Here is a 56,780-nt window from a genome sequence, read left to right as displayed (position 1 = left end):
CCCGAGCTGCGGAAGGTCATCCAGGAGATCGTCGACTCCGGTTTCCTCGGGGTGCAGCTGCGCGTGCACGACGAGCGGGGCGAGTGGGTCGGCAGCGCCGGGCTCGGCGAGCTGGGCGGGACCGCCGCGCCGCCGGTGGACGGACGGGTCCGGATCGGCAGCAACACCAAGACCTTCATCGCGGCGCTGGTGCTGCGACTGGTGGCCGAGGGCAGGACCGGGCTGGACAGCCCGGTGGCCGACCACCTGCCGGAGTTCGGCCTGGACCGGCGGATCACCGCGCGGATGCTGCTGCAGCACACCAGCGGGTTGTTCAACTTCACCGGCGAGTACTACGAGGACGGGACGGTGGTGCCGGGGATCGCCTGGCAGGGCCGGGAGTGGGTGGACAACCGGTTCACCACCCACCGGCCCGAGGACCTGGTGCGGCTGGCGCTGGCCAAGCGGGCGCGCTTCGAGCCGGGCGCGGACTGGAGCTACTCCAACACCAACTACGTGCTGGCCAGGCTGCTGGTCGAGAGGATCACCGGCCGCCCCTTCGAGGAGGAGATGCGTCGGCTGGTCCTCGATCCGCTGGGGCTGTCGGAGACCTCGGCACCCGAAACCGGGACCGACGTCCCCGAGCCGCACGCCCACGCGTACTACCGGTACGAGGAGGCGGGCGCGCGGCAGACGGTCGACGTCACCCGTCAGAACCCCTCCTGGATCTCCGGCGGCGGTGACATGATCTCGACCACCCGTGACCTCCGCGCGTTCCTCTCCGCCCTCGTGGGCGGCAGGCTCCTGCCCGCCCCGCTGCTGGCCGAGATGCTCACCCCGCACCCCAAGGCGGGTTACGGCCTGGGCGTGTTCGTGCAGGACACCGACCGCGGCGGCACCGTCATCACCCACAACGGCGGCATCGCGGGCCACGCGGCGCTGATGTACACCACGCCCGACGGCAGCAGGACGCTGACCGCCGCGCTGAACTACGTCGACGACGCCGCGCAGTCGCTGGCCGGGCCGTTCCAGCAGGCGACGCGGCGGTTGGTCGAAGAGGTGTTCCACGGCGGACGGGCCGGTTGAGCCGCCCCCTCCTCGATGCGATCACCGGTCCGCGGGCAATCTTCGGCAGGAACACGAAAGTGACGGCCACCGCGATCGGCGCGGTGGCCGTCACCTGCCCCCCAAACAGCGGGACCAGGTGCGCGTCCCCCCGACGCGCACCGGACCCCGCTTCCCCCGTTGAGTGCGGGGACAGTCCACCTCACCGCGGCCCGTTGGGACACCGATCCGGGAAACTCCTGGACGTTCCTGGACGAACCGGGCACGGGCGGTGCCACGCTGGATCATCCTCGACCAGGGCGGTTGGGCGTGACCACCGCCGTGGGACCGCGCCGCCGCACCAGCAGCAGGCTGAGCACGATCGGCACCACCAGCAGCACCGCACCGACCATGCCCGCCCGCAGTCCCACGGCGTCGGCGACCACGCCCAGCAGCGGCGGGTAGAGCACCGAGCCGGACACCGCCGCCGCCGACAGCGCGCCGCTGACCCGGTTGAGCCGTCCGGGGAACAACCCGCCGCCGATCGCCATGATCATCGGGTAGACCGGGCCATAGCACACGCCGACCAGGCCGAACAGCACCAGCCGGGGCCCCGTCCCGGTCACCGCGAGCGCGGCCAGCAGGAACACCCCGGACGCCACGACGCACAGGCAGGCGAAGGCGGTGTAGCCGATCCGCTCCACGACCCGCTCGGCGGTCCACCGGCCCAGCGCCAGGCCCGCCCAGTAGACCGCGAGCACCAGCGTCGCCGCGGCCACGGTGGTGCTGTCCAGCAGCCGCACCACCCAGTTCGACACCGCCAGTTCGGCGGCGACGTAGAGGTTGATGGCCAGGGCGAGCCCGGTGAAGGGCACCAGGCTGCCCGCCAGCCGCAGGCCCCCGCCGCGCGCCGCGGTGTCCTGGCCCCGGCCCGACGGCATCCCGCCGCCCAGCAGTGCCGCCGCGGCGGCCGCGGCCGCCAGGGCGGTGCCCACCAGCACCGGTCGCCAGCCGATGTCCAGCAGCGACAGCCCGCCCACGGCCAGCGGCCCGGTGAACGCGCCCAGCGCCACGTACAGGTGCAGCCGGTTCATCGCCCGGCCGCGCTGGTCGCGGTGCAGGTCGAGGAACAGGCCGTTGAGGCCGCCCTCCAGCACGCCGACGGCCCAGTAGCCCGGTGCGGCCGCGACGACCAGCAGCGCCCACGTCGGGCACAGCGCCATGGCCAGCAGGGCCGCCGGGTAGGCGAGCGCGGCCGTGCCGAGGGCGGCCTGCCGCCCGCACCGGTCGACCAGGTGGCCGCTGGTGACCGCGCCGAGGGTGTAGAGCAGGGCGCCGGTGAACAGCAGCACCCCGAAGTCGGTGTCGCCGCGCTGGAAGTGCCCCAGCAGCGACCGCACCAGCGAGGGCAGCAGCACCAGGTTCCACCCGAGCAGGAACGCCACCGCGTACACCGCGGCCCTGAGCCTGGCGCCCCGCACTACATTCCCCAGTCCACGCGCGACAGCTCGGCGTGCAGCGCCGCGTGCGCGGCGAGCACCGTGGTGCTGGTGTGGTCGACCTCGGCCCCGTCGAGCGTGGTGGCCCGGCCGCCCGCCTCCTCGACGGCCAGCGCCCCGGCGGCGTAGTCCCACGGGCCGCCGTCGACCTCGATGAACGCCGACAGCGCGCCCGTGGCGACCGCGCTCAGCGCGGCGGCCCCGCAGCCGGTCATGCGGATCTCCGCGCCCGAATCCCACACGTGGTCGAGGATGTTGCGGGCCTGGCCCTGCCACGGCGGCGCGGACGCCGACAGCGCGACGGCCGGTGCGGTGGTGGGCGGCGGGCCCAGGGCCAGCCGTCTGCCGTCCAGCCACGCGCCGCCGCCGCGTTCGGCGAGCAGCACCGTGCCCTCCAGCGGGTCGTGGAACCCGCCGACGACCACTCGCCGCTCGCGCACCAACGCGATGGTCACGCCCCAGGGCCGCAGCCCGCGCACGTAGTTGCCGGTGCCGTCGAGCGGGTCGACCAGCCAGATCCGGTCCGGATCGCCCATCAGCACCCCCCGTTCCTCGGCGACGACGAAGTCGTGGGGGAAGCGGCGGCGCAGGGCCTCGACGATCAGCGCCTCGGACCGGATGTCGGCGCTGCACACCAGGTGGCCGCCTGGTTTGTGGCCCACCACGTGGTCGTCGCGCATCCGCAGCAGCAGCGCGCCCGCCTCGCGCAGCACCTCCTCGACGAACGCGGTGACCTCCGCCGCGTCGCCGCCCGCCGGACCGTTCACAGGGCACCCCGGTCCCGCAGGCCGAAGAACTCGGCCAGGATCGCGTTGTCCTCGTAGCCCAGCCTGCGGGCCGCGGCCTCCTGGCGGGTGAACCACCGCAGGCCCTGCCCCTCGGTGAGCACCACCTCGGACAGGTCCAGGTCGATGGCGGTCCAGAAGGTGTGCTCGACGCCGTAGGAACGGCGGCGCGAGCACAGGGGGCGCACCGCGGCCGGGTCGAGCACGACTCCCATCTCCTCCTCGATCTCGCGCCGGATGCACTCGTGCGGCCGCTCCCCCGGTTCCAGGTAGCCACCGGGCAGGCACCAGTGGCCGGGGAAGCTGATCGTCGGCTTGTCGTCGCGCTGGTGGAGCAGCACCTGCCCGACCGGGTTGACCATCACGATGTTCGTGCCCTCGTCCACGTCGACCCCTCTCAAGCGGTCCGGGTGTAGGCCAGCACGACCTTGCGCACGGCCGCCACCACGTCCTCGACGTCCTGCCGGGTCATCTTCGGGTAGAGCGGCAGGGACGCGATCCGCCGCGACAGGTCCGCGGCGACCGGCAGCGCGTCGGGGTCCATGCCCCACCGGTCGCGGTAGTAGGGCTGCAGGTGCATCGAGGTGAAGTGCACGCCGGTGCCGATGCCCTCCTCGCGCAGCGCCAGCAGGAACTCGTCGCGGCTGATCGTCAGCGCGTCCAGGTCCAGCACCACGACGTAGAGGTGGTGGGCGTGGACGCCGAAGCCCCGGTGCGCCAGCGGCCGGAGCGCGGCCAGGTCGGCGAACCGCTCGTCGTAGCGCGCCGCGTACTCGGCGCGGGTGTCGCGGAAGGCGTCCAGCTTGCCCAGCTGGTGCAGGCCCAGGGAGGCCTGCAGGTCGGTCATGTTGTACTTGAAGCCGGGTTCGACCAGCTCCCAGTGCAGCGCGCCGTCGGGCGAGTAGCGCTTCCAGGCGTCGCGGGAGATGCCGTGCAGGCTCAACACCCTGGCCCGCTCGGCGAGCGCGTCGTCGTCGGTGGCCAGCAGCCCGCCCTCGGCGGTGGTCATGTTCTTGGTCGGGTAGAAGCTGAACGCCGCGGCGGTGCTGAGCCCGCCGACCTTGCGCGCGCCGTGGGTGGCGCCCATGGCGTGCGCGGCGTCCTCGACGATCGGCAGGCCGTGCCGCCGGGCGATGGCGGCCAGCGCGTCCATGTCGCAGGTCTGCCCGGCCATGTGCACCGGCACGATGGCCCTGGTGCGCGGGGTGATCGCGGCTTCGACCCCGGCGGGGTCGATGTTGAGCGTGTCGGGCTCGACGTCGACGAAGACCGGTGTGGCGCCCAGGTGCAGGATCACGTTGGCGGTGGCGGGCCAGGTGACCGGCGAGGTGACGACCTCGTCGCCGGGGCCGATGTCCAGCGCGGCGAGGGCCACGTGCAGCGCGCCGGTGCAGGAGCTCATCGCCACCGCGTGGCGCACGCCCAGGTACTGCGCGCACAGCGCCTCGAACCGCTTGGTCTTGGGGCCGGTGGTCAGCCAGCCCGACCGCAGCGTGTCCAGGACCTCCCGCTCCTCCTCGCGCCCGACCAGCGGCAGGGCGAAGGGCAGGAAGGCGCGCCGCACCTTCTCCCCGCCGTCGCGGGCGGGGGTGCTCACCACGGCCTTGAGCGCCTCGACCGTGCAGTACCGGGGGTCGTCGACGTCCACGTCCGCCAGCGCGTGGCGCAGCTCCTCGACGCCCTGCTCGACGCCCGTGTCCGCGGTGAAGCCGGTCAGCTCCCGGAACGCCGCTTGGCCGACCCGGTAGCTGCGCTGGTCCGGGCCCCCGTCGGTGATCCGCACCGGGACCGCGCCCAGGCGCGCGCCGATCCGGCGGGCCAGGTCCGCGATGGTGGCGTTCTCGCCGACCACGTTGAACACCCCGCTGATCGGGACGCGTTCGCGGGGCAGCTCCAGGCACCGCAGGTAGGCCCGCGCGGCGTCGGCGACGTGCAGCAGCGGACGCCACTGGCCGCCGCCGTGGACGTGGATCGGCCTGCCCGCGACGGCGTGCGCGACCATGCGGTTGACCACCAGGTCCAGGCGCATCCGAGGCGAGGCGCCGAACAGCGTCGCCATGCGCAGCGACAGCACCCGGAAATCGGGTGAGGCCAGCGCGTCCAGCGCTTTCTCGGTGGCCTGCTTGGTGCAGGCGTAGACGGTCAGCGGGCGCAGTGGCGACGACTCGTCGAGCACGCCGTCCCCGCCCGCGCCGTAGACGCTGCACGAGGAGGCGAAGACGAACGTGCGCACGCCCTCGGCGGCGGCCAGCTCGGCCAGCCGCACGGTGGCGTCCTGGTTGACCTCCACCGTCCAGTCCGGGTCCAGATCGCCCGCCGGGTCGTTGCTGATGGCGGCCAGCGCGACCACCGCGTCCACGCCCACCAGGTCGGCGGCGGCCAGGTCGCGGACGTCGCAGCGGCGGACGGTCAGCGCCGGGTGCCCGTCGACCGCGGCCAGCACGTGGCCCCCGAAGTAGAACTTGTCCACGGCCACGACGTGGTGGCCCGCCTCCAGCAGCACCGGCAGCAGCACCGAGCCGAGGTAGCCGCCCGCGCCGGTCACCATGATCCTGCTCTGCATCATTCCCCCCAGAGATGCGCGAATTCCGGGCCAACTTATCCGCCCGGTGGACCGCCGAAAAGCGGGTTTGTCCTTTCGAGGGGGGCGTCGGGCGGTCATTTCGACGATGTGATGACACGCCTTCGACTCCAGTTGTCACTCAGTCGAGTGGCATTGTGTCACTGAATCGAGCAAACACGCGCGTGCCGTTCGCGTGAACCAGGAACTGAAGTATTTTCACGGAAGTCGGCGCGCAGGAGATCGGCGCGCGGCGCGTTCCGGACCCGAACGGCGGCGGGCCACCCCGCCCGTGTGGCGGAGTGGCCCGTGCCTGCGCTCAAGCAGCGGGACCTGTGCGCGTCCCCCCGGCGTGCCGGGCCCCGCCGCACTCCCCGTCGAGCGCGGGGACAGTCCACCGCACGACAGCCCGTTGGGGCACCGATCCGGGAAACTCCTGGACGTTCCTGGACGAACCGGGTAGGCCGGGGTCGAACAGGCGCAGGACGCGCTGCCGACACCGCTGCCGACGCCGCTGTCGGCGGCCGAGAAGGAGGAACTGGTGCGGATGTCGACCCTGGTGCCGGAGCACCGCGCGTGAGCGGCACGATGCGCGCGGCCGTGCTCAGCGGACCCGGCCCGGTGGAGAACCTGACCGTGGTGGACAAACCGGTCCCCGAGCCCGAACCGGGCTGGGTGCGGATCAGGGTGCGGGCCTTCGGGCTCAACCGCTCCGAACTGCACACCCGGCTGGGCCTGGCCGAGGGCGTGACGTTCCCGCGCGTGCCGGGCATCGAGGCGGTGGGCGAGGTCGACAGCGACTGCGACCTGCCGCGAGGGCAGCAGGTCGCCGCGATGATGGGCGGCATGGGACGGGTCTTCGACGGCGGGTACGCCCAGTACACCGTGGTGCCCCGGCACACCCTGGTCCCGTTCTCCTCGCGGCTGCCGTGGGAGGTGCTGGGCGCGGTGCCCGAGACGCTGCAGACCGCCTACGGGTCCCTGACCACCGGGCTGGACCTGCGCGCGGGCCAGACGCTGCTGATCCGCGGCGGCACCTCCGCCCTGGGGTTCGCCACCGCGGCGCTGGCCAAGGACATCGGCGCGACCGTGCTGGCGACCACCCGCAGCGCCGACCGGACCTCCGTGCTGCGCGACCACGGCGTGGACCACCCCCTGGTCGACGACGGGCACGTGGCCGAGCAGGTCCGCGAGATCGTGCCCGAGGGGGTGCACGCGGCGCTGGAGCTGGTGGGCACGCCCACGCTGCCCGACACGCTGGCCGCCACCCGCGTGCACGGCACCGTGTGCTTCGCCGGGATGCTGTCCAACGAGTGGATCGTGCCCGACTTCTACCCCATCGGCTACCTGCCCAAGGGCGTGCGGCTGACCGCCTACGGCGGCGAGAGCGACGACCTGCCCGCCGAGGTGCTGCAGCGCTACCTGGACCAGGTGGCCTCCGGGGAGACCAGGCTGTGGCCGACCGCGGTCTACCCGCTGGAGGACATCCGCCGCGCGCACGACGACCTGGAGCACAACCGGCAGGTCGGCAAGCTCGTCGGGATTCCCTGAGCCGGGGTGTCGATCCGGTCGTTCCCCGTTCGCACGCCTCACGCGAACGGGGAACGACGCGTGACGGCTCAGCGCAGTGCTCGCAGCAGCTCCACCAGCTCCTGGGGGTCGAACCCCATCCCGTTGACGCCGACGGTCACCTCGACCTTGCTCACCCTCGGGTCGGTGGTGCTCTGCGCGCGGGTGAACAGGTGGATGCCGCGCTCCTCGACCAGTTCGCGCGCCGCGGCCTCCGCTTCCTGCCTGGACATGGGCAGCAGGAGGTGGAACATCGGCGTGCACGGCACCTCGGGCACGGTGCGGGCGAACCCGTCGGCGTTGATCGCGGCGGCCAGCGCCACCGCGTGGTCGCGGAACTCGGCCATCCTGGGCAGCACCTCGTCCAAGCCCATCAGCGCGGCCACCGCCAGCGGCCACGCGTCGGGGATGTCCCCGCCCAGCCGCCTGCGCCACACCGACGCCTCGTCGATGACGTCCTGCTCCCCCGCCAGCACCGCGCCGCGCACGCCTTCCAGTCCTTTGTAGAGGGAGACGTAGACGGTGTCGAACAGCGCCGCGATCTCGCTGAACGGCCGGTCGTAGTACGGCTGCGACTCCCACAGCCGCGCGCCGTCCACGTGCCGGGCGATGCCGCGTTCGGCGGCCCACCCGGTCTGCGCGACCAGGTCGTCCCAGGGCGGCAGCAGGCCGCCGATCTCGCGCTGGGGCAGTTCCAGCAGCAGCGCCGACAGCGGTTCGCGCACCTCGTGCAGGTCGTCGAGGGTGATCAGCCCGTTGTGGTCGCCGACCGGCTGGAACCGCAGGCCGTGCACCGCGCTGTAGCCGTTGTTCTCCCACAGCGCCAGATGGCACTGCGGGTGGGCGGCGAAGGTCGGCCTGCCGCGCCGGTCGGCGTGCACCCGCAGGGCGGTCTGCTGGGCCATCGTGCCGGTGGGGAAGAACAGGGCGGCGGGCTTGCCCAGCAGACCGGCGATCCGCTCCTCCAGCTCGGCCACCGGCGCGTCGGGCCGCGTCCCCGGCGGCACCCGCTCAAGCAGGCGGCTCAGGATCTTGTGCGGGTCGCGGCGCAGCGGCGCGTGCGCGACGAGAGAACGTCGGATCTCTGCCATGCGCCGCAGTCTCCGTTCACCCCCGTGGGCCGGGCAACCACAAAAGGTGGAGCTTGACGTCGGCGTCGGCGAAGCGGGCGAAGGCGGTCAGGGCGGCCTCGGGGGTGGCGGACTTGGTGTGGAAGTCGCCTTCGGTGGAGACGACTTCGGCGTGGCCGGGGAAGGCCATGCCGTAAGCGGCGATCCAGCCATCCTCGCGGTCGCCGTACTCGTGGGCGATGGCGAACAGGCGCGGGGCGTCGTCGACGGCCAGGCCGGTGAGGTAGGCGGTGAAGTCCTGGTCGCTGGTGCACCACTGGTGGAGCAGGTGGTTCATGGCGGCGGTCCCTTCCGGTTGTGTTTTGCGCACGATCGTCTGTGCCGGTTCGGCGAAGTCCCGTGCGAGTTCGAGCCCTGTCGCCGAAACGGTAGAAGCAACGGAGCGTCACAAGTCGTACAAAATGTGTGACTGTCGGACGGCTACTCTGACCGCATGGTCGACGCATCCGGCGAGATCGGTCAGCGCGTCCGCTACTGGCGGCTGCGTCGCAACCTGGGCCGCAAGCAATTCGCCGACATGATCGGACGCTCCACGTCCTGGCTGGACAAGGTCGAGACCGGGGAGCGCAACCTGGCGCGCCTGCCGGTGATCGAACTGGTGGCGGAAGCGCTCATGATCGACCCGAGCGCGCTCACCGACGCGCCTGCGGCGGCGCGGACCGCGCAGTGCGTGGATGCGGTGGAAGTGAGTGCCATCCGCGCCGCGCTGGGCAAGTACCCCGAACTCGACCGGCGACCCGTCGAGGCGATCAGCTTGATCCAGGTCGCGCGGCAGGCCGACTACCTGGACCACGCCTGGGCGTCATCGCACTTCACCACCGTGGCGCAGCACCTGCCCAAGTTGATGGAAGCGGCCCGAAGCGCCGTGGCGACAGTGCCTGCGGTCGAGCTGGTCGATGCTCATCGGGTGCTCGTCACGGCCTACCGGCTCGCCTCATCGATGCTGCTGAAGTTCGAGAGCCACCACATCGCTTGGCTGGCCGCGGACCGGGCCATGCAGGCCGCGATGGCAGTGGACGACACCTGGTCACTGGCCCGCGCCACCCGCAGCGTTGCCCGCTCCATGACCGCCTGCCGTCAGCGCTCGGAGGCAGTGGAGGCACTGCTGAACATGGCGGACCGGATGCGCCCCGAACTGTCGAAGCAGGCGGGCAGCCTGCTGTCGCTGTACGGGATGCTTCACCTCGCCGCATCGATCACCGCTGCCAAACAAGAGGACGCGGCCTTGGCCCTGGACATGCACCACGAGGCTGAGCGGGCCGCTCGGAGCATGGGCGAACACTACGCGACGCACCACACCCACTTCGGCAGGACCAACGTCGCGATCCACCGCGTTGCCGCGCTCGTGCGTCTCGGTGAAGCAAAGCCCGCCTTGCGATTCGCGGAGAAGATCCCCCAGGACGCGATCACCGCGTTGCCACCGGAACGCCGGGCGAACTTCCTGCTCGATCTCACCGAGGCCAATGCCCGGTGCGGCAACTACCGCGAAGCGTCGCGATCTCTTGGCCAAGCAGAACGCGCCGCGCCACAGGAGGTGCGCTGCCGCCCGCTGGCACACGGCTTGTTGCGGCTGTTGCTAGCGAACACGAGCGGAGAACCCGGTCGGATGGTGCGGCAGGTGGCTCAGCGAGCTGGAGTTCCCGCGTGAGCGAACGTGTGCTGTACCTCGTGGTCTGCGGTGCTGGGCCCGCCAGTCGCGTCGAGGTGATGGTCAGGCTCGCCGTGGACGAGGGGTGGTCCGTGCGCTGCCTGGCCACCCCGGCCGCCGTCGAGCACTTCCTCGACCTCAGCGCGTTGGAACAGCTCACCGGTCATCCGGTCCGCACGGGCCACCAGGTACCGAAACAGCCCGCCCTTCCGCCCGCCGAGGCGGTAGTGGTCGCTCCTGCCACCTACAACACGATCAACAAGTGGGCTGCGGGGATCGCTGACACCTACGTGTTGACCCAGCTCGCGGAGTTGACCGGATTGGGTGTTCCCATCGCGGTGCTGCCATTCGTGAACACTGCTCTCGCGGCCAACCGCGTCTTCGGGCGCAGTGTGGAGGAATTGCGACTCTCTGGGGTACGTGTGCTGCTTGGCGAAGGTGGTTTCACCCCGCATCCGCCCAGGGGTGGCGGCAAGGTCGTGGACAGCTACCCCTGGCAGGCGGCCTTGCGAGCGATCCCGTAAGCGCGGACGCGGAGTTCGGGCTACTCGGGCGCTCGGTTCAAAGCAGTGGGGTGCCACCTCGCGGACTGTGATACTGATCGACATGGGGAAGACTTACGAGCGGATCGAAGGCCGGTTGCGGGAGTTCATCGAGGCGCAGCCGGTGTTCTTCGTCGCCTCCGCGCCGCTGGCCGAGGACGGGCACGTCAACCTCTCGCCCAAGGGCCGGGCGGGGACGTTGCGGGTGCTGGACGAGCGGACGCTGGCCTACCTCGACTTCGGGGGCAGCCACGCGGAGACCGTCGCGCACCTGCGGGAGAACGGCCGGATCACGTTGATGTGGTGCGCGTTCGACGGTCCGCCCAACATCGTGCGGGTGCACGGGACGGGAGAGCCGGTGTTCCGCGACGACCCGCGCTTCCCCGAACTGGTGGCCGGGTTCGGCGATGCCGACGGGCCGGCGTTGCGGGCGGTCGTGGTGGTCACGGCGAAGCTGATCAGCGACACGTGCGGGTTCGCGGTGCCGTTCATGGACTACCGGGGTGAGCGGACGCTGCACAAGGAGCACTTCGGCCGCAAGTCCGACGAGGAGTTCGCCGCCTACTGCGAGTCCAAGCCGCACAACGTCAGCAGCATCGACGGGTTGCCCGCGATCCCGCTGCCGCTGCCTGCCCGGCCCTAACGGGATCACCGATCCCGGCCCGACACGCCCAACACGCCCGCCTCCGGCGTCGTCCACTTATGGGCGTGTTGGGCGTGTCGCTCCGGCGAGTCGAGCGTCCAAGCACCCTGAATTCAACATTCGCGCACCTGACGCGTACTTCCTCGCACCTCGGGTGGTAGTTACCGGCCCTCCCCGCCCCGCCGGGTGGTACTTGCCGACGCAGCAGGGGGTGCCCGCGAGCGCCGTCTTTGGCGACCTGCCGCGCGGCGAGCGCATTACGGGTAGTAGTTACTGGTCCCCGCACAGCCACCGGGTGGTACTTGCCGACGCACTGCGGGGGTGCTTCACCGGGTGGGCAGGGTTTGGCGGCGGGTCAGGGCGAAGACCAAGGCGACTGCCAGGGCGGCGGTGACCAGCAGGAACGCGGGCCCGCCGCCGTGCCGGTCGCCCAGCGGGCCCGCCAGGGCCGACCCCAGTGCGCCGCCGAGCTGGCCCACGGTGGTCAGCCAGCCGTAGACCTCGGCGCTGCGCTGCTCCCCCACCGCCGCGGCGACCACCTGGTCGCCGGTGGCCAGCCACGGCGACAGGGCCAGGCCGAACCCGCCGATCGCGACGGCCATGGGGGTCACCCCCGAGGGCAGGGCCAGCGGCAGCGAGGTCAGGGTGAGCACGGCCAGCAGCGCCAGGTAGGTGGTGCGCAGCGGCAGCCGGGGTGGGCGGACGACCAGGGCCAGGCCGCCGACGAGGCTGCCGACCGACCAGATCGCGACCAGCACGCCCGCTTGGCCGGGTTGGCCGCTGTGCTGGGCGAAGGCGGGCACCAGCACCCACATCGCGCCCATGCAGATCCAGTAGCCGAGGTAGGTGCCCGCGAGGGTGCGGACCACCGGCAGGGCGTGCGGTCGGGTGTTCGGCTCGCCGCGAGGCGTGGGCGCGTGGGGACCGGTCGCGACCGAGGGGACCGCGACGGCCAGTGCCAGCGCTCCGCACGCGGCGGTGGCCAGGACCGCGACGACGGGGTCGGCCAGTGCCGTCCACGCGGTCACCCAGAGCGGTCCGGCGATGTAGACGGTCTCCATCGCGACCGCGTTCACCGCGTACCCGCGGGTCCGCTCCCCCGGCGCGAGGCGGGCCAGCAGCGCCCGGACGCTGCTGGCGGCCGGTGGGGTGCACAGTCCGGAGAGCGCGGCGACGCCGACGAACGCGGCGGGCGCGCGAGCGGTGATCAGCGCGGCCTGGGCGACGAGGAACAGCGCGCACGACACGGTCAGCACGCGCCGGTCGCCGAAGCGGGCCAGCGCTCGGGACCACCAGGGCGAGGTCACCGCCATGCCGACCGCCGCCGCACCGCCCGCCAGACCCGCCACGGCGAAGCTGCCGGTGACGTGCGAGCCCAGCAGCGTCACCAGAAGCGGGCGCATGGCCACCGGCAACTGGCCGAGGTTCATCGCGATGACCACGACCAGCAGGCGTAGATTCATGAGTTATGAATGACCTGGACGCCAAAGCGGCAAACGTGCTGGGCGCGGTGGGGTTGCTGGTGGCGGGGGCGGTGCGGGAAGCGGTCACCGGCGTCGTCGGCGCGGGCGGGGTGCTGGGCGAGGCGCTGATCGCGATCAAGGACCAGCCCGGTCGCACCGCCGACTGGTTGGCTTCGGTGCTGCGCATCTCGCAGCCGGGGTCGGCGCACCTGGTGCGCAGGCTGACCGAGGCGGGCTGGGTCGCGCGCGGCACCGCGCGCGACGGGCGCAGCCGCCCGCTGCGGCTGACCGAGGCCGGCGAGCGGGTGGCGGCCGATGCGCTGGCGGCCCGGCAGGCGGTGCTGGCGCAGCTGAGCGAGCGGTTGACCCGGCGGCAGCGGCAGGAACTGGTGGAGATCGCCGACGCCCTGCTGGGCCCCGAGGCGCGCACCGAGCAGCTGCTGGCCGAGCTGTGCAGGCTGTGCGACCGGGACAGCTGCCCGCGCTGCCCGGTGCACGCCGGGTGGCTGCGGGTGTGCGGGCGCGACGGTGGAGGATGGGACGGTGGCGACTCCTGACTTCGTCCTGGCCCTGCGCGAGAAGATCGGCACCGACATGCTGTGGCTGACCGGCGTGACCGCCGTGGTGCTGCGAGGGCAGGAGGTGCTGCTGGTGCGCCGGGCCGATTCGGGAGCCTGGACCCCGGTGACGGGCATCGTCGACCCCGGTGAGGAGCCCGCCGACGCGGCGGTGCGCGAGGTGCTGGAGGAGGCCGACGTGCACGCCGCGCCCGAGCGGCTGGCGATGGTGCACGTCCTGCCGCCCGCCCGGTACGCCAACGGCGACCAGGTGCAGTACCTGGACCTGGTGTTCCGACTGCGGTGGGAGTCCGGCGAGCCCTACCCCGCCGACGGGGAGAACACCGAGGCCCGCTGGTTTGCGCTGGACGGGCTGCCGGAGTTGGAGGCGACCATGCGCGCCCGCATCGACGCGGCGGTGGCCGACACCCCGCACGCCCGGTTCACCTCGCGCGGCGTGCGATGACGCTGCCGCTGTCCCGGTCGCAGCCAGAGCGATCGCTCGACGTGGAGGCAGACCCCGAACGCCCTTGCTGATGGAGGGGAGGCGACACCGGGGGGCCACGTCACGGTGACAAGGCCCCGACCGGCGCTGGGCGCGGTAGGCGTTGTCGAGCCGTTCGCGGGTCTACGGCGCAACCGGATGTTGATAGCGCAGGGCTTGGGTTGCGACCCTGGCCCCGAGGTGGCGTGCCGTGGTCATGTCGGCGGTGTGGACGGCCTCTGGGCCTTGGTCGTTCCAGGTTTGGGCGCCCGCGCCGAGGTAGAACCCGAGCCGGTTGTCGTCGTGTTCGCTGCTGGTGGTGGTGTTCCAGCCGGGCATCAGGCCCAGGCTGACCCAGTGCATGCCGTGTTGCGCGGCGAGCAGGGACAGGTACTGCAGCGTGTGCAGCTTGTCGCCGCTCATCGATCCGGAGTTGGTGAACCCGGACGCGAGCTTGTCCAACCATTGCTGGGTCATCCAGCGCTTCGAGGTCGCTTCGGCGAATACGTGGAACGCCCCGGATGCCGATCCCATGTAGGTCGGTGTTCCGAAGATGATCGCGTCACTGGTATCGAGGATCGCCCACTTCGCGTCGGTCATGTCCGCTACGTCGACCATGTCGGCGCGGGCCTCCGGTACCGACTCGATACCGTCGCGCACGGCCTTGGCGATCTGCAGGGTGTGCCCGTAGCCGGAGTAGTAAGCGATGGCGACTTGAACGGATGGCATATCGGATTTCCTTTCGTCGTGCGGGGCCGGCTCAGGACTCGCGTGAGCCGGCGGTCTCGGTCATGTCCGGGTAGCGTTCGCCGGCCACCTGCTCGGCGATCGGGTCCAGACGTGCGAGTTCGTCGTCGGTGAGGGTGATCTCGAGCGCGGCCAGGTTCTCCGCCAGTCGGGCCGGTTTGCGGGTGCCGGGGATCGGCACCACGGTCAGGTTCCGCACGACGGCTTGTCGATGCAGCCAGGCCAGGGCGACCTGCGCCATCGACGCACCGCGAGCTTCGGCGATTTCGGCGACAGGTGTGAGCAGCTCGGCGTTGCGCTGGGCGTTCTCGCCGGTGAAACGGGGGAACACCGAGCGGATGTCGTTGCCTTGCAACTGGGCAGGCATCGCGCCGGTCAGGAAGCCCCGCCCGAGCGGCGAGTAAGGCACAACGCCGACGCCGAGTTCAGCGGCGGCCGGCACCAGGGTGCGCTCGATGTCACGAGTGAACAGCGACCACTCCGACTGCACGGCAGCGATCGGGTGGATGGCGTTGGCTTCGCGTAGCTCATCGCCCGTGACTTCGCTCAACCCCAGGTAGCGCATGCCCTGCGTCACCAAATCGGCCATCGTTCCGATCGAATCGGCCAATGGCACCTTCGGGTCGTAGCGGTGCATGTAGTAGAGGTCGATCACGTCGAGGCCGAGCCGGGACAGGCTGCCGTCGATGGCCTGTCGGATATAACGTGGATCGTTGTTCACGGACATCGAACCGTCGTCGTCGCGGACACTGCCGAACTTCGTGGCGATGACGACCTGCTCGCGGTGAGCCCGCACGAACGGGGCGAGGAAGCGTTCATTCTCGCCGCGGCCGTACATGTCGGCCGTATCGAACATCGTCACGCCCCGCTCCAGAGCCGCATCCAATGTCGCGCGAGCGGCCGACTCGTCGGTGTCGCCGTAGAACTCGCTCATCCCCATGCAGCCGAGGCCCTGCGCCCCCACCACCAGACCCCGACCACCGAGCCGGACCTGCTCCAGCCGTTTGCCGTCAGCCACTTCCGTCCCCCATCTGTTGACGTTGATAACGCTAGAACCGTGACGATGTCACTGTCAACGTCAACAGGCTTCTGTTATCGTCGGCACATGAAACCCGACGATCGACGCGGCGGGTCCGACGAGCAACGCGAGCGCATCCTGAGCTCGGCGGTGAAACTGCTCGCCGATGCCGGGCCATCCGCGTTGTCCACTCGAGCCGTCGCGGCAGCGGCCGGAGTTCAGACGCCGACGCTGTACCGGCTCTTCGCGGACAAGGACGGGCTGCTCGACGCCGTGGCCAGCTTCGGCTTTGAGAGCTACCTCGCCGAGAAGCGCGCGTTCGAGCCCAGCGACGACCCGGTCGACGACCTGCGCCGGGGCTGGGAGGTACACGTCGAGTTCGGGTTGGCCAATCCCGCCATCTACACGCTGATGTACGGGAACTTGCGGCCGGGCCGCCGCCCCGCGGCGGCAACGGAGAACCGGGCCATCCTGCGCGGCATGCTCGAACGCGCCAAAGTGCAGGGCCTGCTCCGGGTACCTGTCGAGACGGCCGTGGTGGCCATCGAGGCGTCCACGACAGGCGCGGTCCTCCTCCTGCTGGCCCAGCCGGAACAGGCGCGGCACGCCCAGCTGATCCGACCATTGCGCGACATCGTGCTCGACGCCCTGATGGAGCAGGCGGAACCGCGCGCCGACGACCGCTCCCACATCGCCGACCGCGCACAGTCACTGCTCGCGATCATCACCCCCGCCGGCAATGCCGACCCCGTGGTCGACGCGGGCTTCAGCGTCTTCGAAGCCGGCCTGCTGCGCGAGTGGCTCGCACGGCTCAACGAGGCCCACGAATCCGCCGGTAGCAGCAACCCGGCATCTCGATGACGGCGGCGGACTTCTCGCAGTGGGGGGCGATCCGCTCCAGCAGCGCGTCCAGGCTGGTCGTGGAGCCCCGGTCCTCACCGTCGGAGAGCGCGAACCTGCTGGGCGAGGCGCTGCTGGAGGTACGGGCCGCGCTCAGGGGGTGAGCACGATCTTGCCGCGGGTGCGGCCGGACTCGATCAGCTCGTGGGCCTTCCCGGCCTGCGCCAGCGGCAGCACCGCGTCCAGCTCGGTGCGCAGCGCCCCGCCCTCGACCAGGTCGGCCAGCGCGGTCAGGCCCAACCGGTCGGGTTCGCACAGCACCGCCGCGGCGCGCACCTCGCGGCCCGCGGCCGCCTCGGCCAGCGCGGGCAGGGTGTTGCCCAGGATGGTGACCACGGTGCCACCGGGCCGCACGACGGGCACCGAGCGGACGCCGATGTCCCCGCCGACGGTGTCGAACACGACATCGACGTCGCGGACCTGCTCGGCGAAGTCCGCGGTGGTGTAGTCGATCGGCTCGTCCACCCCCAGCTCGCGCAGGAAGTCGTGCTTGGCGGCGCTGGCCGTGCCGATCACGTGCGCTCCCCTGGCCTTGGCCAGCTGCACGGCCACGTGGCCGACACCGCCCGCGGCGGCGTGCACGAGCACGCGCTGGCCCGCCTGCAGGTGGGCGGTCTCCACCAGGCTCTGCCACGCGGTCAGGCCGACCAGCGGCAGCGCGGCGGCGTGCGGGTGGTCCAGCGCCGCGGGCTTGGGCGCGAAGTGGCGGGTGGGGGCGACGACGTACTCGGCGTAGGCGCCCGCCTCGCGGGGGAACAGGGGCATCCCGAACACCTCGTCGCCGGGCCGGAACAGGGTGACGCCGAAGCCGACGGCCTCCACCACGCCGGAGACGTCCCAGCCGAGCACGAACGGCAGCTCGCCCAGCAGGTACCCGGTCGCGCGGGTCTTGGCGTCGACCGGGTTGACCCCGGCGGCGTGCACGCGGACGAGGATCTCGGTGGGGCCGGGTTCGGGCCGGGGCCGTTCCACCTCGTGCAGCACCTCGGGACCGCCGAACCGGTCCTGGCTGATCGTGCGCATGGCAGTCATGGACCGATCCTGGGGCAGGTCGCCCAGGTGCGCCAATCGCGCCCGCACTCCGACGGGTCGCGATGAATTACGTCCGATTCCGCTCACCGGAAAAGTACGCTGGGCGCAGCGGCGGGTGACGCCGATCACCTCGGGAAGGGGGCGGTCGTGCTGGTCGAGGGCCAGCGCAACAGGCGCGTCCTGCGCCGGGTGACCGGGCTGGCCCGCAGCACCCCCGGCCGGTTGAGCCTGGTCGCGCTGCTGCTGATCTCGGCGAGCCTGCTGGCGGGCGCACTGACCGCGCTGTCGGTGCAGCGCAGGTCCGACGCGCTGGCGGCGCTGGCGGACCGCAGCGAGCCGCTGGCCTTCGCCGCGCAGGAGGTCCACCGGGCGATGGCCGACGCCGACGCGACCGCGGCCAGCGCGTTCCTGTCCGGCGGGGTGGAGTCCCCGCGCCTGCGCGGGCGCTACGAGGCGGACGTGGCCAAGGCCGCGGCGGCGCTGTCGGCGGCGACCAGCGAGAGCACCCGCTCCCCCGAGCTGTCGCCGGTGCTGTCGACGCTGTCGGGGCAGCTGCCGGTCTACACGGGGCTGGTGGAGACCGCCCGCGCGCACAACCGGCAGGGCAACCCGGTAGGAGCGGCCTACCTGCGGGAGGCCTCGCACCTGATGCGCTCGCGGCTGCTGCCCGCCGCGCAGGAGCTCTACCGGGCGGAGACCGGCAACGTGGCGCGCGACCTGCGCGGAGCCGGAGCGCTGCCGTGGTCGGAGCTGGCGCTGGGGGCGGTGCTGCTGACGGCGCTGGCGCTGGCGCAGCGGTACCTGACCCGCAAGACCAACCGGCTGCTCAACGTGGGTCTGCTGGTCGCCACGGCGATGGCGGTGGTGTCGCTGCTGTGGGTGCTCGCCGCCAGCCTGCTGGTGGTCGCGCGGGTGGACTCCAGCGCGCGGGACGCGGCGCTGGTGGACGTGCTGGCCAGGGCGCGGATCGCGACGCTGTCCGCCCGCGGCGACGAGACGCTGACGCTGGTGGCGCGCGGCAGCGGGGCGCAGTACGAGCAGCGCTACGGCGAGGCGGACGCCCAGTTGCGGGAGTTGCTGGCGCAGGCGCGCGGCATGACCGACGCGCCCGCCGTGGCCGCGGCGGTGCGGCACCAGCAGCGCTGGCAGGAGGTGCACGCGCGGGTGCGCGCGGCCGACGACGGCGGTGATGTCGCCCAGGCGGTGGCCCTGGCGCTGGGGCAGGACCCGGCGGGTGCGGCGACGGCGTTCGACGCGCTGGACGCCGGGCTGGTCGAGGCGCTGGCCGGGGCGCGGCAGGGGCTGACCGACTCCATCGCGCGGGCGCGCGGAGCGCTGACCGGGGCGGTGCCGGTGGTGGTGCTGCTGGCGCTGGGCGCGGCGGCGGCCTCGACGGCGGGGCTGTGGCAGCGGTTGAAGGAGTACCGGTGAGACCGCCACCCCGCCCCTTGCCGCCCCGCTCATGGCCGCGCGCGACCCCGCTGGTCAGGGCGCTGATGACGGTCGCGCTGGCATCGTTGCCGCTGCTGTGCGGCTGCGCCCCGGTGCCCAGCTCGGCGCCGGAGATCGGCGGCGGCGTGGTGGAGCCACCGCGGCCCGCCGACGTGGTGGAGCTGCCCGCGGCGCCCGGCAGCGCCACCGCGCCACCCGACTCCTGCGGGGATCCCCTGGCCAGCCTGCGGCCGACCGGGCAGCAGCCCGCGCCGGGGCGGATGCCCGCCGGGTCGACCATGGAGCGCATCCAGCAGCGCGGCAAGCTGATCGCCGGGGTGGACCAGAACACCTACCTGATGGGGTTCCGCAACCCGCTGTCCGGGCAGCTGGAGGGCTTCGACGTGGACATGGTCCGCGAGGTCGCCGCGGCGGTGCTGGGCGATCGCGACGCCGTCCAGTTCAAGGTGCTGACCTCCGACGAGCGCATTCCGGCGCTGGAGCGCGGCGAGGTCGACATCGTGGTGCGCACCATGACGGTCAACTGCGAGCGCAGGCAGCGGGTGGACTTCTCCGCGGTGTACTACCTGGCGGGCCAGAAGGTGCTGGTGCCCACCTCCTCCGACGCGGACGGCATCGAGGACCTGGGCGGGCGGCGGGTGTGCGCGACCAAGGGCTCCAGCTCGCTGACCAACGTGGCCGCCGCCCCGTCGCGGCCGATCGCGGTCGGGGTGCCCAACTGGACCGACTGCCTGGTGATGCTGCAACAGGGCCAGGTGGACGCGATCTCCACCGACGACACGATCCTGGCCGGGTTCGCCGCGCAGGACCCCTACACCAAGGTGGTGGGGCCGCGGTTCACCACCGAGCCCTACGGCATGGCCGTGCCCAGGCACCACGAGGACTTCGTGCGGTTCGTCAACGGCGTGCTGGAGCGGTTGCGCGCCGACGGCACCTGGGCGGCGATCCACCGCCGGTGGCTGGGCGACCCGCCCGCCCCGCCCGCCCCGCCCGAGCCGGTCTACCGGGATTGACGTGCAGTCCCGTGGCAGGGGTGCGCCTGCCGGGCAGGATGGAGAGGCGATGAGGACGTGCCCGCGACCCGCGTGCGGCGGCCGGGTGGGCAGCGACGGGTTCTGCCACCGGTGCGGCCTGGAGGCGCCGGTGCTGGAGGACACCGCTCCGGCCACCGCTGCTGATGCCGCTGCGGGCACCGGCCCCCGCACCGCGCCGGACAGCTCCCCGTCGACCGGGCCGGGCACCGCGCCGTGGACGGGGACGAGCGCCGCGGCGACCCGGTCGCGGCGGGCCGTCACCCGCGCGTCGACGCGCTCCTCGGGACGGGGCCGGCTGGGCGCGGGCCTGGTGGAGGTGCCGCGCGTGCCCTACCGCGACCCCAAGACCGCGGTGCTGACCGACCCGGAGGTGCCCGAGGCCAAGCGGTTCTGCAGCAACTGCGGCAAGCAGGTCGGGCGCGGCCGCGACGGGCGGCCGGGGCGGGTCGAGGGGTTCTGCGCGCACTGCGGCCACCGCTACTCGTTCACCCCGAAGCTGGAGCCGGGCGAGGTGCTGCACGAGCAGTACGAGGTGCTGGGGTGCCTGGCGCACGGCGGGCTGGGCTGGATCTACCTGGCCGCCGACCACGCGGTCAGCGACCGGTGGGTGGTGCTCAAGGGCCTGCTGGACTCCGGGGACGCCGACGCGATGGCCGCGGCGATGGCCGAGCGCCGGTTCCTGGCGGAGGTGGAGCACCCCAACATCGTCAAGATCCACAACTTCGTGCGGCACGCCGACCGGCGCAGCGGCGAGCTGGTCGACTACATCGTGATGGAGTACGTCGGCGGCACCTCGGTCAAGGACATGATCAAGCAGCTGCGCGCGCGGGGCACCGGCACCGAGTCGCTGCCGGTGGCGCAGGCCATCGCCTACGCGCTGGAGGCGCTGCCCGCCCTGGGCTACCTGCACAGCGTGGGACTGCTGTACTGCGACTTCAAACCCGACAACGTGATCCAGACCGAGGAGCAGCTCAAGCTGATCGACCTGGGCGCGGTGCGGCGCGTTGACGACCGGCACTCCCCCATCTACGGCACCATCGGCTACCAGGCGCCGGAGATCGGCAAGCGCGGCCCGTCGGTGGCCTCCGACCTGTACACGGTGGGCCGGGCGCTGGCGGTGATGAGCTTCCACTTCGACTTCCGCCACGCCCACCGCGAGTCGCTGCCGGGGCCGCAGGAGCAGCCGCTGCTGGCGCGGCACGACTCGTTCCGCCGGTTCCTGGCCCGTGCCACGCACCGCGACCCCGACCAGCGCTTCGCCTCGGCCGAGGAGATGGCCGAGCAGCTGACCGGGGTGCTGCGGGAGGTGCTGGCGCAGCAGGACGGCCTGCCGCGACCGGGGCTGTCGCGGCAGTTCACCCCGGAACGGCGGGTGCCCGCCGCGTTCGACGTGGCCCGCGACGCCGGGGCCGCGTGGCGGGCGCTGCCGGTGCCGCAGGTGGACGCCGCCGACCCGGCGGCGGGGTTCCTGGCCACGGCGGGCGGCGACCCGCAGGAGCTGGTGCGGGCGCTGCGGTCGGCGCCGGTGACCACGGTGGAGGTGCGGCTGCAGCTGGCGCGGTCGCTGGTGGAGGCGGGCCGGGTGGCCGAGGCGGAGGCGGAGCTGGACGCGCTGGCCGCCGCGCGGGACGTCGAGGACGACCTCGCCGAGGACGACTGGCGTCCCGGCTGGTACCTGGGGGTGGCGGCGCTGGCGGACGGGCGGGTGCGACAGGCCAGGGAGGCGTTCGAGATCATCTGCGACGTGCTGCCCGGTGAAGCCGCCCCCAAGTTGGCGATCGCGGTGTGCGCGGAGGCCGAGGGCGACCCGGCCACCGCGGCGCGGTTCTACGAGGTGGTGTGGTGCACCGACCACTCCTACGTCAGCGCCGCCTTCGGCTGGTCGCGGGTGCTGCTGGCGCGCGGGGCCCGGCGGGAGGCGGTGGCGGTGCTGCACTCGGTGCCCGACACCTCCAGCCACCACGTGACCGCGCAGGTGGGCGCGGTGCGGGCGCAGGCGGGCGGGGAACTGCCCGACGTGCTGGCGGCCGGTACCCGGTTGGCGGGGCTGGAGCTGGACGTGGCGCGGCGGGTGGAGCTGACCGCGGAGGTGCTGGGGCGGGCGCTGGAGTCGCTGCGCGCGGGCGAGGCGGTGCCGGGAACCCTGCTGGGCTGCCCGGTCACCGACACCGGCCTGCGGCTGGGGCTGGAACGCTGCTACCGGCAGCTGGCCCGGTTGGCCGACACCCCCGAGCAGCGCATCGCTCTCGTCGACCGCGCGAACGCGGTCCGGCCAAGGACGTTGGTGTGATCATGGAGTGCTGTCCGGAGTGCGGGGCGCCGGTCTCGGCGCAGGACCGGTTCTGCGAGGCGTGCGGGCGCAACCTGCGGGTGCAGCGCACCCCGGTGGGCGGGCCGGGCGCCGGACCCGCGACGCGGTGCGCGTGCGGCGGGGAGGAGTTCGACGCCGGGCGGTGCTGCGCGCGGTGCGGCCGGGCGCGCGGGCAGGGGCGCGACCGGGTGGAGTTCTCGCTGCCGGGCGTGGCCGGGGTCAGCGACCTGGGCAGGCGCAGGCGCCGCAACGAGGACTCGCTGGCGTTCGGGCGGGTGCGCGGGCGCGGGGTCGCGGCGGTGGTGTGCGACGGGGTGGCTTCCTCCGAGCGCGCCGAGCAGGCCTCCCAGCTGGCCGCGGACACCGCCTTGGACGTGCTGCTGGCGGCGGTGCAGTGCGGAGGTGACGCGGAGGCGGCCACGGTGGACGCGGCGATGTCGGCCGACCGCGCGGTGAGCGCGCTGGCGCGGCCGGAGGCGCCGGAGCTGGCGCCGTCGTGCACCTTCGTCTCGGCGGTGGTGATCGACGGGGCGGTGACCGTGGGCTGGGTGGGCGACAGCCGCGCCTACCTGGTGGCCGAAACCGGTGCCGCGCGCCTGACCAGCGACGACACCTGGGCCGCGCAGCTGGTGGCACAGGGGGTGCTGACCGAGCGGGAAGCGCTGACCGACCGGCGGGCGCACGTGCTGTCCAAGTGGCTGGGCGGGGACTCGGGCTTCGGCACACCACAGGTGGTGACGCTGCAGGCGGGGACACCGGCGCTGCTGGTGCTGTGCAGCGACGGGCTGTGGAACTACCTGCCCGAACCAGAGGACCTCAAGGCGGCGCTACCGGTGGGGGCACCGCCGCTGGAGGTGGCGCGGGCGCTGGTGGAGGTGGCCCTGGAGTCCGGGGGCCACGACAACGTGACGGTGGTCGTCGTTCAGCTGCGGGGTGGGCATGGCGCTTGATCTCGCCCGAATCCCCTGCGGGGCAACCGGGTGCACGTGGCCGCGTGGCTGACCCGCTAGCGCGCCTGCCACGCGGCGACGGCCGCCCGCACCTCCTCGGGTGAGGCCGTCAGGGCGTCGGGGTCGGGGGTGGCCTCGGTGACGTAAGGGAGGTGGACGAGGAGGTCGTAGGCGTCCAGAGGGTCGACTTCGGCGTAGTAGGTGCCGTAGCGCTGCCGTGACGCGGCCCGCACGGCCTCGGCGTCGCGCGAGGACAGGGTGCGCAGATCGGTGGTGAAAGGCCCGTCATGGCTTGCGGCCATGAGCGCGTCGAGGCTGCCCGGCTCGGGCGGTGGCAGACGCTCGAACAGCTCGCCCGCGAAGAAGCCGGGGCCCAGGGTGCGGCCGGTGGCGGTGGTGGTGCCGATGACCAGGTAGTCCCGCCCCAGCCGGTCGGCCAGGCGCATCCCCATGGTGGTCACCGGTGCCGCCGCGCCGGGCATGGTGACGGGTTGGCGCTGGATGTGGCCGTTGTGGGCGGCCAGCACCACGCGCCGCTCCCGGCCCAGCACCCACTCGACGGTCTCGGCGATGGTGGTGTCCCGGTGCAGCGCGGCGCTGCGCAGGTCGCCGCGTGCCATCCCGCGCAGCACCACGTCGAGGGTGACCGTGTTGGCCATCGCCCGCAGCGCGCGCTCGTAGTCTTCCGCGCCGGTGCGCCGGACGTGGTCCAGGCTGCCCGCCCGCAGGCGTGCCGCGAGTTCGGCCAGGCCCGCCGTCAGCGCGTCGCGGCGTTCGACCGGCAACTGCCCGTAGGCGGCCAGCGCCTGTGGGATGGCGAAGGCGGAGGTGGCCGGGAACGTCGCGGCGGTCGCGCGCAGGGCGGGGCTGACCGGCGACTCGGGCTCGGCGCGGGCCAGGTGGTCGAGCACGACGTCCAGGGCGGGCAGCAGGGAGGCGTTGGCGCACCCCAGGTCGATGCCGTAGAAGCCGACCGGAGTGGATGCGGCGGCGTTGTGCCGCCGCATCCACTCCAGGTGCTCGCGCATCTGCGTCCACGACCCCATCAGCGAGGTCAGGCCCTCGGCCAGGACCCGGCCGACCGGCTGCGCCCCGCCGCGGACCCAGTCGTCGACCAGCCACGCCTCGCAGGCCCCGGTCTCCATCGCGTAGGCGGTGAACCCGTGCCGTTCGACCAGGTAGCGCAGCAGGCGGTGGCGCAGCCGGTAGGACTCGGCGTTGTAGTGCGCGCTCTCGCCGATCGCGACCACCCGCGCGTCGCCGATGGCCCGGTCCAGGTGCGCCAGGTCGTCCAGCGGCGCGTCCGGGTCCAGCGTGCGCAGCGGTACCACCGCCTGGTCACCGAGCCTGTCCGGTGCGGTCGTCATGTCGCCCCCCATATCCGTTTCCAATTTTGGGAAAGGTACCAGATGTGAGATCGTCCGGGGCGTGGACGCCCTCGACCTGCTCCTGCACCCGATCCGGCTGCGCATCGTGCACGTGATGTCCGACAGCGGCACCCACACCACCTCGCAGGTGTGCACCCGCCTGCCCGACGTGCCCAAGACCACCGTGTACCGCCACGTGGGCCTACTGGTCGAGGGCGGGGTGCTGGAAGTCGCCGACGAGCAGCGCGTGCACGGCGCGGTGGAGCGGCACTACCGGCTGCGCCGCGAGCGGTACGCGGTGGACCAGCAGGCGGCCGAGGCCATGTCGCTGGAGGACCACCGCCGCGGGTTCACCGCCGCGATGGCCGCGATGATCGGCGAGTTCGGCTCCTACCTCGACCGTGACGGGGCCGACCCGGCCACCGACGGCGTCGGCTACCGCCAGGGCGTGCTGTGGCTCAGCCGCGAGGAACTGGCCGAGGTCGCCGAGGGGATGCGCCGGGTGTACGCGGCCAGAGCGGGCAACGGGCCCGCGCCGGGCCGGGCCCCCTACCTGGTCAGCGCGGTCTTCTTCCCCACCGCAACGCACCGGCCGTGAAGACGACGCACCCTCGGCCGCGGAGCCCGCCCTAGCGCTCGATGGCGTCCAGGGCCTTGTAGATGCGCTTGTCGGAAACGCTGTAGCGGGTGCCGATGGTCTGGGCGAAGTAGCTCAACCGCAGCTCCTCGATCATCCACCGCACCTCCTCCAACGCCTCCTGAGGCTCGTCGGCGGGCAACTGGGCGCGCAGCTCCCGGTACTCGGCGTGGACCTGGTGCACCCGGTCCATCCACTCCCGGTCACGCCCCACGTTCTCGGTCAGCTTCTCCAACCGCCGGGACATGCCCTGCAGGTAGCGGTGCACATCCCCCAGCCGCCCGGCCCCCGCCTCGGTGACGAACCCCTTGTGCACCAGACCGCGCAGCTGAGCCCGGACATCGGCCAGCGACTCCTCGAACACCGCGCCGCGCACCCCGGCCAGGCGCAACTCGACGTCCTGGGCCGCCTCCAGCACCCGCCGGACCTTGCCCACCACGTCGAACACCGTCTCACCCAGGTGCTTGCGCACGTGCTCGGCCAGCTTGGCGAACCCCGCCTGCGTCCACGCAGGCCCCCCGGCCTGCGCCATCAGCTGGTCCACCGCGGCCGCGATGCAATCCGCCAGCAGGGGCGCGACGCCGCCATGGGGATTGCGGGTCAACGCCAACTTCTCGGCGTTGTTCAGACCCCGCTGCAGCAGCTTGACCGGAGAAGGCACGGTCAGCAACAACAACCGCCGGGTACCCGCCCACATGGCCTGGCGCTGCCGACCGGGGGTGTCCAGGATCTCCACCGCCACCGAATCGCCCTTGTCCACCAGCGCCGGATACGCGGTGACCACGATGCCGGACTGGCGGCGCTGCACGGTGCGCGGCAGATCACCGATGTCCCAGCTGGTCACACCGGTGCGGGCCAGGCTGGCAGCGGCGGCGGCCAAGCTGTCGCGCAACTCCGCGCGCAACCGCTGCTTGAGCGCCCCCAGATCCTTGCCCCTGGCCAGCTCCCGGTCGTTGTCGTCCACGACCTGGAAGGTGAGCCTGAGATGCTCGGGCACCTGGTCCAGCCGCCACTCCTCGCGCGGCACGCTCACCCCGGTCAACGCCCTGAGCTCGCGCTCCAAGGCGGGCAGCAGGGCCTCGTCGGCGCCGATGCGGGCCAGCGCGGCAGCCGCCACGTCCGGCACGGGCACGAAGTTGCGGCGCAACGGCTTGGGCAGCGACCGGATCAGCGCCACCACCAGCTCCGTGCGCAGACCCGGCACCTGCCAGGACAGCGAGTCGTCGGGCAGCGCGGTCAACGCGGGCAGCGGCAACCGCACGGTCACCCCGTCCGCATCCGTGCCCGGCTCGAACCGGTAGCTCAACGGCAGGGTCAGCCCGCCGCGGTCGATCCGGTCGGGATAAGCCTCGGGACTGACCTGCGCCCGGTCGTTGACCAGCATGTCCTTGTCGAAGCTGAGCAGCTCCGGCTGGGCGTGCCGGGTCTTCTTCCACCAGCTGTCGAAGTGCCGGGCCGAAACCACCTCGGCGGGCACCCGCTGGTCGTAGAAGTCGTAAAGAGTCTCATCGTCGACGACGATGTCGCGCCGCCGCGCCCGGTTCTCCAGCTCCGCGACCTCCGCCAACAGCTCCCGGTTGCGGTGGAAGAACTTGTGGTGGGTAGTCCACTCCCCCTGCACCAGAGCGTGCCGGATGAACAGCTCCCGCGACAGCTCCGGATCGATCCGCCCGTAGTTGACCTTGCGGGAGGCCACGATCGGCACCCCGTACAAAGTCACCTTCTCCAGCGCCACCACCGCACCCCGGCGAGCCTCCCAGTGCGGCTCGCTGTAAGTGCGCTTGACCAGGTGCTCACCCAGCTTCTCGGCCCACTCCGGCTCGATGCGCGCCACGATCCGACCCCACAACCGCGAGGTCTCCACCAACTCCGCCGCCATCACCCACTGCGGAGGCTTGCGGAACAGCGCCGAACCGGGGAAGATCGCGAACTTCGCGTTGCGGGCCCCCAAGTACTCGGTGGCCTGCCGCTTGCCCGCGTCACGCTTGAGCACGTCCTTGACACCGATGTGCGACAACAACCCCGACAGCAGACTGATGTGGATGCTGCGCGGATCGGCGGGCTCGTCGTTGACGTGCACACCCAACGTCTTGGCCACCTGCCGCAACTGCGTGTACACGTCCTGCCACTCCCGCACCCGCAGGTAGTTCAGGAACTCCGACCGGCACAGCTTGCGGAACTGGTTGGACGACAGCTCCCGCTGCCTCTCCCGCAGGTAATTCCACAAGTTGAGATAAGCCAGGAAATCCGAGTCCGGATCGCGGAACCGGCTGTGCTGCTCGTCGGCGGCCTGCTGCTTGTCACTGGGCCGCTCACGCGGGTCCTGGATCGACAACGCCGCGGCGATCACCATGACCTCCCGCACGCAGCCGTTGCGATCACCCTCGATCACCATGCGCGCCAACCGCGGGTCCACCGGCAGCTGCGCCAACTTGCGCCCCAGCGGCGTCAACTTCTGCTCGGCGGGCAGGATCGCACCCAACTCCTGCAGCAACTGCACACCATCGGCGATGTTGCGCGACTCCGGCGGGTCGATGAACGGGAACGCCGCGATATCACCCAACCCGATGGAAGTCATCTGCAGGATGACCGACGCCAGGTTCGTGCGCAGGATCTCCGGATCGGTGAACTCCGGACGCGCGTCGAAGTCGTCCTCGGTGTAGAGCCGGATGCAGATACCCTCCGACACCCGCCCACAACGCCCCTTGCGCTGGTTGGCCGAAGCCTGCGAAATCGGCTCGATCGGCAACCGCTGCACCTTCAACCGGTGGCTGTAGCGCGAAATGCGCGCGGTACCCGGATCGACCACGTACTTGATCCCCGGCACCGTCAACGACGTCTCGGCCACGTTCGTCGCCAACACCACCCGACGCCCCCGGTGCGGCTGGAACACCCGGTGCTGCTCACCGAAGGACAACCGCGCGTACAACGGCAGGATCTCCGTATCACGCAGCTCCAACGCCGCCAACGCGTCCGCGGTGTCCCGGATCTCCCGCTCACCGGAGAGGAACACCAGCACATCACCGGGCCCCTCCGCCTGCAACTCCCGCACCGCGTCGCAGATCGCCTGCGTCTGATCCCGATCCGGATCGGCATCGACATCATCGGGATCCACGATCGGCCGGTAGCGCACCTCCACCGGGTACGTGCGCCCCGAGACCTCGATGATCGGCGCACCGCCGAAGTGCCGGGAGAACCGCTCCGGATCGATCGTCGCCGAGGTGATGACCACCTTCAGATCCGGCCGCCTCGGCAGCAACTGCTTGAGGTAGCCCAGCAGGAAGTCTACGTTGAGGCTGCGCTCGTGCGCCTCGTCGATGATGATCGTGTCGTAGCGCGACAGCATCCGGTCGCTCTGGATCTCGGCCAGCAGGATGCCGTCGGTCATCAACTTGACCAGCGTGTCATCACCGGACTGATCGGTGAAGCGCACCTTGTAGCCCACCGCCGACCCCAACGGCGTGCCCAACTCCTGCGCCACCCGCTCGGCCACCGTCCGCGCCGCCAACCGCCGCGGCTGCGTGTGCCCGATCTGCCCCAACACCCCCCGACCCAGCTCCAGGCAGATCTTGGGCAGCTGCGTCGTCTTGCCCGACCCCGTCTCCCCCGCCACGATCACCACCTGGTGCTCGCGGATCAACGCGGCGATGTCGTCCTTGCGCGCGCTGACCGGCAGCTCCGCCGGATAGGTGATCTTCGGCACGGCCTCGCGGCGCAGCGCCACCCGCAGCTCCGCCTGCTCCAGCTCCGCCTCGATCTCGGCGACCACCGCCAACCGCGCCTTGTCGTCACGGACCTTGCGGGCCCCCTCCAACCTGCGGCGAAGCCGCCGCTGGTCCCGCGACATGAGCTCGGGCAGGCGCTGATGCAGATCGGCGAAGAGCGAGGTGTTCATACTGCGCCCAAGGATAGTCAGCTCCACCCGCACAAGCCCCCGAATAACCCCCGCCGAGCACCGTTCGAGGCGTGCGTCTCACCACTGCCCCCCCAGCCACACCCCCGGCGACACCCCACAACCTAGCGACAAACCCCCCAAACCCCACCCGGCCGCACGAAGATCCGGTACACAACACCTGCCAACCACACCCGAGACCAACCATTCGGCGGATACCCACCACGCCAGGGCCTGGTGAGGTAGACCCGTCGATGAGTCGGGGGACCATCGAGGGGAAGCACTTGTTCCAACCCGTGCCGGTTCCCGGCCTGCCACCCAGCACCGCACTGGCGGACCTCGCCACCGCGGGCGACGACCACGCCTGGCTCGCGGGCACCACCGGGGTCTTCACCAGCCACCCCTCGGCCCCCCTCGTGCTGCGCTGGACCGGCCACACCTGGCAGGAAGAACCCCTCCCCCGCCTCCCCGCCGCCGCCAGCCTCGCGGGCATCTCCGCCACCGGCCCCCACGACGTCTGGGCCGTCGGCAACAGCGCGGGCAAACCCCTCCTGCTCCACTACGACGGCACCACCTGGCACCTCCTCGACCTGCCACCCATCACCTGGGCCAAAGCCGTCACCGCCATCACCCCCCACGACGTCCACATCGTCGGCACCGGCCCCGACACCCTCCACTGGGACGGCACCCGCTGGACCCGCACCACCGTCCTGGCCTCCCCCCGCGAAGGGCTCCAGACCATCACCGCCACCGGCCCCCACGACGTCTGGGCAGGCGGCGGCGGCCTCGCGGGCACCGGCCCCACCAGCTACGAGTACCCCGTCCTCATCCACTGGGACGGCACCCGCTGGACCGACCTGCGCGTCCCCCGCCTCGAACACGGCCACATCGCCCACCTCGCCGCCGCCACCCCCACCGACCTCTGGCTGGGCCACCAGCGCGACACCGACGGCCTGCTCGTCCACCGCTGGGACGGCCACCGCTGGCACCCCGTCCCCACCCCCACCGGCCCCGACCGGCTCAGCCTCCACGGCGTCACCGCGGGCTGGACCTGGGGCGTGCGCACCACCCGCCGCAGCTTCGAGACCCGCCCCGCCTTCCACCGCTGGACCGGCCAGGACTGGACCCCCATCCCCCTGCCCGACGACCTGGCCGCCACCCCCGCCTCCCACGTCGGCCTCGCCACCACCTCCACCGGCACCGCCTGGGCCTACCTCAAGACCGCCGAAGGCGTTCACGTCCTGCGCCACACCCCAGCCACCTGACGAGTCACCGGTCCTCCTGGGTGCGCTGTCGAGCGCCTTCGCCACCTGGGCCTCAGCGTCCCTGCGTTTTGGGTTTGTTCTGTGTGTTCGACGGGACCACTTTGTGTGATTGATTTTATTCCACACTGAAATCATCGAATATATTGATTTTGATGAGGTCGCCCGTGCCCCCGCCCGAACCGGTGCGCGTCTACCGCCCAGACCGGGTCGGTTGGGGCGCTGAGGAGAACACCGTCACCCGCCTCGGGTTGTGACCGACAGCGCACGGACGGTCGTCAACCGTAAACGCGACCCCGGCTCCCGGACGGAGCTGAACGGCCCAGCGCACCGCCCGACTCGGGCTACCGGTGACGTCGTCCTGGTCGCACTCCCCCGCTTGATCAGCGGTTTTGGACCGGCGCTTGCCCCGCGGGACGCATCCTGACCCGCGCAAGCCGGCAGACAGCTCTCCGCCGTCACCTCCAGGCAGGGGATTTACCAGGGCATTCACCGCAATACGATCAGCCCACCTGGTCGTCGGCCGCCGACCAGTCGGACCACCGCCCCACCGGTGGCCCCCGGCCTACCCTGCAAGGTCCGGGGGCCACTACCGCTGCGGCTCACCCGCGCGGCTCACCCGCCGGTGGTGCCGCCCACCACCGCGTCGGAGGAGGCGGGCCGCTCCGGCGGCGGCACCACCCCGGACAGGTCGCCGCCGTTGTCGTTGACCCGCAGCACGAACGGCCGGGTGGGGGTGTACTGGACCACCGACACCGAAGCCGGGTCGACCACGATCCGCTGGAAGCCGTCCAGGTGCACGCCCAGCGCGTCGGCCAGCACCGCCTTGATCACGTCGCCGTGGCTGCACGCCACCCACACCGCGCGCGGCCCGAACTCCTCGGTGATCCGCGCGTCGTGCCTGCGCACCGCGGCCACCGCGCGCGCCTGCACCGCGGCCAGCCCCTCCCCGCCGGGGAACACCGCGGCGGAGGGGTGCTGCTGCACCACCGACCACAGCGGCTCCTCGACCAGGTCTTTGAGCTCACGCCCGGTCCACTCGCCGTACTCCACCTCGGCCAATTCCGGCTCGACCACCGGGGTCAGCCCGCGCGCGGCCAGCAGCGGCTCCAGGGTCGCCCCGCAGCGCTCCAACGGCGAGGTCACCACGGCATCGACCGGAATGTCCGCCAGGCGGTCCACCAGGGCCTTGGCCTGCTCCTCCCCCTTGTCGGACAGCCGCACCCCCGGTTGGCGCCCGGCCAGCACACCGGAGCCGTTGGCGGTCGAACGCGCGTGTCGCAGCAAGATCACGGTAGCCACGGCCCCCACCCTATGCGGCCGGTTCTCCCACCGTGAAAAGCGACGCTCCCCCCTCGCCCCTCCCCCACCCGCGTCGGCAAGTACTACCCGACGAGGCCAGGAGGGCCGGTAACTACTACCCGACATGCGTGAAAGCGCGGGGGCGGGGTGCGCGAATGTCGAATTCGGGGTGTCCGGAGGTTCGACTCGCGGGAGGGCGACACGCTCGTAAACGGCGTGGAGGCCCTGCCGACCAGTGCGGCAGGGCCTCCACGTGGAGCCAGGGACTACGACGGGCTGATCAGGTTCATCGACAGCAGGCCCATGAGCACGATGCCCAGCAGCAGCCGGTACCAGACGAAGGCCGAGTAGCTGTGCTTGGACACGTACCGCAGCAGCCAGGCGATGGTGGCGTAGCCGACCGCGAAGGCCACGATCGTGGCCACGATCATCTGCGGCACCGACGCGGCGTTGGGCTCGGAGCGGTCGAGCACGTCGGGGATGCTGAACAGGCCCGCGCCGAACACCGCGGGCAGCGCAAGCAGGAAGGAGTAGCGCGCCGCGGAGGCGCGGTCCAGGCCCAGGAACAGGCCCGCGGTCAGCGTGCCGCCGGAGCGGGACACACCGGGGATCAGCGCCAGCGCCTGCGCCAGGCCCATGCCCACCGCGTCCTTGAGCTCCAGCCTGGTGCGCACGTGCTTGGCCAGCTGGTCGGCCAGGCCCAGCAGCAGGCCGAAGACCACCAGCACGGTCGCGGTGATCCACAGGTTGCGGAACGAGGACCGGATGACGTCCTTGAGCAGGAAGCCCAGGACGCTGATCGGGATCGAGCCGATGATGACGTACCAGGCCATCCGGTAGTCCTCGGTCTGCCGCGCGGCCTTGCTGAACAGGCCGCGGAACCAGGCCGCGATGAAGTTGCCGATGTCCTTGGCGAAGTAGATGAGCACCGCGACCTCGGTGCCCAGCTGGATCACCGCGGTGAACGACGCGCCCGCGTCGTTGCCGAAGAACAGCGTGGACACGATCCGCACGTGCGCCGACGAGGAAATGGGCAGGAATTCCGTCAAGCCTTGGACTAGTCCGAGGACAAGGGCCTGCAACCAGCTCAACTACCTACTCCTGCCAGATCCAGAGCTTCGGACGCCGTGCGCAGCGCGGCGATCCCCTGATCGAGATCTTGCAGCATGGGTGAAACCGTGAGAGTGGTGACCCCCGCCTCGGCGTAGGCCTTCATGCGGTCTGCTATGCGCTGCTTCGGGCCCAGCAGCGAGGTGCGGTCCAGGAAGTCCACCGGCAGCGCCGCCATGGCCCCCTGGTAGTCCCTGGCCAGGTACTTGTCCTGCACCTCGGCCGCTTCGGCGGCGAAGCCCATGCGCGCGGCGAGGGCGTTGTAGAAGTTCTTCTGCCTGCTGCCCATGCCGCCCACGTACAGCGCGGCGTAGGGGCGCACGCTGTCGGCGCACGCGCGCCAGTCGTCGCCGACGGCCAGCGGCACGGTCGGCACGACGTCGAAGCCGTCGAGGGTCTTGCCCGCCTTCTCCCGGCCTGCCCGCAGCGCGGTCAGCGACTCCGCGGAGTCCTCGGGCGAGAAGAAGATGGCCAGCCAGCCGTCGGCGATCTCGCCCGCCAGCTCGACGTTCTTCGGGCCCACCGCGGCGAGGTAGAGCGGGATGTGCTCGCGCACCGGGTGCACGGTCAGGGTGAGCGCCTTGCCGGGGCCGTCGGGCAGCGGCAGGGTGTAGTGCGTGCCGTCGTAGCGCAGCCGCTCCCGGCGCAGCGCCATGCGCACGATGTCGACGTACTCGCGGGTGCGCGCCAGCGGCTTGTCGAACCGCACGCCGTGCCAGCCCTCGGAGACCTGCGGCCCGGACACGCCCAGGCCCATCCGGAAGCGCCCGCCGGACAGCGAGTCCAGCGTCGCCGCGGTCATCGCCGCCATCGCCGGGGTGCGGGCGGGGATCTGCAGGATCGCGCTGCCCACGTCGACGCGCTCGGTCTGCGCGGCCACCCAGGCCAGCACCGTGGGCGCGTCGGAGCCGTAGGCCTCCGCCGCCCACACCACCGAGAAGCCCAGCCGGTCGGCTTCCTTGGCCAGTTCGAGGTTGGCCGCGTCGTTGCCGGCACCCCAGTACCCGAGGTTCAGTCCCAGTCGCACGAAGCCGGACCCTACCGCCGGGTAACACCATTTGCCAGGCCGGGACGTCGATCAACCCTTAGGCTGCGCCGCGTGGAACAGCGATACCTCGGCCGGAGCGGCCTGCGGGTCTCCCGAATGGCCCTAGGCACCATGACGTGGGGCCGGGACACCGACGCGGACGAGGCGGCCACCCAGCTGCTGGCCTTCACCGAGGCGGGCGGCACGCTCGTGGACACCGCCGACGTCTACGTCGAGGGCGAGAGCGAGCGCATCCTGGGCGGCCTGCTGGGTGAGGTGGTGCCACGCGAGGACCTGGTCATCGCCACCAAGGCGGTGGCGCGGCGCAACGACGGGCCGTTCGGCGGCGGGGCCTCGCGCGGGGCGCTGCTGCACGCGCTGGAGGGTTCGCTGCGCAGGCTGGGCGTGGAGCACGTCGACCTGTGGCAGCTGCACGCCTGGGATCCGGCGGTGCCGCTGGAGGAGACCCTGTCCGCCCTGGACGCCGCGGTCACCAGCGGCAAGGTGCGCTACGTCGGGGTGTCGAACTACGCGGGCTGGCAGCTGGCCACGGCCGCCGCGCTGCCGGGGCACACCCCGCTGGTGTCCAACCAGGCGGAGTACTCGCTGCTGGAACGCGGCATCGAGCGCGAGGTGGTGCCCGCCGCCGCGCACCACGGGATCGGCCTGCTGCCGTGGGCTCCGCTGGGCCGGGGCGTGCTCACCGGCAAGTACCGCAACGGCACCCCCGCGGACTCCCGCGGCGCTTCGGCGCACTTCGCCGGTTACGTGGAGCAGCACCGCACCGAGCGGGCCGCGCGGATCGTGCAGGCGGTGACCACGGCCGCGGACGGGCTGGGCACCTCCCCGCTGTCCGTGGCGCTGGCGTGGGTCCGGGACCGGCCGGGCGTGGTCGCGCCCGTGGTGGGCGCGCGCGACACCGGGCAGCTGCTGGGCTCGCTGGCCGCGGAGGAGCTGACGCTGCCGCCCGCGATCCGCGCCGCGCTGGACGACGTGAGCGCGATCGAGTTCGGCTACCCCGAGTGCCCGGTGGGCTGACCGGTGATCGCGCGCCGCTGTCCGGTTCGCGAATTCCGTCGCCCGAAAACAAACTGTCCGGTTCGCCGGATACGTCTATCGGAAATTGTGAACCGGACCACGTAATTTCACTCGTTGAAGTGAAACAGGACTAAATTCCGCGCCGTGGGTGACACAGGCGATGGCTCCGCGGTGACGCGGCGTCGGTTGTTCGGCATCACGGCGGGAACGGCCGCCACCGTGGTCGCGGGCGCGGCGCCCGCGACGGCCCGGCAGGGGCGACGCGACGCGGAGGGCTCCTGGCGCAAGCTCGCCGAGGGCAACGCGCGGTTCGTCGGCGGCCACCAGCGCCACCCCCACGAGTCGCTGAGGTGGCGCGAGTCGCTGGCGGGCGGGCAGCACCCGTTCGCCGCGGTGCTCGGCTGCGCCGACTCCCGCGTTCCGCCCGAGCTGGTCTTCGACCACGGCCTGGGCGACCTGTTCACCGTCCGCGCGGCGGGCGAGGTCGTCGACGAGGCCGTGCTGGGCAGCGTCGAGTACGCCGTGGAGCACCTGGAGGTGCCGCTGGTGGTGGTGCTCGGGCACGCCAACTGCGGCGCGGTGTCCGCGGCCGTCGACGTCGTGCGCGGCCGGGGCGAGGTCACCGGCGGCATCAGCAGCCTGGTGCGCGCGATCGAGCCCGCCGTGCTGGGCACCCCGGCCGATCCCGACGACGCGGTGTTCCTGGCGCGGTGCGTGGACAACCAGGCCAAGCGCGCGGTCCGGCTGCTGCTGGAGCGCTCGGCGACCCTGCGCGCCGCGGTCGCCGAGCACGGCGTGCGGGTGGTGGCCGCCAGCTACGAGCTGACCACCGGCCGGGTCACCCGGCTGACCTGACCGCCGACCCGACCGCCGGGCACGGGCGGGCAGCGGGTATCACCCCAGGGGACCAACGACGACACCCGCCCCCTGCGTGACGATCGCGGGCGCGTGATGGATGCTGGTGAGCAGTCCGCGAACGGGTGCTGGGAGGTCTGACGTTGCGTCGTCTGGCGGCGGTCGTGCTCGCCGTTGCGCTGCTGGCGGGGTGCGGGCGCGAGGAGAACCCCCGCGACCCGCTGCAGGTCGCGGCCACCCTGGAGGCCGCGAAACCCGCCGCCTCCCCCGAACCGACCGCCGCGCCCGCCGGTCGGGTGCTGCCGCTGGGCGGCGCGGACGCCGTCGCGGTGACCGCGCGGCACGTGGCCGTGGCGCTGGCCGACCCGCCGTCGGTGGCGCTGTACCCGCTGGCCGACCCGGCCGCCGCGCCGGTCGCGGTGCCGCTGCCCGGCCGGGCCGAGTCGCTGGAGGTCATCGGCTCCGACGTGGCGGCCGCGGTGCCCGGCAGCGGCGTGGTGGTGACCGTGCGGCCGGACGGCAGCACGGCCGAGCGGGCCGTCGACGGCGGCCCGGTGGACGTGGCGGTGGTCGGCGGACGGACCCTGGTGGCCCGCCGCGAGGCCAAGCTGGTCGGCGTGGACGACCGGACGATCGCCGGGGTGTCCAGCCCGGACCGGGTGCTGGCGGTGGGCGGGGCGGCCGTGGTGCTCGACCGCCCGCGCAGCGCCGTGTTCGACCTGGACCCGACCGCGGACCGGCCCGGCGCGGGCCTGCGCGCGGGCGACGGGGCCACCAACGCGGTGGCCGACCGGTTCGGCCGGGTGCTGGTGGTCGACACCAGGGGCGGCGAGCTGATGGCGTTCTCCACCGACCCGCTGATCATGCGCCAGCGCTACCCGGTGCCCGGCGCTCCGTACGGACTGGCCTACGACGACCGGCGCGACCTCGCCTGGATCACGCTCACCGAGCGCAACGAGGTGGTCGGCCTGGACGTCGCGGGAGGCGAGCCGGTGGAGAGGCACCGGTTCGCCACCGTCCGCCAACCGGACTCGGTGGCGGTCGACCCCGGCAGCGGACGCGTGTTCGTCGCCTCCGCGGCAGGAGAAGGGATGCAGGTGATCCAGCCATGAACGAAGGGGTGGTCGACGGGGACTGGGAGTACCGGCCGCTGCGGCTCCCGGCCGGTCTGTCCCGTCGCGCGGTGACGACGCAGCTGTCCATCCAGGCGGAGTTCTCCGGGTGGGAGCTGTCCAGGACCCTGCTGTTCGGCGACGGCTCGCGCAAGGTGTGGCTGCGCCGCAAGCGCACCGCGGCGGTCATGCCCGGTCTGATCACCTAGCGGCGCGGATTCTGACCACCACAGGTGTGGTACCACACCTGTGGTGGTCAGAATCCGCGCCGGTCAGGAAGCTGTCAGCGTTGATCGCCGCCGTGCTTGGCGATGCTCGCCTCGATCCCGTCGAGCAGGACCTCCCACCCGACGGTGAAGTTGTGCATGGCGTCGCGCTCCAGGTAGGGCGCGTCGTCGGCGTCGGGCACCGCAGGCGGGTCGTCCTGGTTGATCCACACCACCAGGGGGAACCGCCGGGCCAGGTCGGGGGCGTGCCGCTCCAGCAGCGGTGAGCGGGAGAACCACCACTCCTCGTCGCCGACCCCGGTGGCCCGCGCGGCCTGGCGGGCGTCGGCGACCACCTGGGCCGCGCCGCGCACGAACTGCGCCACCGCGCCGATCACGCCGCGCAGCACCGGCGCGGGCAGACCGGTCCCGTGCAGCACGCGCGCCAGCGCCTCCAGCGTCGCGAACTCGTTGGGCCCCAGCACCGGCCTGGCCTGCGAGACCTGGAGCACCCACGGGTGGCGCAGGTAGAACGCCCTGGTCTCGCGCGCCCACGCGGTCAGCGCCGCGCGCCAGCCCCGCGACAGGTCGTGCTCGGCGGGCAACTCCCCCAGCACCTTGTCGTACATCAGGTCGATCAGCTCGGCCTTGCTGGGCACGTAGGTGTACAGGGCCATCGCGGTGCGCCCCAGCCGCTGCCCCACCGCGCGCATCGACAGCGCGGCCATGCCCTGCTCGTCGGCCACCGCGACGGCGGCCTCGACGATCGCGTCGACGCTCAGCCCCTGCTTGGGGCCCGGCCGGGACGGCCGGCGATCGGACGCGGAACCGGACGCCGGGTCGGGTCCGCGCCACAGCAGCGACATGGACCGTTGCGCGTCGCCCTGTCCGGCGTAGAGGACCACTTGCCACTCCTTACAGCGTAAAGTACGGTGCCCGAGATCAGTTTACGCCATAAAACGTTCAGGGGGCCGGCGGTATGAACGCTGTCGCGGACAGCCACGACGTCATCGAGGTGCGCGGAGCCAGGGAGAACAACCTGCGCGACGTGTCGGTGGACATCCCCAAGCGGCGGCTGACGGTGTTCACCGGCGTCTCCGGCTCGGGCAAGTCCTCACTGGTCTTCGGCACCATCGCCGCGGAGTCCCAGCGGCTGATCAACGAGACCTACACCGCCTTCGTCCAGTCGTTCATGCCCGCCCTGGGCAGGCCGGACGTGGACTCGCTGCGCAACCTCAGCGCCGCCATCGTGGTCGACCAGGAGCGCATGGGCGCCAACGCGCGCTCCACCGTCGGCACCGCCACCGACGCGCACACCATGCTGCGCATCCTGTTCAGCAGGCTGGGCACCCCGCACGCGGGCACCTCCGGTGCGTTCAGCTTCAACCTGCCCGAGGGCATGTGCCCGCGCTGCGAGGGGCTGGGCAGGGTCTCCACCATCGACGTGGACCAGCTGGTGGACCGGAGCAAGTCGCTCAACGAGGGCGCGATCACCGTGCCCGGCTTCTCGGTGGACCACTGGTACGTGCAGACCTACGTCAACTCCGGCCTGTACGACCCCGACACCAAGCTGGCCGACTTCACCCCCGAGCAGTGGGACGCGCTGCTGCACCGGCAGAACACCAAGATCCGCGTCGGCAGGACCAACGTCACCTACGAGGGTCTGGCGGTCAAGGTCGAGCGGCTGTACCTGGGCAAGGACCGGGAAGCGCTGCAGCCGCACATCCGGGCCTTCGTCGACCGGGCGGTGACCTTCGCCCCGTGCCCCGAGTGCGCGGGCGCGCGGCTCAACGCCGCGGCACTGGCCTCGCGCATCGACGGGGTCAACATCGCCGACTGCTCGGCGATGCAGATCAGCGACCTGGCCGACTGGGCGGCCAAGCTGGACGAGCCCTCGGTGGCACCGATCCTCGCGGCTCTGCGGCAGACCCTGGACTCGCTGGTGGAGATCGGCCTGGGCTACCTGAGCCTGGACCGCCAGTCGGGCACGTTGTCGGGCGGCGAGGCGCAGCGGGTGAAGATGGTGCGCCACCTGGGCTCGGCGCTGACCGACGTGACCTACGTGTTCGACGAACCGACCGTGGGCCTGCACCCGCACGACATCCAGCGGATGAACGACCTGCTGCTGCGGCTGCGGGACAAGGGCAACACGGTGCTGGTGGTCGAGCACAAGCCGGAGACCATCGCGATCGCCGACCACGTGGTGGACCTGGGACCGGGCGCGGGCGCGGCGGGCGGACGGGTGTGCTTCACCGGCGACGTGGCGGGGCTGCGCGCCTCGGGCACCCTCACCGGGCGGCACCTGGACCACCGGGCGCGGCTGAAGGACCAGGTGCGCACGCCGACCGGGGTGCTGCCGATCACCGGCGCGAACCTGCACAACCTCCGCGACGTCAGCGTGGACATCCCGCTGGGCGTGCTGACGGTGGTGACCGGGGTGGCCGGATCGGGCAAGTCCTCGCTGATCCACGGTTCGCTGGACCACCGACCGGACGTGGTGGTCGTCGACCAGTCCCCCATCCGCGGGTCGCGGCGCAGCAACCCGGCCACCTACACCGGCCTGCTCGACCCCATCCGCGCGGCCTTCGCCAGGGCCAACGGCGTCAAGGCGGCGCTGTTCAGCGCCAACTCCGAAGGCGCGTGCCCGCACTGCAAGGGCATCGGGCTGGTCTACACCGACCTGGCGATGATGGCCGGGGTGGCCTCGCCCTGCGAGGAGTGCGGCGGCAAGCGGTTCACCGCGCAGGTGCTCACCCACAAGCTGCGCGGCAAGGACATCAGCGAGGTGCTGGCCATGTCGGTGGACCAGGCGCGGGAGTTCTTCACCGAGAAGCAGGCCAGGGCGGTGCTGGACCGGCTGGCCGACGTGGGCCTGGGCTACCTGGGGCTGGGGCAGCCGCTGACCACGCTGTCGGGCGGGGAGCGGCAGCGGCTCAAGCTGGCCATCCACATGGCCGAGAAGTCCTCCACCTACGTGCTCGACGAGCCCACCACCGGACTGCACTTGGCCGACGTGGACCAGCTGCTGGCACTGCTGGACCGGCTGGCCGACCAGGGCAACACGGTGATCGTGATCGAGCACCACCAGGCGGTGATGGCGCACGCGGACTGGGTGATCGACCTGGGACCGGGCGCGGGCCACGACGGCGGCCGGGTGGTGTTCACCGGCACGCCCCGGCAGCTGGTGGACAGCGCCGACACGCTGACCGCCCACCACCTGCGCGCCTACGTCGGCCGCTGAGAACGCACGGAGGAGGACACGGTGCTCGCCCTGCACGTCACCCACGTCGAGCGCGTCACCCCGCACGTGGTGCGCGTCAGCTTCACCGGACCGGGGCTGGAGGAGTTCCCGATCTGGCCCGACCAGCAGCTCAAGCTGCTGTTCCCCCGACCCGGCCACGGCCTGCCGGAGCTGTCCTACACCGAGGACGAGCACGGCATGGGCTGGTACCGGGCGTTCACCTCGGTGCCCGAGCAGCGACGGCCGTGGATGCGCAGCTACACCGTGCGCCGCTACGACCCGCTGCGCCAGGAGATCGCGGTGGACTTCGTGCTGCACGACCACGGAGCAGGACCGGCCACCCGGTGGGCCGCCTCGGCACGCCCAGGCGACACCATCGGCCGCTACGGCCCAGCCGCGGCCTACGCCCGCCCGTTGGGGGCTGCCGACTGGTACCTGTTCGCCGGGGACGAGACGGCCGTGCCCGCGATCGCCACGCTGGTCGCGTCACTGCCACCGGCGACCCCGGCCACGGCGGTGATCGAGGTGCGCGACGAGGCCGAGGAACAGCGGTTGCCCACCCGCGCGCGGCTGTCGGTGCGCTGGGTGCACCGCGGCGATCAGCCGCCGGGACTGGGCGACGGCCTGCTGCGCGCGGTGCGCGCGACCGACTTCCCGCCCGGTGAAGGCCGCGCCTGGGTCGCGGGTGAGGCGGGAGTCGTGCGCGCGATCCGCGCGCACCTGGTCCGGGAGCGTGGCCTGCCCAAGCGGGCGGTGGACTTCAGCGGCTACTGGCGGCTGCGGCTGACCCAGGACGACGCGCCCACCGAGGAGGACTTGGCCGAGGCACGGGAGAAGCTGGCCGCCACCGGGGAGGGGACCGCCTAGCACGGTGATGCCGCTCGCACCAGACGAGCGCGCCCTCGGAGGGACCGGGCCGGTGGCGTCCGCTAATCAGTAGCCATGTACATAATGTACATGTACTCTAAATCTCATGGACGACGAGGACTCACCGGCCCCCACACCCGGTTACCTGGTGTGGCTGCTGGCCAACAAGTGGCGCGTCGCGGTCGACCGCGCGGTAGCTCCACTGGGCCTCACCCACGCGCAGTATGCGCTGGTCACAGCGCTGTATGACGTGCAGCGCACGGGCGAACGCCCCAGCCAACGCCGACTCGCCGACCACACCGGCCTGGAGGCGCTCTACGTCTCGAAGCTGGCGCGCGCCCTGGAGTCGGCCGGTCTGGTCGAGCGCAGCCGAGACCCCCACGACCCGCGCGCCGTGCAACTCGCCCTCACCGAACAGGGCCAGGCGGTCACGCGACAGGCCATCGCGGTGGTCCAGGAACTGCTCCAGCGGCTGCTGGCACCGCTCGGCGGCCTCGACGCCCCTCGGACGCGCGCGTTCACCCAGGAGCTGACGACCCTGCTCGACACACCCCTCGCCCCACTCGCGCCCAACGACAGCCCTCGAAGGAGGAACCCATGACCACCCCCGCCGTCGACTCCCGCCTGCTCGGCTTGGCCCACTACGCCGCCCGCGGCGTCCTGGAGCACGTCCTGGCCCGGCACGGCATCACGTTCCAGCAGCAGATCGCCCTGCGCACCGCCACCGTCAACGCCCCGCGAACGCCGGACGAGGTGGTCGACCTGGTCCGGGACTTCCTCAAGGCCGATCCGGCGGGCATCCGCGCCACCATCGACGAACTGCTCGCCAAGCGGCTGCTCGTCGTCGACGGCGCGCACCTCCGACCGACGGACGAAGGGCGCGAACTGCTGGCCGCCGTCAACGCGGAGGTCGCCCCCATCTCCGCCCGCATCTGGGAAGGGATGCCCGTCGAGGACCTGGCCGCGGCAGGTCGCGTCCTCGCTTTGGTCATCCAACGCGCCAACGCGGAACTCGCGGTGTTGGCCCACTGATCCTTCTGCGCCCTGCTCGGGGCTTCGGCGTTGATGACTGTTTGTTTTGGTCAACACTGAAGCTATAGGAATAATCACACTATACGGTGAGACGCAGGGCACACCCACACCGGAAACACCGGGCGGGCGCGCGCCGTTGTACGGAGCGGTCGGTGCGGTCCGTGTCCCCGGGCCTCACCTAACGCCTTCGCGGAATACCGTTCGGCTGGAGCCGCGTCGTGCCACTCGCCGAGAGGCGACCGCCGCGCCGACCCCTTCGACCAGCCTCCGGACGCCGTCTCCCCCCACGGCGCCCGGAGGCGTGCGCGCACCTCAGCAGGCGATCGGCGAGGGGCCGAAGGCCACGTCGTCGTACCACAGGGTGTCGCTGCCGTCGCCGTAGCTCTCCCAGCCCAGCCGGATGTCGGTCACCGTCGGCCGCCACCCCTGCCTGTTCAGCCACTGCCGGTCGATGTCGGGCGTGGGCACGCCGTCGACCTTCAGGCCCGCGATCTCCTGCTGTCCCAGGTAGGTGGTCAGCTTGCCGTTGTCGAGGCTGAAGCGCACGCAGTTCCACTCGCCGGTGGGCAGCGGAGGGCTCTGGGCCAAGCCCTGCGGGCTCTGCTCGGGCAGGGTGGCGTCGTCGGACTCGCGGTTCCACTGCAGCTTCGTGCCCTGCCCGCCCATGCGCAGGTCGCGGTTGTTGTCCGAGGTGTCCTTCATGGCCAGGAACGTCACGTGCGCGGCGGGCAGGGCCGTGGTGTGCCGGACGTAGAAGCGGCCGTGGACCACGCTGCCGCTCAGCGGCGCGCCGAAGAAGATGTGGTTGCAGTACCCGGCCTTGCCGTCCACGCGCACCGACTTGGAGCCGCTGTGGGCCACGGAGCTGTCGACGGAAACCCGGCCGGTGCCGGTGCAGTTGGCCGCGCCGACTGTCCACGGCGCTCCGGGAGTGCTCCCGGAGTGCGCCTCGAAATCGTCGCAGACGGTCGCCGTGGTGCAGTCGACCGGCAGGTTCCCGGTCGTAGTGGTGGTAGTAGTGGTCGTCGTCGTGGGCGCGTCCTCGTTGCAGGAGACACCGTTGAAGGCGAAGTCGACCGGGGCATCGTTGGCGCCCTGGTAGCCGGCCTGGAAGCCGAACCGGGCGCTGGCGCCGGTGGCCAGCGAGCCGTTCCAGGCGAGGCTGGTGGCGACCACCTTCGCGCCGGTCTGCCGCACCTCGGCGCCCCACCCCGAGATCACCGCCTGGTTTCCGGGGAAAGTCCAGCTCAGCTCCCACTGGCTGACCGGGGCGGCGCGGTTGGTGACGGTGACGTCGGCGGTGAACCCGTCGGACCACTGGTTGGGCACGTAGTCCACGGTGCAGGCGGGCACGGCGACCGCGGCTCCGTTCCCGCCCACCACCACCAACCCCGCGGTCGAGATCCCGGCCGCCAGCAGGGCGGCCCATCGCAGCAGGCTTCGCACGACGACTCCTTTGTTGTCGAGTTCTGGGAACGCTCCCAGACACTGACCGTAATGAGCCGTTCACTCCGGCGGAAGGGACCGAGTGCCGCAACGGGGTACGGCTGACCGTGGGTCAGGGCGCAGCCCGGCCATCAGAACGGCCAGGTAGCGCTCGGCGGCGGAGTCGGTGTCGCCGCCGTTGTTGCGCGCGGCGTGCACCACCCCGCACACCATCAGCCGCAGGTCCTCCGCGTCCACGTCCGCCCGCAGCGCCCCCGCCTCGCGAGCACGGGTGATCAGGTCCTCGGCGGCGCGGTCGAAACGGGTCTTGAGCCCGGCCGCGGCGCTGCGGGCTTCCTGCCGGATGGCCAGCACCTCGGCGAAGGCCTCGTCGGCGAGCAGCACGTCCAGCACCGCGCGCAGCAGCCGTCGCAGCCCGGAACTCGGGTCGGCTTCGGCCAGTGCCGCACTCGCCTCGGCCAGCAGGGCCAGCAGCCGGTCCTCCGACAGCGCCTCCAGCAGCGCCTGGCGGGTGGGGAAGTTGCGGTAGACGGTGCCCACGCCCACGCCCGCCCGTCGGGCCAGTTCGTTGAGCTGCAACGAGGTGTCACCGCGCGCCACCGCTTCGCGCGCGGCGGACAGCACCCGGTCGCGGTTGCGCGCGGCGTCCACGCGCATCGGCCGACGGTCCGGCATGGGGCCAGAGTAGCAAGTGGAAATATTATCCACTTCAGTCGCGATCCGCATCGTGACCAGCGGCAGACGACGGACCTCCCATGAAATAGCCGGTCGCATTCCGATGAGGCGGAACCGCCCGCACGGAGGGGACCATCCGAGGGGGACGCCACTGTGAACAGTCCTCATATCGACCGCAGCGGCCCGCTGGCCGCATTTCGCGTCATCGGCGGAATCGCCGGCCACGTCATGTGCGAAACCGGGCGAACGGGGACCGGGAACGCGCTCTACTAGTAGGCGACACCATTCGCAGACCACCCGGAGGCGTCCCTGTGCCCGGTCCGTGCCGCGGTCGTGGTCGGTCGGGCACGCCTGCGGCGCCGAAGGCGGCCCGGTGGTCGGCGTCGGTCAGTCGGGTGCCGCTGTCCGCTCGCGGTGTGCGATCGGACCCCCGCCCCTGCTGCCGATGTCGCCATCGGCAACCCCTAAGTAGCGCAATCGAGTGGTAAGTCGCACTACTACCGGGTAATGCTTTGACACACACCCACCGATCCATGAATCTGGGAAACGACTTGGCAACCGGACCACCACCGCAGGGACAAGTGGCACATCGGGCACACCGGGACTTCCCGGGGTTTTCCAGGTCACGGGGGAATTCGCGCCACCGGGGGCAAGGGCTCGCGCGTACCACCGCGGTCGTCACCGCGGCCTCGCGCGGTCCTTTTCACGTGGTGGGGGGCCGCCTGCCGAGCAGGCCGGTCCCCGGCGACCTCCCGATGCGCAGGCGGCGGCATCACTTGCCCGGGATTCGGGTGATCCGATCGCCACCAGCACACGTATCACGCAGTGGACCGAACGGCACCGCAACTACTACTCCAGGAGGTCGCCCGTGATCTACGGCGTCGACGTCTCCGCCTACCAGCCGGGCTTCGACTTCGCCGCCGCACGGCGGGAGGGCATCGAGTTCGCCATCATCAAGGCCACCGAGGGCGCCACCTGGCGGTCCCCGAACTACCACGACCAGCTGGGCCGCGCGCGGTCGGCGGGGATGCTGGTCGCGGCCTACCACTACATGCGGGGCTCGGACGTGGGCAGCCAACTGGCCAACATCCGGGCCATGGTCTCCACCGACACCCCCGTGATCCTCGACATCGAGGACGGCGCGGGCACGCTGGCCTCGATCCGGGCGCTGGTGGACGAACTGCGGCGGGCGGGCTACGCCTCCCCGCTGATCTACATCCCGCGCTGGTACTGGCAGGGGCGCATGGGCTCGCCCAACCTGTCCGGCCTGCCACCGCTGTGGCACTCGCTCTACCCCGACAACGTGGTGCGCCGCAAGGAGCAGTTCGCCCTCGGCCCGGAGTACTGGCCCAGCTTCGGTGGCCTGCACACCGAGATCGCCCAGTTCACCAGCAGCCTGGCCGTGGCCAACTACCCCAACGGCCGCATCGACGGCAACGCCTACCGCGGCACGCGCGAACAGCTGGCCGCGCTTCTGGAAGGAGACATCTTGCCCAGCGCGCAGGAGATCGCCAAGGCCGTGCTCGACGAGATGGAGCAGCGCCGCTACGACACCGACGGAGACGGCCAACCCGACCGCTCGATCGTCAACAACACCATCCAGGGCATGTGGAGCGCGCAGAGCGCCGAGGCCACCTCGCGCCGGGTCGAGGTCAAGCTCGACGCGCACGCCGGGGACCTGACCGAGGACGAGACCAACCTGCTGGCGGCGCTGCGGGCCTCGAACGAGGTGTCCACCGCGGCGGCTGCCGCGCAGGGAAGCGACGCCCCGGCCGCCAACGCCCGCCGGATCGCCGAGGTGGTCTACCGGCAACTGCCGCCGCAGATCCGCGACGCGCTGGCCGAACTGCTCACCGACCGCACCAGCGGGAGCACCGGCCAGGCCGAGGGGAGCTGACCGGCTCGGGGCCCCGCCGCGGCGGGGCCCCGAGCACCTCACCGCGCTGAGACCGCCCCTTCGGGCACTCGTGCCTTCCGACGCCGCCATGTTCCACCACTCCTGGCAGTGACTGCCAGGAGATCTGTAATGTGGCAGTGACTGCCAAGATGGCAGTACGTGCAATCAGGAGGCAGGCGTGGACCAGTTCCGGCTCCAGGTCAACGGGAAACACCACCAAGTCCGAGCACCACGCGACACCCCCCTGCTGTGGGTGCTCCGCGAACAACTCGGCCTCACCGGCCCCAAGTACGGCTGCGGCATCGGCGCCTGCGGAGCCTGCACCTCCATCGTGGACGGACAGGCCGCCCGCCCCTGCGTCACCCCGCTCGCCGAAGCGGGCGAGCACGACATCACCACCGTCGAAGGCCTCTCCGAGCACGGCGACCACCCCGTGCAGCGCGCCTGGATCGAGCTCGACGTCGCCCAGTGCGGCTACTGCCAACCCGGCCAGATCATGAGCACCGTCGCACTGCTGGCCGCCAACCCCGACCCCGACGACGACGACATCGACCGCGCCCTGCGCGACAACGTCTGCCGCTGCGGCACCTACTCCCGCATCCGCGCCGCCGTCCGCCTGGCCGCCCAGTACACCCGCAAGGCCCAGTCGTGATCGGCCGCCGCGGCTTCCTCGCCGCCGCCGGACTGGGTGCCCTCTCCGTCGCGCTGCCCGTCCCCGCCCTGGCCTCCCCCACCGGCCTGACCCCCAACGTCTTCGTCAGCGTCGACCGCCAAGGCCGCGTCACCGCCACCATCCCCCGCCCCGACAGCGGACAAGGCGTGCGCACCGTGGTCACCATGCTCATCGCCGAGGAACTCGCCGTCCCCCTGCACTCCGTGCGCGTCGAGCAGGCCCCCGGCGACACCGCCCGCTACGGCATCCAAACCGTCGGCGGCTCCACCTCCGTCCCCCAGCTCGCCGACCCCATGCGCCGCGCCGCGGCCACCGCCCGCTGCCTGCTGCTCACCGCCGCCGCCCAGCGCTGGCGCGTGCCCGTCGACGAGTGCACCGCCCGCGACGGCGTCGTCCACCACCGCCGCAAGGGCAAACTCCCCTACTCCGCACTCGTCGACGACGCCGCCGCACTCGACCCCACCACCGTCCCGGTCACCCTCACCCCCGAGGACCAGTGGCGCGTCCTGGGCCGCCACGCCCACCGCGTGGACGCCCGCGACATCGTCACCGGCCGCGCCCGCTACGGCATCGACACCGCACCGCCCGGCACCCTCGTCGCCGTCGTCGCCCGACCACCCTGGATCGGCGCCCGCCTCGACACCGTCGACGACACCGCCGCCCGCGCCCTGCCCGACGTGGTCGACGTGCTGCGCCTGGACCCCGACACCGGGTCCCAGGGCGGCGTCGCCGTCATCGCCCGCTCCACCGCCGCCGCGCTGGCCGCCCGCGCCGCGCTGAAGTGCACCTGGACCGGCGGCACCCCCACCGCCGACAGCCGCGCCTGGCTCACCGACCTCACCGCCGCCCTGCCCCCCGCCCCCACCGCCCCCTCCCCCGTCGCACTGCGGGCGACCTACTCCCTGCCCCTGCTCGCCCACGCCCCCATGGAACCCATGAACGCCACCGTCCACGTCCGACCCGACGGCGCCACCGCGTGGGTCCCCACCCAGGACCCCGGCAACCTGCGCGTCACCCTCGCCCGGTTCCTCGGCGTGCCCACCGACACCGTCCGCGTCGAACCCACCCTCACCGGCGGCGCCTTCGGCAGGCGCTTCGACTTCGACTACATCGCCGAAGCCGCCCTGTGCTCCCGCCACACCGGCGCACCCGTCAGGGTCCTCTGGACCCGCGACGACGACACCCGCCACGACTCCTACCGCCCCATGTCGGTGCACCGCCTGCAAGCCACCACCGACGCCACCGGCCTGCCCACCTGGCGCTCCCACGACATCGCCACCTGGCCGCTGACCGTCCTGCCCCTGCCCACCGACCCCTCACTCGTCCTGGTCAACGGCGACCACTTCTCCTACTCCGTGCCCGGCACGCCCACGGTCGTCATCAAACCCGCACCGCTGCGCACCGGCTTCTGGCGCTCCGTCTACGCAGGCCACCTCGCCTACGCCGAGGAGGTCTTCCTCAGCGCACTGGCCACCCTCGGCGGCTGGGACCAGGTCGAACTGCGCAAACGCCTGCTGACCCAGCAGCCCCGGCTGCTGCGCGTCCTCGACACCGCAGGCGAGCACCACCGCCGTCCCCGCCACGGCCACACCCTCGGCGTCGCCTGCCACGCCGAGTACGGCTCCGCCATCGCCGTCATCGCCGAGGTCGACGCCCGCGCCGACCAGCCCCGCGTCCGCCGCGTCACCGCCGCCGTCGACGTCGGCCGCGCACTGCACCCCTCCGGCCTGCGCGCCCAGGTCGAGGGCTGCGTCATGGACGCCGTCTCCACCGTCCTGGGCGCCCAGATCACCGTCCGCGAAGGCCGAGTCGTCGAATCGTCCTTCCGCGACTACACCTGGGCGCGCATCGACCGGGCACCCGACATCGACGTCCTCATCGTCCCCTCCGACGCGCCTTTGGGCGGCGCGGGCGAACTCGCCTTCCCCCCGGCGGCGGCGGCCATCGCCGCGGCCATCGCCGACGCCACCGGCCGCCCGGTCACCGGGATGCCCTCCCACAGCCCGGTCGGCTGACCCGCCAACCGACCGGGTGATCATCGCCCACCCCGAGGAACAGTCGGGGTGATCCGAACCGACCAGGGACCAGCAGATGCGCGTCACGTGGGCGCTGCCCGCGGACGAGCCCTGTTCTCGTCACGGCTGCTTTCGGTTGATCGGGGTGATCGGTGCGGGGTTCGCCCCGCACCGATTTAAATTCTGTCAACACTGAAATCATTGATCAGTTCGAATCGACTGGTCGCGGGCCGATCGCAGTCGCCTGATTCCGCTGGACCCGCGCTCGGAGAGGAGATCAGCCGCGATGGACCCGGATGACGGCGGCCATGTCCTCGACCCCGTCGCCCAGCGCCGCGGCCTCGCGGTACTGCTCGTTGAGCGCCCGCATGAGCCGGTCGTCCGCCCCGGTCCCGCGCATCGCCGCCAGGATCAGCTCGCTGTCCTTGACCGCGCCGTCGATGCCGAACGACGGCGCGAGGTCCCCCGACAGCATGGCCCGCCCCTTGAGCTGGGCGTAGGCGCTGTCGGTGGCCGTTCCCGAGATCACGTCCAGGAACGAAGCCGGGTCCAGCCCCAAGCCTCGGGCCAGTGCCAGCGACTGCGCGGTGGCCGCGGTGATCGACAGCACCCAGGCGTTGGCCGCCAGCTTCAGCCGGTGCCCGTCGCCGGGCCGCTCCCCCGCCCACACCGTGCGCGAGCCGATGGCGTCGAACACCGGGACCACCGCGTCGCGCAGGGCGACCGGGCCACCCGCCAGCACCACCAGCTGCCCGTTCTCGGCGGGCTGCCGGGTGCCCAGGACCGGCGAGTCGACGAAGCCGACGCCGTGCTCGCGGGCCAGCTCCGCCAGCCGCCGCGTGCCGTCCAGCCCGACCGTGCCGCACTGCGCCCACACCGCGTCGCCGCCCATCGACGGCAGCACCCCGGCCATCACCTCGGCGGTGGCGTCGGCGTCGAACAGCATGGTGACCACCACGTCCGCGCCCTCGACGGCCCGCGACGGCTGCTCGACCACGGTCGCACCGTCATCCGCCAGCGGCCGTGCCCTGGCCGCGGTGCGGTTCCACACCACCACGTCGAACCCGGCGCGCAGCACGCTGCGGGCCATGCCCGCGCCCATCAAGCCGGTGCCCAGCAACGCCACGGTCTTCGCCACCGCTCCGCCTCCCCGTCGTCCGTGTGGTCCAACATCCCACTCGGGCCCGTGGCGCGCACACCGCGCCACGGGTGGTGCGGACGCCGGAGCGGTCCGGACCACCCGTGGCGGTCGGGCTCAGAAGTGGTGCCCCATCAGCTTCTTCTCGTCGATGAACGCCCGGATCTCGCGCTCGAGCGTGGGGCTCGGCTGGGCCTGCGGGCGCAGGTCGGCACCCACCTGCTCGTCGGCGGGAACGTCCGGCCTCGGCGTGCCCGCGCACACCGTGCGGCTACCGGGCAGCACACCGTCCACCAGGTAGCGGTCGACCAGCGCGGTGACGCAGTCGTTGCGGGAGTACAGACCGTGGATGCCCTCGTCGGCCACCGAGATCAGCGGCTCGTTGAGCCTGGTGGCCATCGCCGGTCCGCCGTCGTAGTGCGTCTGCGGGTCGAACTCCGCCTGCACCACCAACCCCGCCGGGTACTTCACGCGCTTGAGGTCGGTCACCCGCTCGGTCGGCGTGAAGCTGCGGAACGTGCACTCGTTCGGCGCGGCGCGCAGGACGCCCCAGCCATACGGGTACTTGGCCCGGAACTCGCGCATGTCGCTGTAGTAGGTGTTCAGGTCGGTGGTCCAGTCCGCTTCGCACGTGACGGTCTGGAACACCCCGGACATGGTCTCGGCGATGCCCAGCTCGCGCAGCACCCGCGCGGCCCTGGTCGCGTCGGCGAGCAGCTCGGGACCGGGCGCCGCGCCCTCCACGTCGTCGCGGATGACCTTCATCAGCGAGGCGAGCTCGTGCCAGATCTCCCGGTAGCGGGCGTTCGAGCCCACGACGATGTCGTAGGTGTTGAGGTCGATCTCGGACTGCCACGGCGTCACCGCCAGCTTGGCGCCCAGCGCCTCGCTGGTGGCCAGCACCTCCTCGCGGGAGGTGCCGAAGCCGTAGACGCCGTGGCGCTGCCCCACCCAGGTCATGAACTCGTCGACGTTGTCACGGATGGCCCTGGACTGCGCCCTGAACTGCTCGCGCCAGATCCAGTCCGGGTGCACCGCCGAGTCCAGCACGCTGCGGTCGAGCTTGCCGGGGAACAGCGAACCGTAGACCGCGCCCAGGTAGGTGCCGTAGGAGAAACCCAGGTAGTTGATCTTCTGCTCGCCCAGCACCGCCCGGACGACGTCCATGTCCCTGGCCGTGTTCGGGGTGTTGACGTGGGGCCGGATGCCGCCCGCCGCCCGGCGGCAGGCGTCCTCCCTGGCCCGCGCGTTCGACGTGAACAGCTCCAGCTGCGCGTCGGTCGGCCGGGTCAGCAGGGGCGGGTCGCTCTCCAGCTCGCACCGCAGCGGCGTGGAGGCTCCCACGCCGCGCGGGTCGAACCCGATGATGTCGTAGCTGCGGGCGATCCGCTGGGTGGCGAACTCCAGCGGCAGCGACAGGCCCGAGCCGCCGGGACCGCCGGGGTTGAGCAGCAGCACGCCCCGGCGCCGGGCCGGGTCGGCGGCGGGCAGCTTGCTGACCGCGATCGAGATGCGCTCGGCGTCCGGCTCGCGGTAGTCCAGCGGGACCACCACCTGGGTGCACTGCAGGTCCGGCCAGGTGTCGCACGGCGCCCACTCGACGTCCTGCTGGTAGAACTGGGTTAACGACGGCGCGGCCACCGCCGCGGGTACCGCGACGCCTCCTGCCGCGATCGCCAGGCAGGCGCCCACGGCGGCCGCCCGGCTCCCTCTGCTTGCGGTCATCGTTCATCCTCGGATCAAGTTGTGGGGACCCCGCCAAGCTAGGCAAGCCGCGGGGCGCCCAGCACCGTCCGGAAGTCGGGTGGCGCTGCGACCAAAGGCTTTTCCTCCGCCGGACGTGCGTCGTTTGCGCCGGTTCCCAGCGGCAACCCACCTGGTCGGACAACGTGAGGAGTCGTCGTGCGCGTGGTGCTGCCCGGTCGGACCGACCCCGCCTCGGTGCTGCGCGGCCTGCGCGACCGGGACCTCAACTACTCCCCCGGCGAGGTCCGGCCGCCGGAGTGGGTCTTCGACGAGCACCGGCACGTGCTGGGCAGGGAAGCGCCCGGACCGCCCGAGGGGCACGGCTTGTGGCGGCGGGCGCGGGAACTGGTCGCGGCCTACGAGTTCACCCCGCCGGAGATCATCCGGGCCTTCCACGCCGCGGGCTCGGAGCTGCTGGGCCGCGACATGCTGCTGGAGGCCCGGCTGCCGGGATTGCGGTTCCTGATGGGCGTGCGGGTCACCGCGGTCCGCGACGACGCCGACGCCGAGCGCACGACGTGGGGGTGGAGCTACGAGACCCTGCGGGGCCACCTGGAGCGCGGACGGGTCGACTACGAGGTCGTCAAGCACCACGCCAGCGGGGAGGTCGAGTTCGTGGCGCGCAGCTACTCGCAGCTGCACCCGCGCGCGCCGTGGTGGATGCGGCTGGGCTGGCGGCTGTTCGGCAGGCGCGTGCAGCTGCGGTTCTACCGGCGCGCGGGCCTGCGGTTGCGCGGGCTCAGCCACGCCGCGGACACCGTCGTGGTCGTCCCCGCCACGGCCGACCTGGGCGCGGGCTGGGCGTTGCGCATCCACGATCCGGTGCCTTGAGCGGCCGTGGCGGTTGACCCGGCACGGCCTGGGTACAGGCACGGGACGCCACCCGAGCGGATGGAGCACCAGTCGTGAAGATCGTGATCACCGGCGCGTCGGGCAACGTGGGGACCGGCGTGCTCCGCGCGCTGGCCGCCGAGGGCGGCCACCGGATCGTCGGGATCTGCCGCCGCCCGCCGCAGCCGGAGCCGCCCTACGACGCGGCCACCTGGCGGGCCTGCGACCTGGGCGACGACCGCGCCCCCGAGGTGCTGGACGAGGTCATGGTCGGTGCCGACGCGGTGGTGCACCTGGCGTGGATGATCCAGCCGCTGCGGCAGGGCGAGCGGCTGCACCGCACCAACCACAAGGGCACCGCCGCGGTGCTGGAGGCGGCCCGCCGCGCGGGCGTGCCGCACGTCGTGCACACCTCTTCCATCGCCGCCTACGCCCCGGCGGGCAGGCAGCCGGTGGACGAGACGTGGCCGACCACCGGCGTGCCGGGTTCGGTCTACGCCGCGGGCAAGGTCGAGGCGGAGCAGGCGGTGCGCCGGTTCGCCGCGGAGAACCCCGAGACCACCGTCAGCGTCATCCGCCCCACGCTGGTGGCCCAGTCCGCCACCTCGGCCAGCCTGCTCGCGCTGTTCTTCGACCCGATCGTCCCGCAGTGGCTGCTCCGGCTCCTCCAGCGCGGCAAGGTGCCGCTGCTGCCGCTGCCCGCCGGGATGCTGGTGCAGCTGGTGCACGCCGACGACGTGGGTGACGCGGTGGCGCGCATCCTGCGGCTGCGGGCGGGCGGCGCGTTCAACCTGGCCGCCGACGTGCTCACCGAGCACGACCTGGCCCGGCTGGCAGGTGCCCGCGCGGTGCCCGTCCCCGGCGAGGTGATGCGCGTGGCGGTGGGGCTGCTGTGGCGGCTGCGGGCGATCGGCATGTCACCCGGCTGGTTCGACGTGGGCACCCGCTCCCCCGTGGTGGACACCACGCGCGCCCGCGAGGAGCTGGGCTGGCGGCCTAGGGTGGGCAGCGTCGAAGCGGCCCGCGAGCAGCTGGCAGGCATGGCCGAGTCGGCGACGGCGCCGAGCCCGGCGCTGTCGCGCGACAAGCTCAGGGACGACTTGCGCGTCCCGCGCCTGACGTAGCGCCACCGGGTTTCACCGCCGCCCGGTCGTGGGACACCAGACCTCGTCCGGTGTGCGAGCGGGGAGGGTGCGGTGGCGGACCACGTGGCGGAGCTGGCCGGGGAGCTGGCACGGGTGTCGCGGCTGCTGGAGGAGGACGACGTGTCCACCGCCCTGCGGCGGTTCGTCGACCACCTGGTGCGCACCGTGCACGGCTGCGACCAGGCGATGATCACCGTGCTCAGCGGTGCCGGGTTCGACACCGCGGCCGCCACCGACGGTCTGCCGCCCGCCGATCCCCGGCACGCCGGACCGATCCACGAGGTGCTGCGCTACCGGGAACCCCGCAGGGTGGAGGACACCCTGTCCGACGACCGCTGGCCGGAGTACCTCGCACGCCTGACCGAGGACGGCTACCGCAGCTGCCTGAGCCTGCCGGTGCCCACCGAGCGCTCCCCCGCCGCGGCGCTGACCCTGCTCTCGCGCGAGCCGCACGGGTTCGACGAGCACACCCACGACGTGACGCTGCTGATGACCGTGCACGCCGGAGTCGTGTTCGACAACGCCCGGCTGTTCCACCACAACCGCAGGATGGTGGAGCACCTGACCGCCGCGCTGGGCACCCGGCACGTCATCGGCCAGGCGCAGGGCCTGCTGATGCGCCACTTCGCCTGCCGCACCGACGACGCCTTCGGCCTGTTGAAGGAGGCTTCCCAGCGCACCAACACCAAGCTGCGCGAAGTGGCTTCGGCGCTGGTGGAGGCGCAGGACAGGGGCGAGCTGGCGGACGCGCTGGCCCGCTACCGGATCGGGCGGTCACGTGCGTCAGCACCGGGGTGACCGCTCCGGCGCGGAGCTGAACTGCAGCCGCGTCGAGTCCGTGCGCGGCAGCACGAACGCCTCGGCACCGGGGGTCCAGTCCGACGGCAGCAGCAGCAACTGGCCGCTGGACTGGACCACCAGCCGGAGCCCGTCGTAGCGGTACTGGTAGGCCGAGTCCGAGCACTCCACCCTGGGCACCGACTCGGGCAGCGCCAAGCCCTCCGCGCTGAACAGGGCGGCCTCGGGCAGCAGCGGCAGCACCGCTTCCTGGTGCTGCGCCCGGCTGCGGCCCGCCGCCGCGGAGTAGTCCCCGACCGCCCAGAACAACCCGAGGCTGATCAGCGCGAAGACCGCCACCCACTCGGCTGTCGCACCGGCGGGTGAGCGGCGCACCCCTGTGCGATCCGCGGCGGTGCGCAACCGCGACGCCGACACCACCAGCAGCACCCCCGCCGCCAGGGCCAGTCCCGGCAGGCCCACCAGGTGCGTCACCGGCTCCGGGTCGGCCGCCGCGGCCAGCGCCCCGCCGACCATCGTCAGCCCGGTGACCGCCGCGACCGGCGCGGCCACTTCCAGCAGGACGCGCCACGCGGTGTCGGACAGCCGGGCGCGCAGCAAGCGGTAGGTCCACAGCGCCAGCAGGACGCCCGCGGAGCCGTAGGCCAGCGGCAGGTACAGGCCCTCCACGCTGCGGGACAGGTAGTACTCGGTGCTCAGGTCCAGCAGCGTCTGCTCCACGCCGAAGTAGCGGTAGAAGTGGTGGGCCTGCTGGTGGCCGAAGAAGTACAGCAGCGCGGCGAGCAGGGTGGTCGGCGCGGCCACCGCGCCGAGCAGCCGCAGCGCCCTGGGGCGTGCCAGGTCGACGTCCCCGCTCTCGGCGGGGCGGTGGGACCGCGGTCTCACGGCGTCTCGACCGGGTAAGCGGTGGTGACCTCGGTAGTGGCTTCGGTGGTCATCCCCGTCGTCTTCCCCGTCGTCTCCTCGGTCGTCTCCTCGGCGGTCCCCTCCTCCCGGCACGGGCTGTCCAGGATGAAGGTGAAGGTGTCACCGGAGCGCACCCGCTTCGGCGAGAAGTCGACGATCCGGCAATCACCCGGCGTCGGCCGCATCGGCCGGGCCACGATCTTCACGCACAGCGTGCCCCCGCACAGCGAGGTGAGGACTTCGACGGCGTTGGCCTCGAAGTCGCGCCAAGTCTGCTCCAGGCCGAAGTTCTCGGGCACGTTGATCGGCACACCGGGCACCTTCGGCGGCACCCCCGGCGGTTCGTCCGTGGTGCGGCGGGGCCGGTCCGGCTTCTCCGGTGTGGTCCCCTCCCGCGAGGTCGTCGGGTCGGCGGCGGAGGAGGTCACCCCGGTCCCCTCCCCCGTGGGGCCGCCCGGCTCGGTCCCACCGCACCCGCCGACCACCGCGGCGAGCAGCAGCACCGGCAGGGCGCTCTTCGTACGCATTCATACCCCCGATTGGCGCATCCAAGACGGATACCAACCCAGGGGGCGTCGGGGCGGCGCAGATACCCCGACCGCTCAGGTCAGCGCGGCATCACCCGATCGCGTGACCCGCCGCCGCGAGGACCACCTCGAACGCGGCGGCGAACGGCGGCACGCAGGCGGGGTGCCCGGTGGGCGCGTGGACCCACCGGGCCGGGCCGTGCCCGGTGACGCTGGGCGGCAGGGGCAGCAGCTGGGGACCGCTCACCACGCGCGCCCAGGCGGGCAGCCGGGGCACCGGCCCGACGGGTGTCCGCACCAGGAACGCCCACCGCAGCGCGACGCCCGGCAGCGCCAGCACCGGGACCTCCCAGCCCCGGCCGCGCAGTTCGCCGAGCAGGTGCCCGCCGAACCTGGCGCCCACCAGCAGGCCCACGACTCCCCGATCGGTGGCCAGGTGCACGTTGCCGTCCACCAGCACCAGCGGCCAACCCAGCCGCAGCGCGCAGCGCTCCACGGTGGCGTGCAGCTCGTTGGCGTACTCCACCGCGGCGCAGGACCCGATCACATCCATCGCTCCCCCTCTCACCACCCGGTGTTCGCGGCAGCGGCGCGATCGGTTCGCCTGTCAGACCGACCGCGTGGACGGGGTGAGCCACCTGTCGAACCAGGCGCGGGTGCGGCGGAGCACGTCGATCTGGTGTTCGCG

52 protein-coding genes (1 of these 52 running past the window's edge) are annotated in these 56,780 nt (G+C 72.3%); 29 read left to right on the top strand and 23 right to left on the bottom strand.

Annotated features, from left to right (window positions below; all coding sequences use genetic code 11):
* Positions 1–1,065, top strand: the 3' portion of a protein-coding gene (locus IEZ00_RS13450) for a serine hydrolase domain-containing protein (RefSeq protein WP_189223556.1). 54 nt of this gene lie to the left of the window's left edge; only the last 1,065 of its 1,119 coding nucleotides appear in the window; the start codon falls outside the window, past its left edge; its stop codon occupies positions 1,063–1,065.
* Positions 1,066–1,328: 263 nt separating this feature from the next.
* On the opposite strand, the gene IEZ00_RS13445 is transcribed toward IEZ00_RS13450, so the two are convergent.
* Genes IEZ00_RS13445 through IEZ00_RS13430 form a run of 4 tightly spaced genes read right to left on the bottom strand, consistent with a single transcriptional unit; the run spans position 1,329 to position 5,870 of the window.
* Positions 1,329–2,468, bottom strand: a complete 1,140-nt coding sequence (locus IEZ00_RS13445; protein ID WP_189223555.1) for an MFS transporter — start codon at positions 2,466–2,468, stop codon at positions 1,329–1,331.
* A 35-nt stretch (positions 2,469–2,503) separates the two neighbouring features.
* Entirely contained in the window at positions 2,504–3,289 is a 786-nt protein-coding gene (locus IEZ00_RS13440; RefSeq protein WP_189223554.1) for an inositol monophosphatase family protein, read from the bottom strand.
* Positions 3,286–3,693, bottom strand: coding sequence for an NUDIX domain-containing protein (locus IEZ00_RS13435; protein WP_209618945.1), 408 nt, complete (start codon positions 3,691–3,693; stop codon positions 3,286–3,288). The genes IEZ00_RS13440 and IEZ00_RS13435 overlap by 4 nt, the downstream gene beginning before the upstream one ends.
* 11 nt (positions 3,694–3,704) lie before the next feature.
* Complete coding sequence (locus IEZ00_RS13430) at positions 3,705–5,870, bottom strand: bifunctional SDR family oxidoreductase/aminotransferase class I/II-fold pyridoxal phosphate-dependent enzyme (RefSeq protein ID WP_189223553.1); 2,166 nt, start codon at positions 5,868–5,870, stop codon at positions 3,705–3,707.
* Positions 5,871–6,455: 585 nt separating this feature from the next.
* Here IEZ00_RS13430 and IEZ00_RS13425 point away from each other — a divergent pair.
* Positions 6,456–7,418, top strand: a complete 963-nt coding sequence (locus tag IEZ00_RS13425; protein ID WP_189223896.1) for a zinc-binding dehydrogenase — start codon at positions 6,456–6,458, stop codon at positions 7,416–7,418.
* 68 nt (positions 7,419–7,486) lie between these two features.
* Here IEZ00_RS13425 and IEZ00_RS13420 read toward each other — a convergent pair whose 3' ends face one another.
* Positions 7,487–8,527 (bottom strand): threonine aldolase family protein, encoded by a 1,041-nt coding sequence (locus IEZ00_RS13420; RefSeq protein WP_189223552.1) that lies wholly within the window; start codon positions 8,525–8,527, stop codon positions 7,487–7,489.
* A gap of 16 nt (positions 8,528–8,543) precedes the next feature.
* Positions 8,544–8,843: a hypothetical protein gene (locus tag IEZ00_RS13415; protein WP_189223551.1), complete on the bottom strand. Its 300-nt coding sequence runs from the start codon at positions 8,841–8,843 to the stop codon at positions 8,544–8,546.
* Positions 8,844–8,999: 156 nt separating this feature from the next.
* Here IEZ00_RS13415 and IEZ00_RS13410 point away from each other — a divergent pair, with 156 nt between their 5' ends.
* The 3 genes from IEZ00_RS13410 (at position 9,000) to IEZ00_RS13400 (ending at position 11,399) form a co-directional block, all read left to right on the top strand.
* Positions 9,000–10,214 carry a helix-turn-helix domain-containing protein gene (locus IEZ00_RS13410; protein ID WP_189223550.1) on the top strand — a complete coding sequence of 405 codons (1,215 nt, stop codon included), beginning with the start codon at positions 9,000–9,002 and terminating at the stop codon, positions 10,212–10,214.
* Positions 10,211–10,738, top strand: coding sequence for a flavoprotein (locus IEZ00_RS13405; protein ID WP_189223549.1), 528 nt, complete (start codon positions 10,211–10,213; stop codon positions 10,736–10,738). The genes IEZ00_RS13410 and IEZ00_RS13405 overlap by 4 nt, the downstream gene beginning before the upstream one ends.
* 82 nt (positions 10,739–10,820) lie before the next feature.
* Entirely contained in the window at positions 10,821–11,399 is a 579-nt protein-coding gene (locus IEZ00_RS13400) for a pyridoxamine 5'-phosphate oxidase family protein (protein WP_189223548.1), read from the top strand.
* Positions 11,400–11,725: 326 nt separating this feature from the next.
* On the opposite strand, the gene IEZ00_RS13395 is transcribed toward IEZ00_RS13400, so the two are convergent.
* A complete protein-coding gene (locus tag IEZ00_RS13395) occupies positions 11,726–12,862 on the bottom strand; it encodes an MFS transporter (protein WP_189223547.1) in 1,137 nt (378 codons plus the stop codon).
* A 5-nt stretch (positions 12,863–12,867) separates the two neighbouring features.
* On the opposite strand from IEZ00_RS13395, the gene IEZ00_RS13390 reads away from it, so the two are divergent.
* Positions 12,868–13,419 carry a MarR family winged helix-turn-helix transcriptional regulator gene (locus IEZ00_RS13390; RefSeq protein ID WP_189223546.1) on the top strand — a complete coding sequence of 184 codons (552 nt, stop codon included), beginning with the start codon at positions 12,868–12,870 and terminating at the stop codon, positions 13,417–13,419.
* Positions 13,406–13,885, top strand: coding sequence for an NUDIX hydrolase (locus tag IEZ00_RS13385; RefSeq protein ID WP_189223545.1), 480 nt, complete (start codon positions 13,406–13,408; stop codon positions 13,883–13,885). The genes IEZ00_RS13390 and IEZ00_RS13385 overlap by 14 nt, the downstream gene beginning before the upstream one ends.
* A 162-nt stretch (positions 13,886–14,047) precedes the next feature.
* On the opposite strand, the gene IEZ00_RS13380 is transcribed toward IEZ00_RS13385, so the two are convergent.
* Together IEZ00_RS13380 and IEZ00_RS13375 are read right to left on the bottom strand one after the other, a co-directional pair.
* Positions 14,048–14,632: a flavodoxin family protein gene (locus IEZ00_RS13380; RefSeq protein ID WP_189223544.1), complete on the bottom strand. Its 585-nt coding sequence runs from the start codon at positions 14,630–14,632 to the stop codon at positions 14,048–14,050.
* A gap of 31 nt (positions 14,633–14,663) precedes the next feature.
* The gene (locus IEZ00_RS13375) at positions 14,664–15,668 is read right to left on the bottom strand and encodes an aldo/keto reductase (RefSeq protein ID WP_229795583.1); all 1,005 of its coding nucleotides are present in this window, start codon (positions 15,666–15,668) and stop codon (positions 14,664–14,666) included.
* An 87-nt stretch (positions 15,669–15,755) separates the two neighbouring features.
* Between IEZ00_RS13375 and IEZ00_RS13370 the strand changes: the two genes are divergently transcribed.
* Both IEZ00_RS13370 and IEZ00_RS13365 read left to right on the top strand, forming a co-directional pair.
* Positions 15,756–16,529 (top strand): TetR/AcrR family transcriptional regulator, encoded by a 774-nt coding sequence (locus IEZ00_RS13370; RefSeq protein ID WP_229795581.1) that lies wholly within the window; start codon positions 15,756–15,758, stop codon positions 16,527–16,529.
* Positions 16,526–16,672, top strand: a complete 147-nt coding sequence (locus tag IEZ00_RS13365) for a hypothetical protein (protein WP_189223542.1) — start codon at positions 16,526–16,528, stop codon at positions 16,670–16,672. The genes IEZ00_RS13370 and IEZ00_RS13365 overlap by 4 nt, the downstream gene beginning before the upstream one ends.
* Here IEZ00_RS13365 and IEZ00_RS13360 read toward each other — a convergent pair.
* Entirely contained in the window at positions 16,662–17,591 is a 930-nt protein-coding gene (locus tag IEZ00_RS13360) for an NADP-dependent oxidoreductase (protein ID WP_189223894.1), read from the bottom strand. The genes IEZ00_RS13365 and IEZ00_RS13360 overlap by 11 nt on opposite strands.
* A gap of 156 nt (positions 17,592–17,747) precedes the next feature.
* On the opposite strand from IEZ00_RS13360, the gene IEZ00_RS13355 reads away from it, so the two are divergent.
* From IEZ00_RS13355 to IEZ00_RS13340, 4 genes are all read left to right on the top strand, one after another.
* Positions 17,748–19,031 (top strand): GlnX family signal transduction membrane protein, encoded by a 1,284-nt coding sequence (locus IEZ00_RS13355; protein WP_229795580.1) that lies wholly within the window; start codon positions 17,748–17,750, stop codon positions 19,029–19,031.
* 65 nt (positions 19,032–19,096) lie between these two features.
* A complete protein-coding gene (locus IEZ00_RS13350; protein ID WP_189223892.1) occupies positions 19,097–20,065 on the top strand; it encodes a glutamate ABC transporter substrate-binding protein in 969 nt (322 codons plus the stop codon).
* Between the two features lie 49 nt (positions 20,066–20,114).
* Positions 20,115–22,376 (top strand): serine/threonine-protein kinase, encoded by a 2,262-nt coding sequence (locus IEZ00_RS13345; RefSeq protein WP_189223541.1) that lies wholly within the window; start codon positions 20,115–20,117, stop codon positions 22,374–22,376.
* 2 nt (positions 22,377–22,378) lie between these two features.
* Positions 22,379–23,347, top strand: a complete 969-nt coding sequence (locus IEZ00_RS13340; protein WP_189223540.1) for a PP2C family protein-serine/threonine phosphatase — start codon at positions 22,379–22,381, stop codon at positions 23,345–23,347.
* A 56-nt stretch (positions 23,348–23,403) separates the two neighbouring features.
* On the opposite strand, the gene IEZ00_RS13335 is transcribed toward IEZ00_RS13340, so the two are convergent.
* Positions 23,404–24,714: an erythromycin esterase family protein gene (locus IEZ00_RS13335; protein ID WP_189223539.1), complete on the bottom strand. Its 1,311-nt coding sequence runs from the start codon at positions 24,712–24,714 to the stop codon at positions 23,404–23,406.
* 61 nt (positions 24,715–24,775) lie between these two features.
* Here IEZ00_RS13335 and IEZ00_RS13330 point away from each other — a divergent pair, with 61 nt between their 5' ends.
* Positions 24,776–25,312, top strand: a complete 537-nt coding sequence (locus tag IEZ00_RS13330; RefSeq protein WP_189223538.1) for a helix-turn-helix domain-containing protein — start codon at positions 24,776–24,778, stop codon at positions 25,310–25,312.
* Positions 25,313–25,343: 31 nt separating this feature from the next.
* Here the strand turns inward: IEZ00_RS13330 and hrpA are convergent, their stop codons facing one another.
* Positions 25,344–29,246 (bottom strand): ATP-dependent RNA helicase HrpA, encoded by a 3,903-nt coding sequence (hrpA, locus tag IEZ00_RS13325; RefSeq protein ID WP_189223537.1) that lies wholly within the window; start codon positions 29,244–29,246, stop codon positions 25,344–25,346.
* 251 nt (positions 29,247–29,497) lie between these two features.
* Between hrpA and IEZ00_RS13320 the strand changes: the two genes are divergently transcribed.
* Complete coding sequence (locus IEZ00_RS13320) at positions 29,498–30,508, top strand: hypothetical protein (protein WP_189223536.1); 1,011 nt, start codon at positions 29,498–29,500, stop codon at positions 30,506–30,508.
* Positions 30,509–31,120: 612 nt separating this feature from the next.
* Here IEZ00_RS13320 and IEZ00_RS13315 read toward each other — a convergent pair.
* From IEZ00_RS13315 to IEZ00_RS13305, 3 genes are all read right to left on the bottom strand, one after another.
* Complete coding sequence (locus IEZ00_RS13315; protein WP_189223535.1) at positions 31,121–31,807, bottom strand: histidine phosphatase family protein; 687 nt, start codon at positions 31,805–31,807, stop codon at positions 31,121–31,123.
* 266 nt (positions 31,808–32,073) lie between these two features.
* Positions 32,074–32,898, bottom strand: coding sequence for an undecaprenyl-diphosphate phosphatase (locus IEZ00_RS13310; protein WP_189223534.1), 825 nt, complete (start codon positions 32,896–32,898; stop codon positions 32,074–32,076).
* Positions 32,895–33,944: an LLM class F420-dependent oxidoreductase gene (locus tag IEZ00_RS13305; protein ID WP_189223533.1), complete on the bottom strand. Its 1,050-nt coding sequence runs from the start codon at positions 33,942–33,944 to the stop codon at positions 32,895–32,897. The genes IEZ00_RS13310 and IEZ00_RS13305 overlap by 4 nt, the downstream gene beginning before the upstream one ends.
* Before the next feature lie 72 nt (positions 33,945–34,016).
* Between IEZ00_RS13305 and IEZ00_RS13300 the strand changes: the two genes are divergently transcribed.
* From IEZ00_RS13300 to IEZ00_RS13285, 4 genes are all read left to right on the top strand, one after another.
* Positions 34,017–34,982, top strand: coding sequence for an aldo/keto reductase (locus IEZ00_RS13300; protein ID WP_189223532.1), 966 nt, complete (start codon positions 34,017–34,019; stop codon positions 34,980–34,982).
* A gap of 144 nt (positions 34,983–35,126) precedes the next feature.
* Positions 35,127–35,837, top strand: coding sequence for a carbonic anhydrase (locus IEZ00_RS13295; RefSeq protein WP_189223531.1), 711 nt, complete (start codon positions 35,127–35,129; stop codon positions 35,835–35,837).
* Between the two features lie 143 nt (positions 35,838–35,980).
* Entirely contained in the window at positions 35,981–36,949 is a 969-nt protein-coding gene (locus tag IEZ00_RS13290) for a YncE family protein (RefSeq protein ID WP_189223530.1), read from the top strand.
* Positions 36,946–37,158, top strand: coding sequence for a DUF5703 family protein (locus IEZ00_RS13285; protein ID WP_189223529.1), 213 nt, complete (start codon positions 36,946–36,948; stop codon positions 37,156–37,158). The genes IEZ00_RS13290 and IEZ00_RS13285 overlap by 4 nt, the downstream gene beginning before the upstream one ends.
* Positions 37,159–37,232: 74 nt before the next feature.
* On the opposite strand, the gene IEZ00_RS13280 is transcribed toward IEZ00_RS13285, so the two are convergent.
* Positions 37,233–38,060, bottom strand: coding sequence for a TetR/AcrR family transcriptional regulator C-terminal domain-containing protein (locus IEZ00_RS13280; RefSeq protein WP_189223528.1), 828 nt, complete (start codon positions 38,058–38,060; stop codon positions 37,233–37,235).
* Positions 38,061–38,134: 74 nt separating this feature from the next.
* Between IEZ00_RS13280 and IEZ00_RS13275 the strand changes: the two genes are divergently transcribed.
* The 4 genes from IEZ00_RS13275 (at position 38,135) to IEZ00_RS13260 (ending at position 42,295) form a co-directional block, all read left to right on the top strand.
* A complete protein-coding gene (locus IEZ00_RS13275; protein ID WP_189223527.1) occupies positions 38,135–40,396 on the top strand; it encodes an ATP-binding cassette domain-containing protein in 2,262 nt (753 codons plus the stop codon).
* A 21-nt stretch (positions 40,397–40,417) separates the two neighbouring features.
* The gene (locus IEZ00_RS13270; protein ID WP_189223526.1) at positions 40,418–41,263 is read left to right on the top strand and encodes a siderophore-interacting protein; all 846 of its coding nucleotides are present in this window, start codon (positions 40,418–40,420) and stop codon (positions 41,261–41,263) included.
* A gap of 106 nt (positions 41,264–41,369) precedes the next feature.
* Positions 41,370–41,864 (top strand): MarR family winged helix-turn-helix transcriptional regulator, encoded by a 495-nt coding sequence (locus IEZ00_RS13265; RefSeq protein WP_189223525.1) that lies wholly within the window; start codon positions 41,370–41,372, stop codon positions 41,862–41,864.
* Positions 41,861–42,295, top strand: a complete 435-nt coding sequence (locus IEZ00_RS13260) for a winged helix DNA-binding protein (protein ID WP_189223524.1) — start codon at positions 41,861–41,863, stop codon at positions 42,293–42,295. Before IEZ00_RS13265 ends, IEZ00_RS13260 begins: the two co-directional genes overlap by 4 nt.
* A 312-nt stretch (positions 42,296–42,607) precedes the next feature.
* Here IEZ00_RS13260 and IEZ00_RS13255 read toward each other — a convergent pair whose 3' ends face one another.
* Both IEZ00_RS13255 and IEZ00_RS13250 read right to left on the bottom strand, forming a co-directional pair.
* Positions 42,608–43,741 (bottom strand): cellulose-binding domain-containing protein, encoded by a 1,134-nt coding sequence (locus IEZ00_RS13255; RefSeq protein ID WP_229795576.1) that lies wholly within the window; start codon positions 43,739–43,741, stop codon positions 42,608–42,610.
* A 60-nt stretch (positions 43,742–43,801) separates the two neighbouring features.
* The gene (locus IEZ00_RS13250; protein ID WP_189223523.1) at positions 43,802–44,416 is read right to left on the bottom strand and encodes a TetR/AcrR family transcriptional regulator; all 615 of its coding nucleotides are present in this window, start codon (positions 44,414–44,416) and stop codon (positions 43,802–43,804) included.
* An 868-nt stretch (positions 44,417–45,284) separates the two neighbouring features.
* Here IEZ00_RS13250 and IEZ00_RS13245 point away from each other — a divergent pair.
* The 3 genes from IEZ00_RS13245 to IEZ00_RS13235 all read left to right on the top strand — a co-directional run bounded on the left by IEZ00_RS13245 (position 45,285) and on the right by IEZ00_RS13235 (position 49,001).
* Entirely contained in the window at positions 45,285–46,313 is a 1,029-nt protein-coding gene (locus tag IEZ00_RS13245; protein WP_189223522.1) for a glycoside hydrolase family 25 protein, read from the top strand.
* Positions 46,314–46,491: 178 nt separating this feature from the next.
* On the top strand, positions 46,492–46,965 hold the full coding sequence (locus IEZ00_RS13240) for a (2Fe-2S)-binding protein (protein WP_189223521.1): 474 nt from the start codon (positions 46,492–46,494) through the stop codon (positions 46,963–46,965).
* Positions 46,962–49,001 carry a xanthine dehydrogenase family protein molybdopterin-binding subunit gene (locus IEZ00_RS13235; protein ID WP_189223520.1) on the top strand — a complete coding sequence of 680 codons (2,040 nt, stop codon included), beginning with the start codon at positions 46,962–46,964 and terminating at the stop codon, positions 48,999–49,001. The genes IEZ00_RS13240 and IEZ00_RS13235 overlap by 4 nt, the downstream gene beginning before the upstream one ends.
* 277 nt (positions 49,002–49,278) lie before the next feature.
* On the opposite strand, the gene IEZ00_RS13230 is transcribed toward IEZ00_RS13235, so the two are convergent.
* The gene (locus tag IEZ00_RS13230; protein WP_268248708.1) at positions 49,279–50,208 is read right to left on the bottom strand and encodes an NAD(P)-dependent oxidoreductase; all 930 of its coding nucleotides are present in this window, start codon (positions 50,206–50,208) and stop codon (positions 49,279–49,281) included.
* Positions 50,209–50,256: 48 nt separating this feature from the next.
* Complete coding sequence (locus tag IEZ00_RS13225) at positions 50,257–51,864, bottom strand: alpha/beta fold hydrolase (RefSeq protein WP_189223518.1); 1,608 nt, start codon at positions 51,862–51,864, stop codon at positions 50,257–50,259.
* Between the two features lie 177 nt (positions 51,865–52,041).
* Here IEZ00_RS13225 and IEZ00_RS13220 point away from each other — a divergent pair, with 177 nt between their 5' ends.
* The 3 genes from IEZ00_RS13220 (at position 52,042) to IEZ00_RS13210 (ending at position 54,659) form a co-directional block, all read left to right on the top strand.
* Positions 52,042–52,716, top strand: a complete 675-nt coding sequence (locus IEZ00_RS13220; RefSeq protein WP_189223517.1) for a DUF1990 family protein — start codon at positions 52,042–52,044, stop codon at positions 52,714–52,716.
* Between the two features lie 74 nt (positions 52,717–52,790).
* A complete protein-coding gene (locus IEZ00_RS13215; RefSeq protein WP_189223516.1) occupies positions 52,791–53,840 on the top strand; it encodes an NAD-dependent epimerase/dehydratase family protein in 1,050 nt (349 codons plus the stop codon).
* A 72-nt stretch (positions 53,841–53,912) separates the two neighbouring features.
* The gene (locus IEZ00_RS13210) at positions 53,913–54,659 is read left to right on the top strand and encodes a GAF and ANTAR domain-containing protein (RefSeq protein WP_189223515.1); all 747 of its coding nucleotides are present in this window, start codon (positions 53,913–53,915) and stop codon (positions 54,657–54,659) included.
* On the opposite strand, the gene IEZ00_RS13205 is transcribed toward IEZ00_RS13210, so the two are convergent.
* The 3 genes from IEZ00_RS13205 to IEZ00_RS13195 all read right to left on the bottom strand — a co-directional run bounded on the left by IEZ00_RS13205 (position 54,645) and on the right by IEZ00_RS13195 (position 56,645).
* The gene (locus IEZ00_RS13205) at positions 54,645–55,544 is read right to left on the bottom strand and encodes a hypothetical protein (RefSeq protein ID WP_189223514.1); all 900 of its coding nucleotides are present in this window, start codon (positions 55,542–55,544) and stop codon (positions 54,645–54,647) included. The two genes, IEZ00_RS13210 and IEZ00_RS13205, sit on opposite strands and share 15 nt — an antisense overlap.
* Positions 55,541–56,092, bottom strand: a complete 552-nt coding sequence (locus tag IEZ00_RS13200; protein ID WP_189223513.1) for a hypothetical protein — start codon at positions 56,090–56,092, stop codon at positions 55,541–55,543. The genes IEZ00_RS13205 and IEZ00_RS13200 overlap by 4 nt, the downstream gene beginning before the upstream one ends.
* Positions 56,093–56,183: 91 nt before the next feature.
* Complete coding sequence (locus tag IEZ00_RS13195) at positions 56,184–56,645, bottom strand: hypothetical protein (protein WP_189223512.1); 462 nt, start codon at positions 56,643–56,645, stop codon at positions 56,184–56,186.
* Positions 56,646–56,780: the final 135 nt, after the last annotated feature.

It is taken from the genome of Saccharothrix coeruleofusca (assembly GCF_014648515.1).
Taxonomy (GTDB): domain Bacteria; phylum Actinomycetota; class Actinomycetes; order Mycobacteriales; family Pseudonocardiaceae; genus Actinosynnema; species Actinosynnema coeruleofuscum.
This window is presented reverse-complemented; position numbering and strand designations above follow the sequence as displayed.

What these genes read in the sequence shown, in the direction of transcription:
- IEZ00_RS13430 (WP_189223553.1), bottom strand. Translation starts at nt 5,870, where the DNA reads ATGCAGAGCAGGATCATGGTGACCGGCGCGGGCGGCTACCTCGGCTCG.
- IEZ00_RS13425 (WP_189223896.1), top strand. Translation starts at nt 6,456, where the DNA reads ATGCGCGCGGCCGTGCTCAGCGGACCCGGCCCGGTGGAGAACCTGACC.
- IEZ00_RS13420 (WP_189223552.1), bottom strand. Translation starts at nt 8,527, where the DNA reads ATGGCAGAGATCCGACGTTCTCTCGTCGCGCACGCGCCGCTGCGCCGC.
- IEZ00_RS13415 (WP_189223551.1), bottom strand. Translation starts at nt 8,843, where the DNA reads ATGAACCACCTGCTCCACCAGTGGTGCACCAGCGACCAGGACTTCACC.
- IEZ00_RS13410 (WP_189223550.1), top strand. Translation starts at nt 9,000, where the DNA reads ATGGTCGACGCATCCGGCGAGATCGGTCAGCGCGTCCGCTACTGGCGG.
- IEZ00_RS13400 (WP_189223548.1), top strand. Translation starts at nt 10,821, where the DNA reads ATGGGGAAGACTTACGAGCGGATCGAAGGCCGGTTGCGGGAGTTCATC.
- IEZ00_RS13395 (WP_189223547.1), bottom strand. Translation starts at nt 12,862, where the DNA reads ATGAATCTACGCCTGCTGGTCGTGGTCATCGCGATGAACCTCGGCCAG.
- IEZ00_RS13390 (WP_189223546.1), top strand. Translation starts at nt 12,868, where the DNA reads ATGAATGACCTGGACGCCAAAGCGGCAAACGTGCTGGGCGCGGTGGGG.
- IEZ00_RS13380 (WP_189223544.1), bottom strand. Translation starts at nt 14,632, where the DNA reads ATGCCATCCGTTCAAGTCGCCATCGCTTACTACTCCGGCTACGGGCAC.
- IEZ00_RS13370 (WP_229795581.1), top strand. Translation starts at nt 15,756, where the DNA reads ATGAAACCCGACGATCGACGCGGCGGGTCCGACGAGCAACGCGAGCGC.
- IEZ00_RS13365 (WP_189223542.1), top strand. Translation starts at nt 16,526, where the DNA reads ATGACGGCGGCGGACTTCTCGCAGTGGGGGGCGATCCGCTCCAGCAGC.
- IEZ00_RS13360 (WP_189223894.1), bottom strand. Translation starts at nt 17,591, where the DNA reads ATGCGCACGATCAGCCAGGACCGGTTCGGCGGTCCCGAGGTGCTGCAC.
- IEZ00_RS13350 (WP_189223892.1), top strand. Translation starts at nt 19,097, where the DNA reads ATGACGGTCGCGCTGGCATCGTTGCCGCTGCTGTGCGGCTGCGCCCCG.
- IEZ00_RS13345 (WP_189223541.1), top strand. Translation starts at nt 20,115, where the DNA reads ATGAGGACGTGCCCGCGACCCGCGTGCGGCGGCCGGGTGGGCAGCGAC.
- IEZ00_RS13340 (WP_189223540.1), top strand. Translation starts at nt 22,379, where the DNA reads ATGGAGTGCTGTCCGGAGTGCGGGGCGCCGGTCTCGGCGCAGGACCGG.
- IEZ00_RS13335 (WP_189223539.1), bottom strand. Translation starts at nt 24,714, where the DNA reads ATGACGACCGCACCGGACAGGCTCGGTGACCAGGCGGTGGTACCGCTG.
- hrpA (WP_189223537.1), bottom strand. Translation starts at nt 29,246, where the DNA reads ATGAACACCTCGCTCTTCGCCGATCTGCATCAGCGCCTGCCCGAGCTC.
- IEZ00_RS13320 (WP_189223536.1), top strand. Translation starts at nt 29,498, where the DNA reads ATGAGTCGGGGGACCATCGAGGGGAAGCACTTGTTCCAACCCGTGCCG.
- IEZ00_RS13285 (WP_189223529.1), top strand. Translation starts at nt 36,946, where the DNA reads ATGAACGAAGGGGTGGTCGACGGGGACTGGGAGTACCGGCCGCTGCGG.
- IEZ00_RS13275 (WP_189223527.1), top strand. Translation starts at nt 38,135, where the DNA reads ATGAACGCTGTCGCGGACAGCCACGACGTCATCGAGGTGCGCGGAGCC.
- IEZ00_RS13265 (WP_189223525.1), top strand. Translation starts at nt 41,370, where the DNA reads ATGGACGACGAGGACTCACCGGCCCCCACACCCGGTTACCTGGTGTGG.
- IEZ00_RS13260 (WP_189223524.1), top strand. Translation starts at nt 41,861, where the DNA reads ATGACCACCCCCGCCGTCGACTCCCGCCTGCTCGGCTTGGCCCACTAC.
- IEZ00_RS13250 (WP_189223523.1), bottom strand. Translation starts at nt 44,416, where the DNA reads ATGCCGGACCGTCGGCCGATGCGCGTGGACGCCGCGCGCAACCGCGAC.
- IEZ00_RS13225 (WP_189223518.1), bottom strand. Translation starts at nt 51,864, where the DNA reads ATGACCGCAAGCAGAGGGAGCCGGGCGGCCGCCGTGGGCGCCTGCCTG.
- IEZ00_RS13200 (WP_189223513.1), bottom strand. Translation starts at nt 56,092, where the DNA reads ATGCGTACGAAGAGCGCCCTGCCGGTGCTGCTGCTCGCCGCGGTGGTC.
- IEZ00_RS13195 (WP_189223512.1), bottom strand. Translation starts at nt 56,645, where the DNA reads ATGGATGTGATCGGGTCCTGCGCCGCGGTGGAGTACGCCAACGAGCTG.